The sequence below is a fragment of the Tateyamaria sp. 7Alg 36 genome, from assembly GCF_059882455.1.
This window is the reverse complement of the sequence record NZ_CM187613.1, coordinates 3,044,212-3,099,894: the sequence shown is the minus strand read 5'-3', so window position 1 is coordinate 3,099,894 and position 55,683 is coordinate 3,044,212. Positions and strand designations below refer to the sequence as shown.

Genomic DNA, 55,683 nt, shown 5'->3' with positions numbered 1-55,683 from the left:
CCAGTCGCCGCCAAGGGGTCGCCCGCGCCCTTGCCCGCTAGCGTGTAGATTGCCCAGCCAAGGCCCGCGATCACCATCAGCACCGCGCCCACCGTATCGCCCGCCCCTGCCCCGTCCTGCGGCCAGAGGGCAAAGACCAGTCCGGCAAAGGCGATGGCAGCCCCGCCCAACTGCCGCACCGTGGGGGCCGCGCCGCGCAAGCTGGTCCAGCCGAACATGGTGATCTGCACCGTGCCGAACAGGATCAATGCGCCCAAACCCGCATCCAGCGTCACATAGGCTAGCGAAAACCCGATCATATAGGCCGACAGGCTTGCCGCCCCCAAAAGCCGCCCCTTGGCCGCGATGGGCAGGCCCCCGCCGCGCACGGTCAGGATCATGCACAGCACCACGGCCCCCGCCAGAACACGGATCATCGCAAAACTGCTGGGATCAATCGACCCACTGTCCACGGCCAGCCGGTTCAGCACCGAATTGGCCGCAAAGGCGATCATGGTAAGGGCGGTTAGAAGGATCAAACGCATCTTCGGCTCCTGGCGGGGGCGCATCTGCGCGCCGTGAATTGAAGGGACGGAACGGCCACGCGCGTTACCCGCCCGTGCCGCGCCATGCGCGGAAGGTGCGCAGCGCACGGCCCAGAAACACACCCGCCGCACCGGCCACACATGTCGCGAACAGGGCCGAGAACACAGCGCCTTCATAGGCTTGTGCCGCCACGCTTTGCACAACACCAGCGGCAAAGTTCGACCAGAAGATCACCATGACGCACACAAGCGTGATCCACTCACCACGCAGCAGAACATAGCGCCCCTCGACATCCGTGATCAGACGCCCTTGCCTGCCATAGGCCCAGACCGCCCCCGCCACATATCCCGCAACGCCGAAGCCAAACGCGATATCGGCACGCGGCAGGTTGGCGATACTGTTGAGGCTCAGCAAACCCAGCAACGGAATAGCGAGGTTGAGAAGAACCGGAGAGCGGCGCGGACGGCTTGCCGCCAGCCCGAGCACGATCAGCCCGACCAGCAAAGGCCACACCCAGACAGGCGCATTCATCCAAATGCCAAGAAGGATCTGTTGTACCACATGCGCCCCGTTCAAATCTGCCCTTCGCATAGCCGAGGGGCGGGCACAAAAAAAGGGGCCGCAACCGCAGCCCCTTTCTTAATTCAAACGCTTGGGCGCGTTTACATCATGCCGCCCATGCCGCCCATGTCGGGCATGCCGCCGCCTGCTGGGGCGCCGTCTTTGGATGGCTTGTCAGCAACCATAGCTTCGGTTGTGATCAGCAGACCAGCGACCGACGCGGCGTCTTGCAGTGCTGTGCGCACAACTTTCGCAGGGTCGATGACGCCGAATTTGAACATGTCGCCATATTCTTCGGTCTGTGCGTTGAAGCCGAATGTAACGTCGTTGCTTTCGCGGATTTTGCCCGCAACAACGGAACCGTCAACGCCCGAGTTCTCGGCGATCTGACGCAGAGGCGCTTCGATTGCCTTGCGCACGATGCTGATACCAACGTCTTGGTCGGAGTTTGCGCCTTTGAGACCTTCCAGCGATTTGCCGGCTTGGATCAGGGCAACACCACCACCGACGACAACACCTTCTTGCACGGCCGCACGGGTCGCGTTCAGGGCGTCATCAACGCGGTCTTTGCGCTCTTTCACTTCGACTTCGGACATGCCGCCGACGCGGATCACGGCAACACCACCGGCCAGTTTGGCCACGCGCTCTTGCAGTTTCTCTTTGTCGTAATCGGAGGTTGTTTCCTCGATCTGGCCACGGATCTGAGTCACGCGTGCTTCGATCTCGGCTTTCTCGCCGGCACCGTCGATCACTGTGGTCTCGTCTTTGGTGATCTGAACGCGCTTGGCTGTGCCCAGCATGTCCATTGTCACCGACTCGAGCTTCATGCCGAGGTCTTCGGAGATCACTTGACCGCCTGTGAGGATCGCGATGTCCTGCAGCATCGCCTTACGACGATCGCCAAAGCCTGGTGCTTTGACAGCAGCGATTTTCAGACCGCCACGCAGTTTGTTCACAACCAGAGTTGCCAGCGCTTCGCCTTCAACATCTTCGGCAATGATCAGCAGTGGTTTTTGCGACTGGATCACTTGCTCCAGCAGGGGAACCATTGGCTGCAGGCTCGAGAGTTTCTTCTCGTGCAGCAGGATCATGCAGTCTTCCAGCTCGGCTGTCATCTTGTCGGCGTTTGTCACGAAGTAAGGCGACAGGTAGCCACGGTCGAATTGCATACCTTCGACAACATCGGTCTCTGTTTCCAGACCTTTGTTTTCTTCGACGGTGATCACACCCTCGTTGCCGACTTTCTGCATCGCGTCCGCGATCTGACGACCGATTTCCGCTTCGCCGTTGGCCGAGATTGTGCCGACTTGAGCGACTTCGTCGCTGTCTGTCACGTCACGTGCCGCCGCTTTGATCGCTTCGACGACTTTCGACGTCGCCAGATCGATACCGCGCTTGAGGTCCATCGGGTTCATGCCTGCGGCAACCGATTTCATGCCTTCTTTGACGATGGCCTGAGCCAGAACAGTGGCGGTTGTTGTACCGTCGCCTGCTTCGTCATTGGTGCGGCTGGCCACTTCTTTGACCATCTGCGCGCCCATGTTTTCGAACTTGTCTTCCAGTTCGATTTCCTTGGCGACCGAAACACCGTCTTTGGTGATGCGGGGTGCACCGAAGGATTTGTCCAGAACCACGTTGCGGCCTTTGGGGCCGAGTGTGACCTTCACCGCGTCAGCAAGGATGTTCACACCCTTGAGCATGCGGTTGCGGGCATCTGTATTAAATTTGACGTCCTTAGCAGCCATATCTTTTCTCCTTTGAGAATGTGTGTTCGAAAATCATCGTGCGGCAGGCACGCGGCCCGCCGAAAAAGCGCGATCGCTTACTCGATGATCCCCATGATGTCGGATTCTTTCATCATCAGCAGTTCTTCGCCGTCGATGGTGACTTCGGTGCCGGACCATTTGCCAAACAGCACTTTGTCGCCGGCTTTTACAGCCATCTCGATCAGCTCGCCGCTGTCTTTGCGGGCACCGGGGCCTGCGGCAACGATTTCGCCTTCGCTTGGTTTTTCCTTGGCGCTATCGGGGATGATAAGTCCGCCAGCGGTTTTTTCTTCGCTTTCCGTGCGGCGTACCAGCACGCGGTCATGAAGCGGTTTCAATGCCATCTTTGCAGCTCCTTAAGGCTCAAAGTTTCCTTTAAGGCCCCCTGTTGGAGGGCCGTTAGCACTCATCAGCACTGAGTGATAACGAAGCGTAGATAGGCCCCGTTGTCCGCTGTGTCAACGGGAGTCCCAAAAGCAGATTTCAAAAAATTTTAGCGGCCCCTGCGTGCTGTGCCGGACTGGCCCGAAACAGCAAAAAATAACGCCCCGCAAGACGCCTTGACCAAGGCTGAAATGGCCTATCCGCCCAGCACATCGCCCGAGCTTTGCACCGCTTCGGCCCCTTTGGGCGTCAGGCCATACACGCCCTTGTCGACCTTTTCAAACCATCCGTAGTGATCGTCGCGCATCATGGTCGTCGCACGCGCAACGCCAGTTTCCCGCGCCACATCCGCGCCCTTGCTGGCACCGGCCTCGAACAGGAACATGGCCAGTTTAAGCGCGTCCTGCCGATAGGCGGTTACAAGACCAACGCGCGTCTGCCCGCCATCATTGGGATCGCCCACACGCCCTGCGAATTCCTTGAGCAACTGCGCCTTGCGCTTGGCATTCTTGCGCGGCGCGTAGGGGCCAGGATCGCAGTGAACCTGCACCAGACCATCCGACAGGCGCACCGTCATCAACCCGATTCCCAAGCGGCGGCACAGGCGCGTCATGTCCTTGGCCGATTTAAGGAACCGTTTCCCCTTACCCCGCGCCACGGCCATGTACACTTCGTCACTGACGCCCAAACGCGCCACACATTGATGCACAAGCGCCAGCGAGAACCCCAGCTTCAACTCGACGATCACCGGCGGCTCGGCCCCGCGCACCGCCACGACATCCGCTGCGCCCACTTCGGACTTCACCACATATCCCTGCCCCTCAAGGAAGGTTTTGACGGGCGGGTAAAGGTCGGTCTCGCGCTCGGCCACGGATGCTCCGCTGGAATGAATGGGCGGGGGCACCAAAACGCAGCACCCCGTGCAAGGCAACCCTTTTTGCACGCGCTCTTCGCCGCTGCACGGCCCTTTGCGCAACCCCGTGACAGCCCCCGTGACACCGCATCACATTTCGCTATAAGGGCTGCAAAATCCATCTCCCTTAAAAGGTGCACACTTCATGACCACCCTCGTCTTTGGCCACAAATCCCCTGACACAGATTCCACCGGCTCGCCTATCATCTGGGCTTGGTATCTTAACGAGATCAAAGGCGGCGACGCCGAAGCCGTCCTGTTGGGCGAACCCAACACCGAAGCGGCCTTTGTGCTGAAAAAGTGGGACCTGCCCAAGCCGCGCATCATCGACAGCCTTGAGGGAGACCAGCCGGTTGTGATCGTGGACACCAACAACCCTGCCGAACTGCCCGACAACATCAATGACGCCGACATCACGGCAATCATCGACCACCATAAACTGGTCGGCGGGCTGGAAACCAAAGGCCCCATCGACATCCGCATCGAGCCGCTGGCCTGCACGGCCACCATCATGTGGAAAATGATCGGCAAGGACATGGCGCAGGCCCCTGCATGGGTCAAAGGCGCGATGCTGTCCTGCATCCTGTCGGACACTCTGGAATTCCGCTCGCCCACCACAACGCAGGAAGACAAGGCCATCGCGCATGATCTGGCCAAGGATCTGGGCATCGACATCGCCGAATACGCCTCCGAGATGTTCGAAGCGAAATCCGACGTCTCGGCCTTTTCCGATGCGGACCTGCTGCGCATGGACAGCAAGGAATACGAAGTTGACGGCACGCAATTCCGCGTCTCCGTTCTGGAAACCACAGCGCCCAAGATCGTTCTGGACCGCAAGGACAGCCTGATGGCGTCCATGGTCGACGTGGCCAAGGAAGACGGCGCAGACGAAGTGCTGTTGTTCGTTGTCGACATCCTGAACGAAGAAGCCACCATGCTGATCCCCAACGACCGCGTAAAAGCCGTGGCCGAGAAAAGCTTTGGCGTCAGCGTCTCGGGCGACACTGTCGTCCTGCCCGGCGTGATGAGCCGCAAAAAGCAGATCATTCCCGTTCTCAAGGTCTGATCCAACAAAGGCGCAGGGAACCCTGCGCCTTCCCCCCACGTTTATCTTTCGCAAGGCGCACCCGCGCCGCGATCCCTATTGGAGAAGCTGCACATGGCACAGATTATCACGTCTCTGGCCGAGATTTCGGACCGTTACGACGCATTGTTCGTCGATCTCTGGGGCTGTGTGCACAACGGGGTCGAGGCCCTGCCCGAAGCCGTCGCGGCCTTGCAGGCCTATCGCGCAAAAGGTGGCAAGGTGGTGCTGGTCACCAATTCGCCCCGACCGCGCGCAGGCGTGACCAAACAGCTGGTGCAGTTCGGCGTGCCGGATGATGCGTGGGACACGATTGCCACCTCGGGCGACAGTGCGCGCGCGGCCATGTTCCGCGGTGTGGTCGGCGACAAGGTGTTCTTTATCGGCCAACCGGGGGAAGAGAAATTCTTTGAACCCATCGGCGTCATCAAGGACCCGATCGACGTGCAACTGGTCCCGCTAGAAGAAGCGACAGGCATTGTCGTCACCGGCCCCCGCGATTCGATGGCAGACCCCGACACGATGCGCCCCGAATTCCTGATGGCCAAACAAATGGGCCTCAAGCTGCTTTGTGCGAACCCCGATATCGTGGTGGATCGCGGCGAGGTGCGTGAATGGTGCGCGGGCGCGCTGGCCAAGCTGTACACTGAAATGGGCGGCGAGAGCCTGTATTTCGGCAAACCGCATCCGCCGATCTACGATCTGGCGCGCCGCCGCTTGTTCGAACTGGGCGTCGACATTCCCGACAGTAATATCCTTGCCATTGGGGACGGCGCGCAAACGGATGTCGCCGGTGCCATGGGCGAAGATATCGATTCGCTGTTCATCTCGGGCGGTCTGGCCGCGGTAGAGACGAAAACCGACACGCAACCCGATCCGCAAGCGCTGGAAGCTTACCTGCAAAAGGAAATGAGCGCGCCAACCTTTGCCATCGGCTATTTGCGCTAACCGTCTTTCCGCTTGATTTCCTGCGCGCGCAAAGTAATAACATTGCGCAACGATGCCGCCTATCGGCAGAAAATTACCGGAGACATCGCATGCTGGACAACCTGCCCCGCGGCACCATCTGCATCGAAGACATCGAGATGGGCATGACCCGTCACCTGCGCAAAGAGGTCACCGACCTTGATATCGAACTGTTTGCGCAGGTCTCGACCGATCATAATCCGGTACATATGGACGACGATTATGCCCGCGACACGATCTTTGCGGGCCGTATCGCGCACGGGATGCTGACGGCGGGCCTGATCTCGGCCGTGATCGGAGAGCAGTTGCCAGGCCATGGCACGGTGTATCTGGGCCAGTCGCTGAAGTTCCTCGCCCCCGTCCGTCCGGGTGATACGGTGCATGCCGAAGTGACGGTGACCGACATTGATGTGTCCAAGCGTCGGGTGAAGCTCGACTGCCAATGCCGTGTGGACGGCAAAAAGGTTCTGGTAGGCGAAGCGACCGTGCTGGCCCCGTCCCGCAAATTCGACTGACCCAGCGGCCGCTGACGCGACACGATGTTTCAGGGGGCGCTGCCCCCGGCCTGTCGGCCTCACCCGCAGTATTTTTTGCCAAAAGAGGCGCGTTGGGCACGCTTGCCCTTGGGGGCCTGCGCGGCTAGGCAGGGCCAATGAAGATCATACGCGATTATCAGTTTGTTGCGCCGTCGGATCGCGGTGCCAGTGCGGCCATCGGGAACTTTGATGGCGTGCATCTGGGTCACCAGTCGGTGATCGAGGTGGCACGTGCTGCCGCCCCTGATGCGCCATTGGGTGTGATGACGTTTTCGCCGCACCCACGCGAGTATTTTGCGCCCCACACTGCGCCGTTCCGGTTGATGAGTCCTGCGGCGCGGGCGAGCCGTCTGGACAAGCTGGGGGTCGAGTATCTGTATGAACTGCCGTTCAACGCGGGACTGGCCAGCCTAACGCCGGAAGAGTTCAGCGAGCGGGTTATTCGCGACGGTCTGGGGCTGCGCCACGTTGTGGTGGGGGCCGATTTCTGTTTCGGGCACAAACGCGCGGGAACGGCGCAAAGTCTGGTGGAGCATGGGGCGGCCATGGGATTTGGCGTGACGATTGCGCCCTTGCTGGAACGTGGTGCGGCCACTGTATCCTCTACCGCCATTCGCGACGCACTACGCGAAGGGCGCACGCGGGATGCGGCAGCGATGTTGGGCCATTGGCATCGCATTGAAGGGCCGGTCATTGGCGGTGAGCAGCGCGGGCGAACATTAGGCTATCCGACGGCGAACATGTCGATTGACGGGCTGCACCTGCCTGCCTTTGGCGTTTATGCGGTGCTGGTCGATGTTCTTGAAGGGCCCCATAAGGGCACGTACCACGGTGTTGCATCGCTGGGCGTGCGGCCGATGTTCGGAGAGAACCGGCCCAATCTGGAAACTTTCCTGTTCGACTTTTCCGGCGACCTGTACGGGGTGCCTTTGTCGGTGGCCCTTGTGGAGCATCTGCGCGGGGAAGAGAAATTCGACAGTCTGGACGCGCTGATTACCCAGATGGATCAGGACAGCGCGCAGGCGCGCTCCATTCTGGCCGCGCTATGAGCGATCCGATAGCGCGCAAAGGGTTGGCTGACCGGTTCTGGGAAACCAAATCGCTGACCCAGATGAACCCTGACGAGTGGGAAGCCCTGTGCGATGGCTGCGGCAAATGCTGCCTGAACAAGCTGGAAGATGAGGACAGCGGCGAGGTGGCGCTGACCCGTGTGGCCTGCCGCTTGCTGGACGATGCAACTTGCCGCTGCGCGCAATACGAGGTGCGCCACCAGTTTGTGCCGGACTGTATCGTGCTCAAACCGTCGAACATCGAAAGCCATTTGTACTGGATGCCGCAGACCTGCGCCTATCGCCTGCTGCACGAAGGGCGCGGGCTGGCGGATTGGCATCCGCTGATTTCCGGCACGCAAGAGAGCGTCCATGCGGCAGGTGTGTCGATGCGCGGCCAGACCGTCAGCGAGTTCGACGTCAGCGATGACGACTGGGAAGACCACATTATCGAAGAGCCGCTTTAGCGCGCTTGCAGAAACGTGCGGATTTCGAAGGCGACCGCCTCCGGATGGGTGATCGGGCCCATATGGCCGCACCCTTCGACCGTGACCTCTTGCGCATCCGGCAACCGCCGCGCAATGGCGGCGTTGACTGGGGCAGACCATAGTGACGCGCCCCCGTGCAGCAGCAGGATCGGAGAGGTTGCCTGCGCAAACCTGTTGTCGGCCAGCAAGCGCGCGCTGTCGCCAACCAGAAACGGGGCAGAGGCGCGCACAAAGCCGATGCGATCCGCCATATAACTGCGCGTCGCTGCAGGAATGTCGTGCCACCCCGTCGTGTCGCCCCACATCGTGTTGAACGTGCGCGCCGCCGCAACGTAATCGCCCGCTTCCATGGTGGCGTCAAACGGGGCTGTTTCGCGGGCGTAGTGGGCACCAAATGCCGGATCATCGACAAAGGCAGGCGCGAAAAAAACGGGTTCGAACAGGGACGCGGACCGCACGCGGTCGGGATCCTCCATCGCGAGGCGCAGCGCGACTGTGGCCCCGAAGGAATGGCCAATGATGTCGACAGGGCCATCGCCCAGATCGGACAGCACAGCGCGCGCCATATCGGTGGCGGTGTCGTGCAGATCGCCCGTCCCGTCCCAATCACCCGAACGCCCGTGCGACGGCAGGTCGAACGCATGCAACGTCGCGATATCGCCTAATGCTGCACCCACCCCGCGCCACGCGCCCGAATGACCCAGCGAACAATGGATCGCGAGGACGGGGCGCGCACCGGACCCGAAGGTCCGGCAGTGGATATGTGGGATCAAAGCTTGCCCGACAGATGCAGGTCGAGATCCTCGAGCGTGTCCTGCCCGAAGAACCGTTGATCCCCGTCGACAATATAGAAGGGTGCGCCGAACACGCCCTTCTCCACGGCCTCTTCCAGATTGCGGGTATAGGTTTCTGCCCCTGTCAGCAGACCGGAATCCGCCAGCGTGGGATCGAAACCGGCTGCTTCGAGGCAGGACTTGATCACATCATCCTGTGCAATGTCCTTTTCATCGACCCAGACGGCGCGCAGGATGCCATGGACCAGTGCGCCCATGTCACCGCCGCCTGCATTCTGTGCGGCAATGATCGCATAAGAGGACGGCGCCGCATTGGTAGGCCAGTGCGCGGGCTTCAGATTCAGCGGCATTTCCAGCTTGCGCGCGATGCGTGGCAGTTCCTGTGCGCGGTATTCCATCCGGTTCGGGTGGCGGTCTTTGGGCGCGGTCCCGCCCGTACGTGCAAACAGCGCCATGATATCAAGCGGCTTATATGCAACACTCGCCTCGTATCGAGAGGCGATCATCTCGAGCCGCATGCCTGCAAGATAGGTAAAAGGGGACAGTGTCGAGAAATAATAGTCGATATGGGCCATTTGTGTCTCCGCTTCCTTAGGTCTTTTGTTTCGCGCGACGGTACGCCCGTGCTAAGCGGTGTCAACATCACGAATCTGTCACATGTCGTGCTGCACGGGGACGCCAAATGCCAAATATCCAAGAACCGAAACTGATTTCGGGTAACGCCAACTTGCCACTGGCCAAAGCAATCGCACGTCGGATGTCGATGCACAGGGGCGTGAATGTCGGCCTTGTCGATGCGCGCGTCGAGCGGTTCAATGACGGTGAAATCTTTGTCGAAGTGTTCGAGAACGTGCGCGGGGAGGATATGTTCATCATCCAGCCCACGTCCAATCCGGCCAATGACAACCTGATGGAACTGCTGATTATGTGTGATGCGCTGCGCCGGTCTTCGGCGGCACGTATTACGGCGGTGATCCCCTATTTCGGCTATGCCCGTCAGGACCGCCGCAGCAAGGCGCGCACGCCGATCAGTTCCAAACTGGTGGCGAACATGCTGGTGGGTGCAGGGATCGAACGGGTGCTGACGATGGATCTGCACGCCGCACAGATCCAAGGCTTTTTCGATATTCCGGTGGACAACCTTTATGCCTCGCCCATCTTTGCGTTGGATATTAAAACCCAGTTCGCAGGGCATCTGGACGATCTGATGATCGTGTCGCCCGATGTGGGCGGCGTAGCCCGCGCCCGCGATCTGGCCAAGCGCCTGAACGCACCGCTCGCCATCGTGGACAAGCGCCGCGAAAAGGCCGGCGAAGTGGCCGAGATGACTGTGATCGGCGACGTGACGGACAAGACCTGTATCATCGTCGATGACATGTGCGACACTGCTGGCACACTCTGCAAGGCGGCACAGGTTCTGCTCGAAAACGGTGCCAAAGAGGTCCATTCCTATATCTCGCACGGCGTCATGTCCGGCCCTGCGGTGGAACGGGTAACGAACTCGGTGATGAAATCGCTGGTCATCACCGACAGCATCCAGCCCACCGATGCGGTGATGAATGCCGCCAACATCCGCATCGTGCCCACCGCGCCGGTCTTTGCTCAAGCGATCCTGAACATCTGGCACGGCACCTCTGTGTCTTCGCTGTTTGATGCAGAAACCCTTAGCCCGATCTATGACGGGATGTATGCCGCTGAATAAGCGTATGGGCGCGGCGTGATCCAAACAGATCCACGCCGCGCCACATTGATCCAGATCATGGACGCCTGCACGAGCCAAGGGCCAAGCTGCTTGGGAAACCGAGACAAAGGCACATCATGATCCGCACCCTCCCCATTTTCGCTCTGGTCGCTATGTCGGCTTGCACAATGCAACAGGCCGATACGTCCCAAGCACGCGGCGCGCAGCTTTACGCGCAACACTGCGTTGCCTGTCACGGCAGCACCGGCCAAGGGGACGGCCCGATTGCCGCGCAACTTGCCGTGGCCCCGCCAGACCTGACCACGCTCAGCATCGCCAACCGTGGTGTGTTTCCCGCCGACGATGTGATGGCGCAGATTTATGGCTATCACGGGCGCTATGTGGCGGGCGCGATGCCGGAATTCGGCCCCGTGCTGGACGGGCCAAGCGTCGGCTATCAAACCGCCTCGGGCGAGGTGCTGGCCACCCCACAGGCGCTGATCGACCTGTCGAACTACCTGCAATCCATCCAGCGCTGACCGCGCCGCGTAACTGCCACGGCTAAACTTGCGGCGCAGCCTACCACGGCGCGCACCCATGGCGGGATGCCACTGGACATGCTTTGCCGCTTGGCCGACAATCGACCGGCACATTCGGGGAGTCCGCATATGAAGACCATCGTGACCGCAACCATCCTGTCCCTCGCCGCCTCGACCGCTTTTGCGGCGGGCCATTGCGCCGACGGGAAGACGCTGACCGAAGGCACGTTAACCTTCGCCACAGGCAACCCCGCCTATTACCCGTGGGTCATCGACGACGCCCCCGAAGCTGGCAAAGGGTTTGAGGCCGCCGTCGCCTATGCGCTGGCCGCTGAAATGGGATTCGATGCGGACGCCGTCACATGGGTGCGCACCTCGTTTGACGAAGCGATCCAACCCGGCGCCAAAAATTTCGATCTGAACATGCAGCAGTTTTCGATCACCGAAGACCGCGACCGCGTGGTCGACTTCTCTGCCCCCTACTACACTGCGCCCCAAGCTGTGATGACCACCTTCGACGTGGTCGCGGCAGGGGCCACCCCCACGATGGACAGCCTCAAGGGTCTGAAATGGGGCGTCGTCGCCTCGACCACGGCCCTGCCCGTCGTGATGGAGATGATCGCCCCCGATCAAAGCCCGCTGGTCTATGACGACAATGCCAACATCACTGCCGCCATGCAGGCGGGCCAGATTGACGCGGCCCTGTTCGACCTGCCCACCGCGCTGTTCACCTCCGCTGTGCTGATGGATAACGGAGTGGTACTGGGCCAGTTCGACCCGACCGCCGCAGAAAACCCCGACCAGTTCGGCGCGCTCATGCCCGAAGGTTCCCCCCTCAAGGCCTGCGTTGACGAGGCACTGGCCGCGCTGACCGACAGCGGCGCACTGGCCGCGATCCAGGCCGAATGGCTGCAGGACGCCGTTGGGGTGCCCCTGATCAAATGACCACACGCCGCGCCGCTTACGAGGCCCGACAAAGGCGTCGGTCGATCCAGCTTGCCGCGTGCAGCACTATTGTAGTGCTCGCCCTGCTGGTCATCTGGATCCCCCGCGCCCCGGGGTGGGAGGCGGTGCGCGCCTCGTTCTTCAACGGCGAAGTGTTCCTGCGCACCTTCCCCGACCTGCTGCGCGCCTTTGTGGTGGATATCGCGATCTTTGCATGGTCCGTGCCGCTGATCCTTGTGCTGGGCCTCGCAATCGCGCTGGCGCGGGGTGCACGCGCCCCTGCCCTGTTCCCGCTGCGCATCTTTGGCGCGATCTATGTGGACCTGTTTCGCGGCATCCCCGTTGTGCTGCTCGTCTATCTGGTTGGCTTCGGCATTCCGGGTCTGGGCCTGCCGCGTCCATGGAACTCGCCCTATATCTGGGGCACGGTGGCGCTGGTGCTGACCTATTCCGCCTATGTGGCCGAGGTGCTGCGCTCGGGCATCGACAGCATCCATGACAGCCAACGCAACGCCGCCATCTGCCTTGGCCTCAGTGAACGCGACACGATGCGCTACGTGATCCTGCCCCAAGCGATCCGGCGCGTGGTGCCTGCCAATATGAACATGCTGATTGCCCTGCAAAAGGATGTCGCCCTGCTGTCCTTTATCGGCCCTGTCGAAATCTTGCGGCAGGCGGGCATCTTCAAAAGCCTGCTGGCCAATTTCACACCCTATGTGGCGGCGGCCGTCATCTTTCTGTGCGTCACCGTACCCGCAACACGCTATGCCGACCACCTGATGAACAAGGACCGCAATGCCCGAACCTAGATTGCACTTGCGCGGCGTCACCAAAAGCTATGGCGACGTGCCAGTCCTGCACGGCATCAACATGACTGTTCAGGCTGGCGAAATGGTCTGCCTGATCGGCGCGTCCGGCTCCGGCAAATCGACGCTGCTGCGCTGCATGAACGGGCTTGAGGCGGTGGACGACGGCGAGGTGTTCCTCGACGGGATCGACATTGCGGAACCTGGGTTCGACCTTACCCCGATCCGGCGGCGCATCGGCATCGTGTTCCAGTCCTACAACCTGTTCCCGCATATGACGGCCTATGAAAACGTGGCCCTCGCCCCCAAGCGCGTCCTCAAGAAAGGCGACAGGGCCCGTGCGCAGATCGAAAGCCTGTTCGCCCGCTTCGGCCTTGGCGCACATATGCACAAATACCCCGACCAGCTATCGGGCGGCCAGCAACAGCGCGTCGCCGTAATTCGTGCCCTCGCGATGCAGCCGCAGACCATGCTCTTTGATGAAATCACCTCGGCCCTCGACCCCGAATTGCGCGGCGAAGTGCTCGACGTGCTCCGCTCGCTTCGCGATGACGGGATGACCATGGTCCTCGCCACCCATGAGATGGGATTTGCCCGCGAACTGGCGGATCGGATCTGCTTTATGGATCAGGGCGTCATCGCCGAAGAAGGGCCGCCCGACCAGCTGTTCAACCACCCGAAAAGCGACAGGACACGCAGTTTCCTTGCTGCTGTCTCAGGGTGATTGCCCCTTCTCTTCGTAGAAAAATACTTCCCCCGGAGGGGCGGTCCGCCGCAAGCGCAGCGGCCTAGTACAGATCCCACTCGTCTTCCTGCCGCAACTCGCCCATGGCCATCCATGCGGCCCGTACGCGCGCCACGCGCGTATCGCCCCATGTGCGGAACACCATGTCGAACCCGTCCTTGGTGATCGTCTCGGCCGAGATATCGGCGCGCAACGGGGTTTCGTTGTCCACGTCCCACATTGAGATCGACACATGTACTGATGGATGCGTGCGGAACGGTTCGGAAAACTTCACACGACGCCGCCGCTCGCGCTGGCCGCGTCCCGTCCACATCTCTCCGCCATCCTCGAAATCCGAAAACAGGACGATGTCGCCCTGTTCGATACCGATCAAATGATTGCGCAGTCTCTTCATAACAGTCTTGTCTCAAATCTACGCACGGTTGTCCCGCCACATCTTGGCAAAACGAGGGCAAAAACAAGAAAAGGCCCCGCCTTTTGGGCAGAGCCTTTTCAAACTGGTATCGCGCGTGCGCGGATCGGTTACAGGCTGGGCTGTTTGGTGCTCAGACCGATTTCCGACCCGACCGCAACCATGTCCGCCAACAGCTTGGCCGCGTCATCGACGGGGCCCGGCTCGTTTTTGAACGTCTCTTTGGTGCGGTTGTACATGTCCTGAGCGTCATCGAACATGACGTCCATGTCGTTCTGGGTCATGTCACCTTTGGCCACAGCGCGTTCGGCCAGAACCGACACACCCTGTGCGCCGATTTCGGCAAAACCGCCAGTCACGACATATTCGTGGGTGGTGCCACCCGCTTCGACGCGCAGCACACCGGGACGCAGGGTCGTGATCGTCGGCGCGTGATCCGCCATGACGGTCATGTCACCATCGGCACCCGGAATTTGAACAGCACTGGCTTGCAACGAGGCAACAGCGCGTTCGGGCGACACAAGGTCAAATTGCATCTCTGCCATGTCTCTTCTCCTTTTGGGGCGAAGGGCGGATCAGGATCCGCCCGCTGTCCCCGTTCGGACACATTGTCAGGTGGGCGCAAACCGCCCACCCATGATCTTAGGCGGCGTCTGCGGCCATTTTCTCGGCTTTGGCGATCACGTCCTCGATGCCGCCAACCATATAGAAGGCGCCTTCGGGCAGGTGGTCATATTCACCGGCAACAACTGCCTTGAACGACGCGATTGTGTCTTCGAGTGGCACCTGAATGCCGTCGGAACCTGTGAACACTTTCGCAACGTCGAAAGGCTGGCTGAGGAAACGCTGGATTTTCCGCGCGCGGGACACGGTCAGTTTGTCCTCTTCGCTCAGTTCGTCCATGCCAAGGATCGCGATGATGTCTTGCAGCGACTTGTAGCGCTGAAGGATCTGCTGAACGTCGGAAGCCACCTTGTAGTGCTCTTCACCCACGATCTGCGGGTCCATCAGACGCGACGAGCTGTCCAGCGGGTCAACCGCAGGATAGATGCCGAGTTCGGAGATCGCACGCGACAGAACGGTTGTCGCATCCAAGTGCGCAAAGGTTGTCGCAGGCGCAGGGTCGGTCAAGTCATCCGCAGGCACGTAAACGGCCTGAATGGAGGTGATCGAACCGGATTTGGTCGATGTAATCCGTTCCTGCATCTGGCCCATGTCGGTCGCCAGTGTTGGCTGGTAGCCCACAGCCGAAGGAATACGGCCCAACAGGGCGGACACTTCGGAACCGGCTTGGGTAAAGCGGAAGATGTTGTCGACGAAGAACAGAACGTCGGTGCCGGAAGCATCGCGGAACTGTTCGGCCAGTGTCAGACCTGTCAGGGCGACACGTGCACGCGCTCCTGGAGGTTCGTTCATCTGACCGTAAACCAGAGCAACCTGGCTCTCTTCAAGGTTGTCGGGCTTGATCACGTTGGATTCGATCATCTCGTGGTAAAGGTCGTTCCCTTCACGGGTACGCTCACCCACACCCGCGAACACGGAATAGCCCGAGTGCACTTTGGCGATGTTGTTGATCAGTTCCATGATCAGAACGGTTTTGCCAACGCCGGCACCACCGAACAGACCGATTTTACCACCTTTGGAGTAAGGGGCCAGCAGGTCCACAACCTTGATGCCTGTCACCAGAACTTCGGATTCTGTCGACTGGTCGGCAAAGGCAGGTGCCTCGGCGTGGATTGGGCGGAATTCTTCGGCGCCAACGGGTCCACCTTCGTCAACAGGCTCGCCCACAACGTTCAGGATGCGGCCCAGTGTTTTGGGGCCGACGGGAACCATGATGGGGCCGTCTGTGTCGATGACTTCCTGACCGCGAACCAGACCCTCGGTGGAGTCCATCGCGATGCAGCGAACAGTGTTTTCACCCAAGTGCTGCGCCACTTCCAACACCAGCTTGTTGCCGTGGTTGTCAGTGGTCAAAGCGTTCAGAATTTCCGGCAGGTGGTCACCGAACTGCACGTCGCAGACGGCCCCGATGACCTGTGTAATTTTGCCTTTAGCATTTGCCATGTTTCGTCTCCGGTTTTTCTTACAGCGCTTCCGCGCCGGAAATAATTTCGATCAGCTCGTTCGTGATGACGGCCTGACGTGAACGGTTGTATTCGACGGTCAACTGGTCGATCATTTCGCCCGCGTTGCGGGTTGCGTTGTCCATCGCCGACATCCGTGCGCCCTGTTCGGACGCGCCATTTTCCAGCAGCGCCGTAAAGATCGACGTTGCAATCGCACGTGGCAGAAGATCGGCCAGAATGGCCTCTTCGTCCGGCTCGTAATCATACAGCGTGTCGGCGGCCTCGAACTCTTCGGGGATCGCGAACGGAATGATCTGTTGTGCTGTCGGGATCTGCGTCACGACGTTCTGGAAGCGCGCGAAGAAGATCGTCGCCACATCGAACTCACCACCATCAAAACGGCTCAGCACGTCCTTGGCCACGCCTTGGGCGTCGCTGTAGGCCAGCCGCTTGACTTCAGACATGTCCACGTGACCGACAAATTTGTCGGCGTAGTCACGCTTGAGCTGGTCGCGGCCTTTTTTGCCAACAGTCAGGATTTTGACTGTCTTGCCCGCAGCAATCAGCTTGGACGCATGTGCCCGCGCCAGTTTGGCGATGTTGGTGTTGAAACCACCGCACAGACCGCGTTCGGACGTCATGACCACCAACAGGTGGACCTGATCCGAACCGGTGCCTGCCAGCAATTTGGGCGCAGAATCAGAGCCCGCAACGCTGGAGGCGAGCCCCGCCATCACGGCATTAAACCGTTCGGCATAGGGGCGCGCCATTTCGGCAGCTTCCTGTGCCCGCCGCAGTTTTGCGGCGGCCACCATTTGCATGGCCTTCGTGATCTTGCGGGTCGATTTGACCGACTCGATCCTGTTTTTCAGGTCCTTGAGATTTGGCATTGCCCTACCTCCCGGTTACGCGAAGGTCGAAGCGAACTCGTCGAGAACCGCCTTCATCTTGTCGACGTTTTCACCCGATTTGAACTTGGGATCCTCGTCCGAGATCCATTTCAGGAAGTCGGATTTCTGGCTGCGCAGGAACTTCAGCAGGCCGGCCTCGAAGGCACCCACTTCGGACACCTTGATCTTGTCCAGGTAGCCGTTTGTGCCTGCGAAGATGACGCAGACGATCTCGGCGTTGGTCAGAGGCGCGTATTGTGGCTGCTTCATCAGCTCGGTCAGACGTGCACCACGGTTCAGCAGCTGCTGAGTGGCGGCATCAAGGTCGGAACCGAACTGGGCGAAGGCCGCCATTTCGCGGTACTGGGCGAGCGACAGTTTCACCGGACCCGCAACCGAAGACATCGCAGATGTCTGGGCCGAGGAGCCAACGCGCGAAACCGACAGACCTGTGTTCACGGCAGGGCGGATACCTTGGTAGAACAGTTCGGTCTCAAGGAAGATCTGACCGTCAGTGATCGAAATCACGTTTGTCGGAATAAAGGCCGAAACGTCGCCACCTTGGGTTTCGATGATCGGCAGAGCCGTCAGCGAGCCGGAGCCGTTTTCTTCGTTCAGCTTGGCCGAACGTTCCAGCAGGCGAGAGTGGAGGTAGAAAACGTCGCCGGGATAGGCTTCGCGGCCTGGTGGGCGGCGCAGCAGCAGGGACATCTGGCGGTAGGACACGGCCTGTTTGGACAGGTCATCATAGATGATAAGCGCGTGGCGACCGTTGTCGCGGAAGAATTCCGCCATGGATGTCGCGGCGTAAGGCGCGAGGAACTGCATAGGAGCAGGATCGGAAGCAGTCGCGGCAACAACGATCGAATATTCAATCGCGCCGGACTCTTCGAGCTTTTTCACCAGCTGGGCAACGGTCGAACGCTTTTGACCGATGGCAACATAGATACAGTACAGCTTCTTGCTTTCATCGTCGCCTGCGGCGTCGTTGTAGGATTTCTGGTTCAGGATCGCGTCCAGAGCAACGGCAGTTTTACCTGTCTGACGGTCACCAATGATCAATTCACGCTGGCCACGGCCAATCGGGATCATCGCGTCAACGGCCTTGAGGCCAGTCGCCATCGGCTCGTGCACCGATTTACGCGGGATGATGCCAGGGGCTTTAACGTCTGCAACGCTACGCTGTTTGGCGTTGATCGGGCCTTTGCCGTCCAGCGGGTTACCCAGACCGTCCACAACACGACCCAGCAGTTCGTTGCCCACAGGCACGTCCACGATGGAGTTTGTGCGCTTGACCGTGTCGCCTTCTTTGATGTCACGGTCGGAGCCGAAGATAACCACACCGACGTTGTCGGATTCAAGGTTCAGCGCCATGCCCTGAATTCCGCCTGGGAATTCGACCATTTCACCGGCTTGGACGTTATCAAGGCCGTATACACGGGCAATACCGTCACCAACCGACAACACGCGACCGACTTCGGCCACTTCGGCTTCTTGACCAAAGTTCTTGATCTGGTCTTTCAGGATTGCAGAAATCTCTGCTGCTTGGATACCCATTTATCCGACCTCTTTCATTGCATTCTGGAGGGAAGAGAGCTTGGAGCGGATCGACGTGTCGATCATCTTCGAACCCACTTTTACGATCAAACCACCGATGAGGCTTTCATCGACGGAAGCATTGATGGAAACGTCCTTGCCCATGCGGGCCTTGAGCGTCTTGGCGAGACTTTCGCGTTGCGCCTTGGTCAGCGCCTTGGCCGAGGTGACTTCGGCAGTCACTTCGCCTTTGTCCTTGGCGATCACTTCGCGCAGCGTTTGAACAAGGTGTGGCACCACGAACAAACGGCGCTTGTCCGCCATGAGGGACAGCGTGTTTGTCATCACAGAGGTCAGCCCGGCCTTCTGGGCAATCGCTGTGACGGCGCTGCGCTGTTCTTCGCGGCTGTACAGCGGCGAGTTGATCAGCGCATTAAAATCGGAACTGTCCGCCATGGCCGATGTCAGCGTCGCGATGTCGGCTTCAAGGCCTTTCACATCGCCTGCTTCCTTGGCAAGCTCGTAGACAGCAGTGGCATAGCGTGCAGCGATGCCTGTGGAGATCGAAGCTGGTTCGGACACGTCCACCCTTTCGATGTCTTGGCCTCGGACACATGGGACTATAGCGCGCGCCGAGGGTGTTGGAACGCTTTGGTTTGACTCAAAGCGAGGAAATCACGGGGGATGTAACAGAGGGGGCAAGACCCCGCAACATATCTTCGTGAACGGGTGAAATGCAGGTTTTTGTTAAATTTCATGCGCTTAGGAAAAGTGCGGCGGTTTGACCGCCAGAGATTGTTAAGTTTTCCACACAATTCTTGAGGCTTTTCATGTGATTCCGCGCGTCTTGCGCCGGATTGCCCCCGCCTGATGGTTAATAATGCCTCATGTGCCGCACTTGAGTGCACCTTGCCCCGTGCCCAGCGGTGAACGTCGGTCTGAACGCGCCCGTCGGGCCCCATGCGCCACCTTACGGACAGGCGCATCCGGCCCCGTCTTGATGCGCCGTCTACAGCCCCCCGCCGATGGGGGCGGGCACACCTTGCGGCACCTTCTGTCGTTTCGCCGTGGATCGGGCGACCTTGCCCTTGGGTGGATAGACCAGCTTGGAGGCTTCGACCATGAACGCCCCGCCTGCCACCATCCCCGGCATGGTGCGCCCAATTTTTTCGAACATCGCGCCGGATTTCATCCAGACCCGCTTGCTCGACGGGAACAGATACAGCGCGCCCAAATGCCGCTCAGGCAGGAACTGGTGTTTGTGCAATTGCGTCTCAAGCTGGCTTGCGGAATAGGGGCGGCCATAGCCGAAGGGCGTGCGGTCGCGCCGCGACCAAAGCCCTGCGCGGTTGGGCACGATGAACAGCGCCTTGCCGCCTGGCCCCAGCACGCGCCACGCTTCTTCCAGCAGGTCATTGGCCCGTTCGGATGTTTCCAGCCCGTGCAGGATGACCAACTTGTCCACATGCCCCGTTTCGATCGGCCACAGGGTTTCCTCGGTCAGGACCGACACATTGGACCCGTCCGGCGGCCACGGCATCACCCCCTGCGGTCCGGGCATCAGGGCAATCACGCGCCGCGCCTCTTTCAGGTAGGGGCGCAACAACGGCGCAGCAAAGCCGAAACCCGCAACCGTCTGGCCCTTGGCCTCGGGCCACAGTTCCAGCATGCGCCGCCGTAAAGAGGTCTGCGCCGCACGTCCGAGCGCGCTGCGGTAATAGAAATTACGCAAATCCTGTACGTCCAGATGCATCGCGTCCCCTTGCCTCTGCGCGCCACTCGGGCCACCTTTGGTCCGAACCTACTGCAAGAAAGCGCAAAAGCCATGCCCCTTGATATCCGCACAATCCCCTGCCTGTCCGATAACTATGCCTTTCTTGCCCATGACACCGAAACGGGCGCGACTGCGCTGATCGACGTGCCCGAAGCGGCGCCAATCCTTGCCGCGCTGGCCGAAACTGGCTGGACGCTGAGCGATGTGCTGATCACCCACCACCATGACGACCACGTGCAGGGGCTGGCCGAGGTACTGGCCGCCCACCCTGCCCGCGTGGTGGGCGCTGCGGCGGATGCGCACCGTCTGCCACCGCTTGATCTGGCGCTGAACGATGGCGACAGTGTGACCGTGGGTGCACAAACCGGCACTGTCATCGACGTGTCGGGCCACACGATCCACCATATTGCATTTTATTTCCCAGACTCGCGCGCCGTGTTCACGGCCGACAGCCTTATGGCCCTTGGCTGCGGACGCGTGTTTGAAGGGACCAAACCGCAAATGCACGAAAGCCTGCAAAAACTGGCCGCGCTGCCAGAAGACACAGTCGTCTATTCCGGCCACGAATATACCGCCGCAAACGCCAAATTCGCCCTGACTATTGATCCGGAAAATTCCGCCCTTATATCGCGTGTCGAGGACGTGACCGCCAAACGCGCAAGCGGCACGCCCACCGTGCCATCCCTGTTATCAGACGAATTGGCCACCAACCCGTTTCTGCGCGCACATGACCCCGCCATTCAGGCCCATCTGGGCATGACAGGCGCCAACGCCGCCGACGTGTTTAGCGAGATCCGCAGCAGAAAAGACAATTTCTGAGTGTGATTGCGCTAACGGCACGCCAATTCGCCGAAGACACACGCACGTGACCGATAAAACGGACGTCAAGACAAAGAAAAGTCTTGAAGACGGGCGCTGTTCAACCAAACTTAAACACAAGAGGCCATGGTTGGTGCGGGACCTCGATATCCCTCGAAGCCCCACCCGACCCCGATCGACAGGAGCACGCTGTGCCTTCATTTTCGACGACACTGGAAAAAGCCATTCATCAAGCACTCGCGCTGGCCAACGAACGCCGGCACGAGTTCGCAACCCTTGAACACCTGCTGCTCGCCTTGGTTGAAGAACCGGATGCGCGCCGTGTGATGCAGGCCTGTTCGGTTGATATCGACGAGCTGAAAGGCACGTTGATGGAATTCGTGGACGACGACCTGTCCAACCTTGTGACCGACATTGACGGCTCCGAAGCGGTGCCGACGGCGGCCTTCCAGCGCGTGATCCAGCGTGCGGCCATCCATGTGCAATCGTCCGGCCGGACCGAGGTGACGGGCGCGAACGTGCTGGTCGCGATCTTTGCCGAACGCGAAAGCAACGCCGCCTACTTCCTGCAGGAACAGGACATGACGCGATATGACGCGGTGAACTTCATCGCCCATGGCGTCGCCAAAGACCCCGCCTTTGGCGAGGCACGCCCTGTTTCCGGCGCGCCCGAGGCCGAGGAAGAACCCCAAGGCGTTACCGAAGGCGAGAAAAAGGAAAGCGCGCTTGCCAAGTATTGCGTGGACCTGAACGAGAAATCCCGCGAGGGCGACATCGACCCGCTGATCGGGCGCGATTCCGAAGTGGAACGCTGCATCCAGGTGCTGTGCCGTCGCCGCAAGAACAACCCGCTCCTGGTGGGTGACCCCGGCGTGGGTAAAACGGCGATTGCCGAAGGGCTGGCGCGCAAGATCGTGGCCGGAGAAACACCCGAAGTGCTGTCCGGCACAACCATCTACTCGCTCGACATGGGCGCGTTGCTGGCCGGTACACGCTATCGCGGCGATTTCGAGGAGCGGCTGAAAGCGGTTGTGACCGAACTTGAGGAGCACAAAGACGCGGTCCTGTTCATCGACGAAATCCACACTGTCATCGGTGCCGGTGCGACATCCGGCGGGGCAATGGATGCGTCCAACCTGCTGAAACCTGCGTTGCAGGGCGGCAAACTGCGCACCATGGGATCTACCACCTACAAGGAGTTCCGCCAGCATTTCGAAAAGGACCGCGCACTGTCCCGTCGTTTCCAGAAGATCGACGTGAACGAACCCTCGGTCGAGGATGCAACGAAGATCCTCAAGGGCCTCAAACCCTATTTCGAGGATCACCACGGCGTGAAATACACCGCGGACGCGATCAAGACGAGCGTGGAACTGGCCAGCCGGTATATCAATGATCGCAAACTGCCTGACTCTGCCATCGACGTGATCGACGAAGCGGGCGCGGCGCAACATCTGGTGGCTGCCGCCAAACGGCGCAAAACCATCGGCACCAAAGAGATCGAGAATGTCGTGGCCAAGATCGCCCGCATTCCACCCAAGAACGTGTCGAAGGATGACGCCGAAACGCTGAAAGACCTCGAGGCATCGCTGAAACGCGTGGTCTTTGGTCAGGATAACGCCATTGTCGCGCTCGCCTCGGCCATCAAACTGGCGCGGGCAGGCCTGCGCGAGCCGGAAAAACCCATCGGCAACTACCTGTTCGCGGGTCCGACCGGTGTTGGTAAAACCGAGGTCGCCAAACAACTGGCGGACACGCTGGGTGTGGAAATGCTGCGTTTTGACATGTCTGAGTACATGGAGAAACACGCGGTATCACGCCTGATCGGTGCCCCTCCCGGCTATGTCGGGTTCGATCAGGGTGGCATGCTGACCGATGGTGTCGACCAGCATCCGCACTGTGTTCTGCTGCTTGACGAGATGGAGAAGGCGCACCCAGACGTCTACAACATCCTGTTGCAGGTGATGGACCACGGCAAACTCACCGACCATAACGGGCGCACTGTCGATTTCCGCAACGTGATCCTGATCATGACCTCGAACGCGGGCGCGTCCGAAATGGCCAAGGCGGCCATCGGCTTTGGCCGCGACCGCCGCGAGGGCGAGGATACCGCCGCGATCGAACGTACGTTCACGCCGGAATTCCGCAACCGTCTGGACGCGGTGATCAGCTTTGCGCCGCTGCCGAAATCGGTGATCCTGCAAGTGGTCGAAAAGTTCGTGCTTCAGCTTGAGGCGCAACTGATGGACCGCAACGTGACCATCGAACTGACCAAACCCGCAGCCGAATGGCTGGCCGACAAAGGCTATGATGACAAGATGGGGGCGCGCCCGCTGGGCCGCGTCATTCAGGAATACATCAAAAAGCCGCTGGCCGAAGAGTTGCTGTTCGGCAAACTGATGAAGGGTGGCGTGGTCAAGGTCGGCGTCAAGAATGGCGAGCTGGACCTGAAACTGGAAGGGCCGGATAAACCGCGCCTGTCCGGTAACAAGCCTCCGTTGTTGACCGCGGATTGATGCGCGCGGCAGCTGTCGCATCCCTGATATTGTCCCTTGCCGCCGGTCCACTGGCGGCAAGGGATATTACCCTCAATATCCCGATTGACTGCGACCTCGGGTCCGACTGTTTCGTGCAGCAGTATGTCGATCATGACCCGTCCCGTTCGGCGCGGGATTTCCGCTGCTCCAACCTCAGCTACAACAACCACAAAGGCACCGACTTCGCCCTGCGCTCTATCGCGCAGATGCAGCGCGGTGTGAACGTGATCGCCGCCGCGGGCGGCACGGTGCGCGCCACCCGCGACGGCGTCAAAGACCAGATTTACACCCGCCAGTTCGAGGCGTCGGTCAGTGGCCGCGAATGCGGCAACGGCGTGGTGATCGACCACGGCGACGGCTGGACCACGCAGTACTGCCACCTCAAACGCAGCTCTGTCGCGGTGCGCAAAGGCGCGCAGGTGACCACCGGCACCGTTCTGGGGCAAGTCGGCCTGTCAGGGCGCAGCCAGTTCCCCCACGTGCACATGACAGTACGCAAGGCCGGCGATGTGGTGGACCCGTTCGACCCCGATGGCAAAATTGCGTGCAACGCGCCGGACCCTAAAACGCTGTGGGCCGCGCCCCCGCCCTACCGTCCCGGTGGTGTGCTGACTGTCGGCTTTGCTGACGCCATCCCGAAATTCGACAAGATCAAGGAAGGCAGGGCCGCGCAGGCCAGCCTGCCCGACACCGCGCCAGCGCTGGTGTTGTTCGGCTATGCCTTTGGCGCGCGCGCGGGCGACCGGATGGTGCTGCGCATCGACGGGCCAGAGGGCAGGTTTATGGATGAAACCGTCGTAATCGAGAAAAATCAGGCGCAACTGTTCCGCGCTGTCGGGAAAAAGCGCCGCGCCAACTGGCCCAAGGGCACCTATCGCGGCACGGTCAGCCTGCAACGCGGTAGGCGGACGATCAATTCGGAATCCGGATCGGTTGTCGTTCGGTAGAACGCGCTTACTTCTCGGTGAATTTAAGTTCGATCCGGCGGTTCTGCGCGCGCGCTTCGGGCGTGTTGGCGGGATTGATCGGTTGGTATTGCCCGAACCCGTTGGCCGACACGCGATCCGGTGGAATACCAAGGAAATTCACCATGTATTTCACAACGGACAGTGCCCGCGCCTGACTGAGTTCCCAGTTATCGGCAAACTCGCCTGTGCCCGACAGTGGTACGTTGTCCGTATGCCCGTCCACTTGGATCACCCAGTCGATTTCTGCCGGGATGTCGCCCGCGATGTTGCGCAGGATGCTTGCGATCTTGGCGATCTCGCCCTCGCCCGCCTCGGACAGGTCCGCGCCGCCTGGCGGGAACAGCACCTCGGAGGAGAACACAAAGCGGTCGCCCACAATCTGCACCCCGTCTTGCGTGCCAAGCACATCGCGCAACCGCCCGAAGAACTCGGAGCGATAGCGTTCCAGATCCTTCTGCTGCGCCTCAAGCCGCTCGCGTTCGGCCTGCTCCAACTCGCGGCGACGGCGTTCTTCTGCGGCCACGCGCGCAAGTGCGGTGTTCAGTTCCGACCCCAGAGATTGCAACTGCACATCCCGCGCCGCATCCCGTGCCACGGCATCATCCAGCAAGGCCTGCAACTGGCCCAGCTGGTTGCGCAGCGCCGCGACCTGCTGGTTCAGCAATTCGGTCTGGCGCTGCGCCTCAAGGGTCGCGGCCTCTTCCTCGCTTAGCGCCTCACGTGCAGCCGCCAGCAAGGCGGCGCGTTCTTCGGCAGCGGTTGTAACGTCGGACAGTTCCTTTTCCGCAGCGGCCTTTTGCGCCAGCGCATCGGCAAGGGCCGCGCGCGCCTCTGCCGTGTCGGTACCAAGGCTTTGCAATTCGGTCTCTGCTGCCAGTTTTGCGGCCAGCGCAGCGGCCAGTTGTTCGCGCACCTCGGCATTACTGCCCCCTGCCGCAGCCACATCCGCTGCCGCCGCATCCCGTGCTGCAATCGCCGCTGCCAGTTGGGTGCGCAAGTCATTCAGATCGCCCGCTTGCGCCGTCAGATCCGCTTCTGCCGCAAGTTTCGCAGCCACCGCAGCGGCCAGCTGATCGCGGATATCGGTCAGTTCCAGATCGGATGCCGCGATGCGCGCCTCAAGGGTGCTCATCCGCGCTTGCAGTTCCGCCACATCCTCGGCCGAAGCGGCGCGCGCCGTCTGGGCGCGTTCCAGTTCCGCCTGCAAACCTTCGACTTGCGCCTCACTTTCGCGTAGGGCGGCTTGGGCCTCTCCCAACTCTGTCTGCATCGCGGCGGTGGATTGCGTACCGCCCTCCAACGCTTCCTCGGCGGCTTTTAGGCGCATCTCCAGCGTGGCCGCCATCGCTGTGCGTTCATCCAACTGGCCCAAGGCGCGCGACAATTGCGCCTCAAGCTCTGCCGCCGCTGCCGCACCGCCTTCGGCGTCGAGCAGTGCCGCCGCCAATTGCGCCTCCAGATTTGCGCGCTCGGATGCGGCGGAATCTGTCTCGGCCTCTGCTGCCTCAAGTGCCGCCAGCGCATTGGCCAGATCGGCCTCAAGCTGGTCGAGTTGTTGTTGAGCATTCGTGGCCGTATCGGTCGAGCTTTCGACCGCCAGCAACGCAGCGGCCAGTTGTGCATCCAGATCCGCCTCTGCCGCGCGCGCGGCAGCAAGCAGGGTCAAGGTATCCTCGGCCTCCTGACGCTGCGCCTCAAGCGCGAGGGTCATGGCGGTCAGTTCGGCATCCGCATTTTCCAAACGCGCGCGCAGCGCCTCTGCGGCGGCGGCTTCGGCTAGTCGTGCAGCTTCTTGCGCGCTCAGTTCTTCTTGAGCGGCGGCAAGGTCGGCTTGCAGCGTATTCGCCTCGGCCACGCTATCGGCATTGCGCGCCCGCAAATCCGCGATCAGGGCTTGCAGCGCATCGGTTCGCGCCGCTGCCAGCCGCGCCGCTTCGGTCTGGGCGTCGGTCTCGCTGCGCGCTTGGGCAAGGGCAGCGTTCAGCGCCTCTTGTTCCGACAGCAATTCCGCCTGCGCGGTTTCCAGCCCCGCCACACGATCCAGCGCACCATCCCGCTGTGCGATCAGGGCCGCCACCTGCGCCTCGAACCCAGTGATCTGCGTTTGCGCCGCGTCCAGCGCAGCACGTTGCGCATCCCGCTCGCCCGTCAGTGATGCGATCAGTGCGGCTTGTTCCTCGACTTGCGTCTGCGCATCGCTCAGCGTCGCATTCAGCGATGACAGCCGCGCATCAAGCTGGTTCGCACGCCGCTCTTCCAGCCCCAAGGCCTGCGCCAGCGCCGCAACCTCGCCTGCCAGCTGGTTCAGCTCACTTTCCTGTCCGGTGATCGTCTCGCGCAGCACAAATTGCACGACCATAAAAATGGTCAGCACAAACATCAGCACCAGCAAAAGGCCGGTCATGGCATCCACAAAACCGGGCCAGATAGAGGCCTGAAACCGTTGTCCAGTGCGCCGCGACAATGCCATGGCTAGGGTTTCCCGCCGTCGGACCCTTGCCGCCCGCGCCCGCCGCCATTGCCGCCCGATGTTCTGCGGTTCATGCCGCGCGGCTGGCTAAGCGCCGATGCCAGCGCCGAAATATCAGTGCGCAGTTCGGCCATCGTTTCCTGCCGTCCGGCGCTGATCTCTTCCAGAATGCGCAGCATCTGCACGTCGATCGACCGCAGGCGCATCCGGCTTTCCGCGTCGATGCCATCGCCCATGCCTTGGGTCTCGATAATCTCGATCAGCCGCTCTTGACCGGCGGCGCTGCGGTTCTGCCCTTCGGACAGCGCGTGAAGCCCGTCGGCCAGCCGTGCCTGACTGTCCACAAGCCGGTCCAGCGCGCCGGAATTGCCGTCCTGTTCCTGCATCCGCGTGGTCATGCGATCCACAGAATCCGCCAGCTTGCCCAGCTTTTCATCGACCATCGACCGGCTGATGTCGGACTGGGTGAACATGGTTTGCAGGCTTTCCATTTGCTCGGCCAGATGGTCAATGACACCGGCCAGCACGTTCGGCTCTCCGCTGCCTTCGCTTTCACTGGCAAAGCTGACGCGGGTGATCGAACTCAGCCATTCTTCAAGCTCGCGGTAGAACCGGTTCTGTCCGTGCCCTGCGAACAGTTCCAGAAGCCCCACAATCAACGACCCCGCAAGGCCCAGCAGCGACGAGGCAAAGGCGACGCCCATGCCGCCAAGCTGTTCCTCTAGGCCGCTCATCAAGCGGGCGAACACTTCGAACCCCGCCTCGCCGTCCTGTGGTGCAAGGCTGCGGATCGTATCGACAAGGGCAGGCACCGTCGTCGCCAGCCCATAAAACGTGCCCAAAAGCCCAAGGAAAATCAGCAGGTTGACGATATATCGCGTAATCTCGCGCATTTCGTCGATACGGGTGGCAACGGAATCAAGGATCGACTTGGTCGAGGATGCGTTCAACTGCATCCGCGATCCGCGACTGCGCAGCAGGGATGCAAGCGAGGCCATCAGTTGCGGCGCCTGCCCGTCCCCTGTCGGACCGCCCCCTGCGAACCCTTCGATCCAGCGCACCGACTGGATCAACTGGAACACCATCCAGAAACAGGCAACCACGCCGATCAGAAAGACAAAGACGATAAAGCCGTTGAGATATGGGTTTGCCTCAAACACCGGCAACACGCGCGGCAGGGCAAGGATCACACCGGCGCCCGAAAGGCCCAGTACAATGAACATCAATACGATTTGCCGCACGGGCTGGGAAAAGTGCGGCTGCGCCTCGGTGGTGGTCTGTGCCATGGGTCGGCTTATGACCTCTTTTTTACGCTGCTCTTGCAGCAATCTAACGGAGTTGCGGCAAAAGCGCCAAGGATTTATGCGCGGATCGCCGCAACGCGGCGTGCCAGCCAGTCAAGGTCCGGGTCGGCCACGCCAAGGGTGTTCAGATGCTCGGCCGTGTTGAACAGATATTCGTGGTTCGGCCCCCGCCCGCCGACCGCGCGCGCGATAATCCGCGCCTGTTCATCCAGCGGCAGGCCGCCGCAATACTGCACGTGATCGGGGTCGATCACATAGGTGATGGCAGGCACACTGTCCCCCGTGCTCAGGGTCACGTCCAACACCCGCTCGATATAGGCGGACGAGATCAACTCGCGTTCGCGAAGATAGGCGAGCGTGGCCTCTTCCTTGCCCGCGGCAACCCGTAGGGCCACGCCATTGCACAGCGCGCCGGTCACAGCGTCCAATGCCAGCACCAGACCGGGGTCGGTTTCGGTGCCGCGATGATGGATTGATCGCATGCAGAACGACCGCGCATAGCCCGACAGGGTCGCGGTGACTTCTTCTGCCACGTCGAAACCGGGGTTCCAAAGAAGACTGCCATAGCCGAACACCCACATCGTCATTTGTCTGGTCCTTTCACAGTTGCATGGGATAGACCCGATTCCGGATCAGAGTGAAAGGGCGCAAATGCGCAAACTATTGTGGACCGTGGTTTTGGTGGCGCTCGCATGGGCAGGCTGGTGGTGGTTTGCCTCGACCTCACTACGCGGCGGCATCGCGGCATGGCTTGACGCGCGCAGCGACGAGGGCTGGCAAGCCGAAACCCGCGAGATCACGGGCGGCGGCTTTCCTTTCGAGATCAAGGCTGGCCTGCGCGACCTCGCCTTGGCCGATCCCGATGCCGGTCTGGCGGTGCAAACCGCACGCATCGACATCACGGCCCCTGTCTGGTGGCCGGGCGATGTGACCGTGGCCTTGGATGACACGCCGATCACCCTCGCTTCGCCCGTGGGCCGCGCGATGCTGAACATGCAAGACAGCGTGATGGCGTTGAACCTGCACCCCGGCGCGGCGCTCGAACTCGAAACGCTGGGCTGGACGTCCGGCCCATGGCAGTTAAGTGGCACAGACGGCCAACAGGTGCAGGCCGACACGCTTGTGCTCGACATGACGCAGGTCGAAGGTGCCACCTACACGATTGAGGCCCGCGCCGACGCCTTCGCCCCCGAGGGCACAACACGTGCGCGACTGAACCTGCCTGACAGCTTCCCTCGCGCCTTTGACAGCCTGATCCTCAAGGCCACAGTTACCTTCGATCAACCATGGGACCGGCGCGCCCTCAGCGACGCCCGCCCGCAGCCCAGCAGGATCGACCTGCACCTTGCCGAGGCACGCTGGGGCGATCTGCGCATCAATGTGGCCAGCGCGCTGAATGTCGCCCCGAACGGCATTGCGGATGGCACTCTGTCACTGCAAGCGGAAAACTGGCGCACGATCATCGACCTTGCCGAACGGGGCGGCGCCTTGCCGCCTGAATTGCGCATGCCTGCAGAAAGCGTGTTGAAGCTGCTGGCAGGTGCGTCAGGCAATCCCGAAACACTGGATGTGGACCTAACCCTGCGCGACGGCGGCCTCTACCTCGGCTTCCTCCCGCTCGGCCCCGCCCCCCGCTTTATCCTGCGCTAACCCAACGCGGGCGTCCGCTCTTCTCTGTTCCAAAAAAATCCCGGGGTCTGGGGCAGAGCCCCAGAAAAACAACGTCAAAGGCGCAGCGACAGTTGATCCGACTGCGCAAGGCTCAACCCCTACCGGCAATACGTCCCGCTGCGATACCGCGCCGTATCAAAATGGAAATGGTCGCGGTGAAACCGGTCCGAATTCGGCCCCAGAACCGTGCCGAACGGCCCGCAAGCGGCCTTGTGCATGGATTTCAGCGCGCGCCCGTTGCCCCAATCATTCAGCACCGTCAGGGTCGAACCGTCCTTAAGGCCAAAGCCCGAGATATCGACCGCGCGCCCGCGCCCGTGTTCCGAGATGCGCGCACCAGGTTGGTTGTTGCGGGTCCGGCAGGCATAATGTGCCGCGACGCGCAGGCTGGCAAGGCCCCCACCCCTGCTGCGCAGGGCAGGTTTGGCCCCTTTGACGGTCCACTTTTTCAGCGCTTTGGCAGTGGGGCAGTCGATCAGTGCAGGCTGGCTCAGACGCACGCCTGCCACGGACTTGAGGCGCACCGCCTCCTTGATCCCGCATCCGTCAATCCGGCCCGGAACGTATCCGACCACATCACCCTGTAATTCGGGATCGCCACAGACCTGCCCCTTGCGCCGTTCGGCGCGGCGGGCCATGGCGCGTTCCACCATCGCGCGGGGGCGCAGACTGGGGCGCAGCGATGTGGGTCCGGCTGCAAAGGCGGCGAGATGTACCGGCTCCACGCCGCGCACCACCACTGTCACATCGGATGCATCCGTACCGGCACGGGCCACGGGCCGCTGCGAAACCTCCGGCCCCGCCGCGACAGCCGAGGCCGCGAAAAGGGTAACGAGGCACAAAAGCCTCACCGTTTCGCTCCGCGTCCGAAATCTGGGGCATCGGTGTCCTGCCCCGCCTCAATGATGCTGCGCCGGATGGCGCGGGTGCGGGTGAAATAGGCGTGCAGGTGATCGCCGTCGCCGCGCCGGATGGCGCGCTGCAAGGCGAACAATTCTTCGGTGAACCGCCCCAGAATTTCCAGCGTGGCGTCCTTGTTGTTCAGGAACACGTCCCGCCACATGGTCGGATCACTGGCCGCGATGCGGGTAAAATCCCGAAAGCCCGCCGCCGAGTACTTGATCACTTCGCTATCCGTCACGCGGCGCAGGTCATCGGCCACACCCACCATCGTGTAGGCGATCAGGTGCGGCGCGTGGCTGGTCACCGACAGGACAAGGTCGTGGTGATCGGGTTCCATCTCTTCGACATTGGCGCCCATCCCTTCCCACAAGGCGCGCAGCTGCTCCACCGCGTCGGGGTCAGAGGCTTCGGCAGGGACCACAAGGCACCAGCGGTTGTCGAAAAGTTCGGCAAAGCCGCTTTCGGGGCCGGAATGTTCGGTGCCTGCCAGCGGGTGGGCGGGTACGAAGTGCACGCCTTCGGGCAGATGTGGCGCGACCGCGTCGATCACCGCCCGTTTGACCGACCCCACATCGGACACGGTGCAGCCTTCCTTGAGATGCGGCGCGATTTCCGCCGCCACATCGCCCATCACGCCCACCGGCACACAGAGCACCACCAGATCGGCACCGGCGACCGCTTCGGCCATCGACTCGCAGACGCGGTCACACAGACCGATCCGGCGTGCCGTGTCGCGGGTTTCTTTCGAGCGTGCAAAGCCTGTGACCTCGCCCACCAGATTGCCCCGCTTCATCGCCCAGAACATCGAGGACGCGATCAGGCCCAGCCCGATCAGTGCAACACGATTGTACATTATGCCGCCCCCGTCGCAGCAGCCTGCGCATCATTGCGCCAGCGAGTCAGTGCATCAATCACGCGGCCCGTCTGTTCGGCATTGCCGACCGTAATCCGCAGCCCTTCGGGAAAGCCATAGCCCGCAACGCGCCGGATCAGGATGCCATCTGCGTTCAGGGCGGCTTCAGCGGCATCCGCCTCTTCGACAGAGGCGGCGCGCGCCAGTACGAAATTCGCGTGGCTGTCATCGCAGGCCAGTCCCAACTGGCGCAGCGCCCCCGTCAGCCGCGCACGCTGTTCGACGTTCAGCGCCGCGCAATCATCAATCCATGCGGTGTCGCGCACCGCCGCCTCGGCTGCGGCCAGTTGCACCACCGACAGGTTGAACGGTTGGCGTATCCGCGTCATCACATCAATCATCTCGCGCGGGGCATAGCCCCAGCCGACGCGCAACCCGCCCAGCCCATAGATTTTCGAGAACGTGCGCGTCACCAGAATGTTCGACCGGTCCCGCGCCAGCGCAATGCCCCCGTCATAGCCGATGGCAAATTCCACATAGGCCCCGTCGATCACAAGGATCACATCCTCTGGCAAGGCATCGGCCAACCGTTCCAGCGCGCCGGATTCCAGCATGGTGCCTGTAGGATTGGCTGGGTTGGCCAGCAACACGATGCGGGTGGCGGGCGTTACCGCCTCGAGGATCGCATCCACATCCACCACACGGTCGGTTTCACGCACGCACACCGGCGTTGCACCCGCCATATTCGCAAGGATCGGGTACATGGAAAACCCGTGCTCGGTATAGATAATCTCGTCCCCTGGCCCCGAAAATGCCTGCGTCACGAATTGCAGAACCTCGTCCGAGCCGACGCCGCAGATGATCCGGTCGGGTTCGAGCCCCCAGACATCCCCGATGGCGCCGCGCAGGTCCGCGTGATCGGTATTGGGATAAAGATGCATCGCCGTCGCCGCTTGGGTCAGCGCCGCAATCGCACTGGCGGGCGCGCCCAACGGGTTCTCGTTCGAGCTAAGCTTGAGCACATTGTCGACGCCCGCAAGATGCGACCGCCCGCCCTGATACAGAGCGATATCCATAATTCCGGGTTGCACGGTCAGCTTGGTCATGCGGCGCCTTTCCTTGTTGCGCCAGTTTTAGGGCCCGACGCCACAAGTGGCCAGTGACAAAAGCGCGCCACAGGCCAAAGGATCAGACCATCGCGCGCACCGCAGGTTTCCAGCGGAACCCGACACGGATCACCCCGTGATCATTGGTGCCGCTTTCCTTGTGATCGTCATGGTTCAGGTGGTCGTTCTGCACCGTCATTTCGTCAAAGGCCCAGATGCGCCGTTTTGAATTGTCATAGAATTCCTGCGAAAACATGATGTGGTCGAGGCTTTCGCGATACCCTTTGTAGACATGGGTGTAATAGACATCGCGCACCGACCGGTATTCCTGCATCGTTTGCGCTGTGTACAGGGCGTTGTCGCCCCCGCCCGATGACAGCGGCGACAGATAGGTGGGCTGTTCGGACAGGATGTTGAGCGTGTTGCTGTCCTTGCCGTCATTCATGTCACCGATCACCACCACGGGCGTGTCGGTCTTTTTGATCAGGTCAGTTACCAGAACGCGCAGCGCGGCGGCCTCGGCCGTGCGGCGCACTGTTGAAATCGCATAGCCAAGGGCGGCGACATGGGGGCCGTGCTCCTCTTTCTCGTACCAGCCGCGTTCACGCCAGATTTGCGTCGGGCGGCGGGATTTGAAATGGCAGACAAAGACGTGGATCACCGGCGTGCGCGGATCGGGTTGCACCTGAAAATGCAGCACGGGGCGCGAGAATGTGGATAGTTTGACCTCGATGAAATCCTGTTGCGGATCATCACCGCCGGATTTCAGCACGCAGGCGGGCGGGAAATCGGTGATCCATTCGGGCGTTCCCACCAGCACATCGCGGCGCACCGCTGCGGCGCACACAATCCGCTTGCCGTTGTGCGATGGCGGCACCAGCGTGGCATAGTCGCCGTCCATCCCCGCCATGCCAAGCGCCTGTTCCAGCGCGGTGCCGGCCCACAACTCTTGCACACCGATCACATCCGCTTGCAACCGCCGGAATGTCGCGGCCGTATAGTCGATCTTGCGCTGGTAGACGTCGCTATCCCACCCGTCCGTGTCGCCGTAAATCGCCGCACCGGGCAGTTGCAGGTTCAGCAGGTTGAAACTGGCAAATGAAATATCTCGGGCAGCCATGCTGTGCCTCCCAATATCGTGAAATATGGGGACATCCTATCACAGGTTGCATTTTCGCCCTAGAAGAAGCTGCGCCGCCTATTTCGCCGGTTGCAGCTTTTTCAGTCGTTTTTCACCTTCTTCGATCACCATCTGTTCAAAGGTCGAGATAAAGCCGCTGTCTTTTTCCAGCGCCTTTACGGCCAGTTTTTCATAGGCCTCGACCGAGCTTTCGTTGCCCGTCATCTTGTCCGCGATAGAGGCATAGGCCGTCTTGCCCATCACCTCGGTTAGCTTCTTGGCGCTGTTAGCGGTGATATCCTTGCATTCCTTCACGGCGAATTTGGTCAACTCGTCCGTGTCAAAGCGATAGCGGTGCTTGGCCACCAGCTTTAGGGTCAGGGCGCGCTCCATCTTGGGGCCGAATTTCTCCACCGCCATATCGACCGAGCGTTTCTGCCAGTTCGCGTCGAATTTTTGCAGCGACTTGAAACTGGCCGCACCGGCCAAACCGCCAAGGATCGTCGCCGCCAGCGCGTCGATAATGCGCTTTTCGTCGATCTTCTTGCCGTCCTTGGCATCCTTGGCAAGGTTTCCGGCCTCGGCAATGGCGCCCTTGATAATATTCTGGCCGACATTGGAGCCCAGAATGCTGCCCACCACCTTGTAGGTATAGCGCTGCAAACGGGTCGAGAACTGGCGCTGCGCCGCCTTGGCGACCTGATCCACGACCTTTTTGTAGGCTTTGCCCGACAGGGACGTGCCCAATGACGCGGCAACCCCGCTGATCAGCATATTGCCCAGTACTTTTTCCGCCGACTTCTTTGGGTCCAGCTTGTCGTTGGCGGCATATTCGCCAAGCTCTCCGGCGGAGACTTTCAGCCCCTCGACCCCCATGGCCGCAACGATCTGCGCCTTCTTCGGGCTCATCCCGCGGGTGGTGACAAGGTATCCGGTGGCCAGAACCTCAAGCACCGCAAAGGAGGATTCGGATGCCACTGTCGCCCCGAACGCGCCCCATTCGGCGCGCTTCATCGCCTTGTTGTTATAGTCTTTCCATTCCTTCACGGCCTTTTTGTGCAAGCCGTTGGCCTTCACCACGAGGGTTTTGACCTTCTTCCAGTCCACCTTGGAACGGTCCGTGGCAGAGATCACCGCCAGCGCTGCGGCACGGGCATTCAACGCCGCCTTGGACGATGGCGGCGGGGCCAGACCGAAACCGGACGAGCCAATGGCCACCATCGCATTCAGGAAACCGGACTGTCCGGCCATCGTTTCCTCGACCTCGCGGATCAGCTGGTGGATCATGTCACATTCGGACACGACCGCATTGGCGTTGCGCACGATCTTGTGGCGTGCCTCGATCTGGAGGCGGATAAACTCGTCGACGGCGATCCGGCGCGTCTTGCCTTTTTCGACAACCTCGTAGGCCTCGTACCCCGCGATCATGTCGCGATAGCGGAAGTATTTCACCGCGCCCGCATTCCACGTCTTGTCACCCGGTTCGATGACGCCGTTGATCTGGTCGCCCGACAATTTGCCCTTGGACCCTTGATAGGTGCGGATCAATTTAACCAGCGTCGGGTTCATCTTTCCCTGCATCGTATAGGGCGCGCCTTGGGCGATCATCCACATCTCGATCGTGGCGACATCTTTGGGCTTGTTGCCCGCTTTGGGCTTTTTCGATTTCGGGTCCCCCACGGGGCCGGACAGTTTATTTTCCAATTTATACGCTCCGATAGAAGTCGGGTAAGGGCTGGTAAAAATTCTATCTGCGAAGTCTAGCCCGACTTTGCGCAGAAAAAAAAGGCAGACATTCCTTACCTTGCGCAAAAGCCCCTGCGTCGGCGCCGGGCGTGTTTTATCTGGCCGAGTGGGGCGATCACCTTAGATAACGTGCGAACTAGGAAAAGGCCGCCCCGCATGATTACCGACCGTTTGCACAAGACCCTGACCGATGATGATGTCGAAACCACGCCCGAAGAGGCGCGCCGTTTCTCGCGGCATCTGTTCTCGCTATTGGCGACGAAACTGGCGGACGGGCTAATTGACCCGAAGCTGGTGCTGGCATGGTTGCTGTCGACACTCGGGGCACCGGGGTATCTGGTCGGGGTGTTGGTGCCGGTGCGCGAATCCGGCGCGTTGTTGCCGCAGATTGTTCTGGCGCGACAAATCCAGAAACGTGCGGTGCGCAAATATTTCTGGGCCGCAGGGGCCGCGTTGCAAGGGGTTGCCGCCCTTGGCATCGCGGCGGCGGCGGTGACGCTGGATGGCGCGGCGGCGGGCTGGGCCATTGTGGTGTGCCTTGCGGTTCTGTCCCTTGCACGCGCGGCCTGTTCGGCAAGTTACAAAGACATCCTTGCCCGCACCGTTTCAAAAGGTGCACGCGGCACGGTATCGGGCGCGGCGGGTACGGTTGCGGCGGCGGCTGTCTTTGCCTTTGCAGGCATGTTGGCGGTCGGGATCATTCCGCTGGAACTGGGCGCGATTTCCATCGCCATTACCGTGGCGGGCGCGCTTTGGATCGGTGCCGCCCTGTTGTTCGTGGGCTTGGACGAGCCCGAAGATGACCGTGCCACCGACGGGCTGGGCGGGTTCGAAGCGATTGTCGCGCCCTTGAAAGAAGACAGCGAGTTCCGCTCTTATATCGCGGCGCGGGGGTTGCTGATTGCCACGGCGCTCGCCCCGCCCTTCCTTGTGATGCTGACGGCAGGCGGCAAGGAGGAAGACGGGCTGGGCAATCTTGGCCTGCTGATGATCGCGTCCTCCCTCGCCGCGATTGCGTCGTCCTATATCTGGGGGCGGCTCTCGGATGAATCGAGCCGCCGGACGCTGGCCTATTCGGGGATGCTGGCCGCGCTGGCCCTTGGCGGGGCGGCAGTTCTGGCCCTGATCGCAGGCAAGATGAGCGGGATGTGGGTCGCCCCCGCGTTCCTGTTTGTGGCGCAAATCGCCTATGAGGGCGTGCGCGCGGGCCGCAAGACGCACCTGACCGACATGGATACTGACGGGCAAAAGGCCGTCTATACCGCGCTGTCGAACACTATGATCGGCGTGCTGCTGATGGCGGGCGGCGGCTTTGGCGTCATTGCCGATATGTTCGGGCCGGAGATCGTGTTGCTGATCTTTGCAGGGATGAGCGTTGCAGGCGCTGTCCTCGCACTGACACTCAGCGAGGTGCAAAAAGAAAAGGACGCGTGAAGCCCACGCGTCCTTTGAAATCTTGTGATGGCTGCGGGGATGCCCCGCAGCGCCGCCTTAGTTCTTGGCGTAGAATTCGACCACGAGGTTCGGTTCCATCACGACAGGGTATGGCACGTCGCCCAGTGTGGGTGTGCGCACGAATGTCGCTGTCAGTTTAGAGTGATCCACGTCCATGTAGTCAGGCACGTCACGCTCGGGCAGTTGAGTAGCTTCCAGAACGGCTGCCATCTGCTTGGAACGGTCACGCACTTCGATCACGTCGCCTTCTTTGACGCGATAGGAGGGGATGTTGACCTTTTTGCCGTTCACGCGGACGTGGCCGTGGTTCACGAACTGACGCGCAGCGAACACGGTTGGCACGAATTTCGCGCGGTAAACAACGGCGTCCAGACGACGCTCCAGCAGGCCGATCAGGTTTTCACCGGTGTCGCCTTTGACACGCTCGGCTTCGGCATAGATGCGGCGGAACTGTTTTTCCGTCAGATCGCCGTAGTAGCCTTTCAGCTTCTGCTTGGCGCGCAGCTGGATACCGAAATCCGACAGCTTGCCCTTGCGGCGCTGACCGTGCTGGCCGGGGCCATATTCACGACGGTTAACGGGGGATTTGGGGCGGCCCCAAATGTTTTCGCCCATGCGGCGATCGAGTTTGTACTTGGCAGACGTGCGTTTTGTCACGGCTGATCTCCTTCGTTTAGGTTTCGAAGGGCGTTGTCCTCTGACCCGATTTTGCGGGCCTGACAGGAAACCCCTTGCGGGGGCCACCAACACCAATGAAGCCGCGCTTATACGGGCCAAACAGTCAGAGTCAACGCCCCAACGCGTTTTGCGCCATTTGCGCGCAGGCGCTGTGCCGGTGACAGGTGGTGATATGATCGTTGACCAGCCCCGTCGCCTCAAGGAACGCATAAACAATCGTCGGGCCGCAGAACTTGAACCCCTGCTTTTTCAGGTCTTTGGAGATTTGGGCCGACAATGGTGTCCACGCGGGCACTTCGGCTTGGGTCGCCCAACGGTTCTGCAACGGCACCCCGTCAAAATAATTCCACAAAAACGTATCAAAGCCACCTTTTGCGTTAACCTCCTGATAGGCGCGGGCGTTGGTGATCGTCGCTTCGATCTTGCCGCGGTGGCGGATGATTCCGGGATCAGCCAGCAACCGCTTTACATCCGCCTCGCCCCATTCGGCGATGCGGTCAGGGTCGAACCCTTCGAAAGCGGCGCGGAAATTCTCGCGCTTTTTCAGGATGGTTATCCAGCTTAGCCCCGCCTGAAACCCGTCGAGGATCAGCTTTTCCCACAAGGTGCGCGCATCATATTCGGGCACGCCCCATTCGGTGTCGTGGTAGGCGACATAGATATCTTCGGGCCCTGCCCAGCCGCACCGACCATCCATTGTGACACCTCTTAGTGGTTAATCTGTAAAATTAGAACGAAATGCTAACATTAAGGGAAATTTTACGGGGAGCACGCCAGAAACACCAGTATTGAAGATCCGCAAAAGGTGCTGCCACACCATGACGAAATTCCGCCCGATCGAATTGCCTCCGGGCCTTGATAGTCCGCTGAGCGCGGCGGTGACGAGCCGTGACCGGCACACGCTGGCGATGGTGGCAGAGGCGATCAAGCACAACCAGACCCTGTTGGCCTTTCAACCAGTTGTCATTCCGAACGAAGGGAACCGCGTCGGCTTTTACGAGGGGCTGATCCGCGTCATGGACGAAACCGGACGCATCATTCCGGCCAAGGATTTCATGCCCGTGGTGGAACGCGCCGAACTGGGGCGCGAGATTGACGTGGTCGCGCTGAACATGGGGTTGCGCACCCTGCACCAGAACCCCGCTATGCGCCTGTCGATCAACATGTCGGCACGCTCTATCGGATATCAGCGCTGGATGCAGACCCTGAACCGCTGGCTGAAAAAGGACGGGTCGGTGGGCGAACGGCTGATCCTCGAAATCACCGAAAGCTCGGCCATGGATCAACCCGATCTGGTGGTCGATTTCATGGACCGGCTTAGCGCGCGGGGCATCTGTTTTGCGCTGGACGATTTCGGCGCGGGCTATACGGCGCTGCGCTATCTCAAGGATTTCTTCTTCGACATTCTCAAGATCGACATGCAGTTCTGCCATGGCATCGCCGACGACCGCGACACGCAGGTTCTGACACAGGCGATGATCCAGATCGGGCGCCATTTTGACATGCTGGTCATCGCCGAAGGGGTCGAACGCGCCCAGGATGCCGAGATGCTGACCAAGATGGGCGTCGACTGTATGCAGGGCTTCTATTTCTGCGCACCACAGGTCCGTCCCGACTGGCTGTTCAGCGAACGTAAAAAAGCTCAGAAGGCGGGCATGCGCGCCTAGATTGTTTGCGACAGAGTTGCGAATCCGGTATCGCAAAAAGGCGCGGGGCAGTCTGGGGCCCGCACGTCGTGCCAGTCTCGGGGTGCCTCCACGACACGTCCTCACGGAAACATTTTTGAGGATTTGACCACATGACCAATATCGTCATCGCTTCTGCTGCCCGTACTGCCGTTGGCAGCTTTGGCGGATCGTTCGCCAACACCCCCGCCCATGACCTTGGCGCCGCCGTTCTGGAAGCCATCGTAGAACGCGCCGGAATCGACAAATCCGAAGTGTCCGAAACAATCCTCGGGCAGGTTCTGACCGCCGCCCAAGGCCAGAACCCCGCCCGTCAGGCCCATATCAACGCAGGTCTGCCCAAAGAATCCGCCGCATGGTCCATCAACCAAGTGTGCGGCTCCGGCCTGCGCGCCGTTGCCCTTGCCGCCCAGCACATCCAGTTGGGGGATGCGGACATCGTTGCCGCTGGCGGACAGGAAAACATGACCCTCAGCCCCCATGCCGCATCGCTGCGCGCGGGCCACAAAATGGGCGACATGACCTATATCGACACGATGATCCGTGATGGTCTGTGGGATGCGTTCAACGGTTACCACATGGGTCAGACCGCCGAAAACGTCGCGGACCAGTGGCAGATCACGCGTGACATGCAGGACGAATTCGCCGTCGCCAGCCAGAACAAGGCCGAAGCCGCGCAAAAGGCCGGCAAGTTCGTTGACGAAATCACCCCCTTCACCATCAAGACCCGCAAGGGCGAGATCGTTGTCGATGCAGACGAATATATCCGTCACGGCGCGTCGATGGAGGCGATGGCCAAACTGCGCCCCGCTTTCACGAAGGACGGATCGGTCACCGCAGCGAATGCCTCTGGCCTGAACGACGGCGCGGCCGCCGCCCTGATGATGACAGCCGAAAACGCCGCCAAGCGCGGGATCGAGCCTTTGGCGCGTATTGCAAGCTATGCCACCGTCGGCCTTGACCCATCCATCATGGGTGCGGGCCCGATCTACGCCTCGCGCAAGGCGCTGGAAAAGGCGGGCTGGAAAGCCGAAGACCTTGATCTGGTCGAAGCGAACGAAGCGTTCGCCGCGCAAGCCTGCGCCGTGAACAAGGACATGGGCTGGGATCCGGCGGTCGTGAACGTAAACGGCGGCGCCATCGCCATCGGCCACCCCATCGGCGCATCCGGTGCGCGTATCCTCAACACCCTGCTGTTCGAGATGAAGCGGCGCGATGCGAAAAAGGGCCTCGCCACCCTGTGCATCGGCGGTGGCATGGGCGTCGCCATGTGCCTTGAGCGCGACTGACCCAGAAAATGCGGCGGGCAGAAATGCCCGCCCGTTATTTCATAGATAATTTTAAAACTATCGCGCAATAAAGTTGCGCACGGACGCGACTTTGTGAAACAAAGAAGTTGAAATATCGGAGGAGAACCACCCATGTCCCGCACAGCCCTAGTGACCGGAGGCAGCCGCGGCATCGGCGCCGCCATCTCGACTGCCCTCAAAGACGCAGGCTATTCCGTTGCCGCGACCTATGCGGGCAACGACGAAGCCGCCGCCAAGTTCACGGACGAAACCGGCATCAAAACCTATAAATGGAACGTTGCGGATTACGAAGAATCGGCCGCCGGACTGAAACAGGTCGAGGCGGACCTAGGCCCCATCGACGTCGTCGTAGCCAACGCGGGCATCACGCGGGACGCGCCCTTTCACAAGATGACCCCCGAACAGTGGCATCAGGTGGTCGACACCAACCTGACCGGCGTGTTCAACACCGTCCACCCGATCTGGCCCGGCATGCGCGAGCGCAAATTCGGCCGCGTCATCGTGATCTCGTCGATCAACGGCCAGAAAGGCCAGTTCGCGCAAGTGAACTATGCCGCGACCAAAGCGGGCGATCTGGGCATCGTGAAATCGCTGGCGCAAGAAGGCGCGCGCGCAGGCATCACCGCCAACGCCATCTGCCCCGGCTATATCGGGACGGACATGGTGATGGCGGTGCCTGAAAAAGTCCGCGAAAGCATCATCGCGCAAATTCCCGCCGGACGGCTGGGTGAGCCTGAGGAAATCGCACGCTGTGTGGTCTTCCTCGCCTCTGACGACTCGGGCTTCATCAACGGATCGACCATTTCGGCCAACGGCGCGCAATTCTTCGTCTGAACCTTATGCGACAGCATGAAAAAAGGGCCGGTGCAGCGATGCACCGGCCCTTTCATAATCCCGTAAGATGGCGCGCGCGCATCAGCGGGAAGATTTGCCCCCGAACAACCAGTGCCACGCGTCCTGCATGGCTTTGGCGCGTGCCATATGTGCGTTCAGCATGGCGTTGCGTGCGGCGGGGTTTGTTGTTGCTTCGATCATGTCGGGTTCCTTTGGGAAGAAGGATCTGTGTGTCTCTTGCCGATCAATATGAGCTTTTCCGGCACCTCCGACAAACGAGACTTTTCATAGGTTCGGTTAAGCTGTACTTGTCTGAGCATGCCAGATCGCCTGCCCCCCTTAACCGCCTTGCGCGCCTTCGAGGCCGCCGCGCGCCATATGTCATTCGCCAAAGCGGCCGATGAGTTGCATGTGACGCCTGCCGCGCTCAGCTTTCAGATCAAATCTCTTGAAGAGCATCTGGGCATGCAGGTGTTCCGCCGTCTGAACCGCGCTGTCGAATTGACGGATGCGGGCAAAGCCCTCGCCCCCGGTGTGCGGGACGGGTTTCAGTCACTGTCAGCGGCGTGGCGCGCCACGGAAAGGCTGCTGGACAACCACACGCTTACGGTCACGGCTGGCCCTGCCTTCACCGCAAAATGGCTGGCACCGCGGCTTTATGAATTCGCCCAAGCGCATCCCGAAGTGGAGCTGCGCTTTTCCGCATCGCTCAAGCTGATGGATTTCGGGCGTGACGCGATCGACGTCGCCATCCGGTTCGGGCACGGCTCGGACGAGGGGCTGTATTCCTTGCCCTTGGCGCAGGAATGGGTGTGTCCCGTGATGACCCCTGCGCTTGCCGAACGCTTTCCGACGCCGGAAAGTCTGATGGATGCGCCGCTGATCTTTGATGACAGCATCAACTTCCTGGAACCCCAGATTGACTGGAGCACGTGGTTCCGCGCCATGGGCATTGATTTCGCCCCCACTCACGGCCCGCGCTTTAGTCAGGCGGACCACGCCGTTGACGCGGCCCTTGCTGGCGTCGGGGTCGTCATCGGGCGGCGCGCGCTGGTGGTCAAGGACATTGACGATGGCCGACTTGTCGCGCCTTTCCCCACCGCGCTGGACACCGGCGTCGGCTTTCGGTTCCTGTGCGCCGATGGGGCGCAATCGCGTCCACAAATCGCCGCCTTTCGGGATTGGATCATTGCAGAAATCGAAAAAACCAGCCATGTCACCGACCGAATGACCATCGTACCAGCAGCGGATTTCCACGCCCCATGACCAAGAAAACTGCTACCCTAACGGGTTTTGTCGCTGTCCTTCTGTGGGGTGTTCTGGCGCTGTTGACGGTCGGCAGTGCACCGACACCACCCATGCTGCTCAATACCATCTGTTTTGCCATCGGTGGCGCGTTGGGCCTTGTATGGACGGCGACGTCGGGTGGTTTGGGGCAACTGCGCCACGTGCCGATCCACGTCTATATCTTTGGCACACTTGGGCTGTTCGGCTATCACGCGCTCTATTTCACCGCGTTGCGTCTGGCCCCCGCGGCCGAGGCGAGCTTGATCGCCTATCTCTGGCCTCTGTTGATCGTGCTGTTTTCCGGCCTCCTGCCCGGAGAGGTCCTGCGCCCCGGTCATATCCTCGGCGCCATCATCGGGTTCACTGGCGCTGCGCTGATTGTGACCGGCGGGGCTGCCGGTTTCCAAACCGAAGCAATCGCCGGATATGCGGTGGCGCTTGTCTGTGCGCTGACATGGTCCACCTATTCGGTGATGTCGCGCCGCTTTGGCACCGTTCCGACGGCGTCCGTGGCCCTGTTCTGTGTGGCAAGTGCGCTGTTGTCCCTGCCCCTGCATTTCGCGTTCGAAGTCACAACATGGCCCGTTGGCCTGCGCGGCTGGGCCAGCGCGATCCTGTTGGGCCTCGGGCCTGTCGGGCTTGCGTTCTATGTCTGGGATATCGGCGTCAAGCAGGGGGACATCCAGATCCTTGGAACCGCGTCATACGCCGCCCCCCTGCTGTCGACTGTTGTGTTGGTTGTTGCTGGCGTCGCTACGCTGACGTGGTCGTTGGCCATCGCGGCAGTTCTGATCACCGCGGGGGCCTTGCTGGCCGCGCGCGCCAGCCTGAAGGTCAGCCCGAAAGTCGGGTAATTTCTTCCTTCAGTTTCAATTTCTGTTTCTTGAGGGTGGCAATCTCGGTCGTATCAACGCCGGGTGCTTTCTGGGCCATATCGACCTGATCGCTCAGGGTTCGATGCTTCTTTTTCAACTCTTCGAGATGGGCAGTGATGCTCATGCAATCCTCCTTGCTGATAAAGTGCATGACCAGCCAACCACAGCTTGTGCCATATGTCACGCTGCACCCGCACAATGAACTTCACTCAATCGGAAATAGCTTAATGGCGGGTTAAAGTTTCAGCGCCGCACCGTCCCGCAAAACCGCCTGTATTTCAGGGGTATAGCTATCTGCGTCTTTTTCGTGCTGCGCGCCTTTGTGTAAAATGATCGGCGGATGGAGGCGAAAATCCGCCCGTCCTTCCTTGCGTGCCCGAAAAATCACCAGTTCCGCGATGCGCCCGACACGCGGACAGATGGGCCAGATTTCGATACTTCCCAGCCGCCCGTGCGCCGCCGCCAGCAGGTCGGGCACCCGTTCAGCCCTATGGATCAGGTGCAGGTGCCCGCGATAGCGCAGCCGCCGCGCCGCCGTGTCGATCCATGTGGCCAAGGGGGTTTCCAGCCCCCGCGCCGCCTCGCGCCCCTCGTCCGAGGCCTGCCGCCCCGCCTTGCGATTGAAATAGGGCGGATTGGCCAGCACATGATCATAGCTGCGCGTGCGCACGCCTTCGGGCAGGTCGGACAGGTCCGCCGTTACCACCCGCAGCCCATTGCGCGCCGCCAGTGCGGCATAGTCGTCCTGCCGTTCGACCCCAGTCAGGTCCAGCCCCGGCACCCGCGCCCCAAGGCACAGCGCCGCCGCCCCCACACCACAGCCCAGATCAAGGACCGACTCGCCCTGTCGGGCAGGCACGCTCGCGGCAAGGATGACCGGATCGACGCCCGCACGATAGCCGCTGCGCGGCTGCCACAGGTGCAACCGACCGCCCAGAAAGGCATCCCGTGTCAGGTCATTTTCCGAGGTCGATGTCATTGTCTTTCATCGCACGCAGAGCAGCATCGTAATCGGCTTCGCACACCATCAGGCGGCGCGGGAAAATTCCGATCCCTCCTTCGAGGATGCTCATGTTTACGTCCATTTGAAAGCAGTCTATATCCTCGCCCTCAAGAAGGGCAGAGGCGAAGGCAATGATCGTCGGGTCGGTGCTGCGCAAAAGTTCCTTCATATCACGGATGTACGGACATCCCCGACCAAATGTCGAGGGATAATGGGATACGGATTATGGATGCGTCTGATATCATGAAACCGCATGACCGTTTGGCTGCGTGGCTGGCGGATGACATGGATGCGGTAAACGCGCTGATTCAGGATCGCATGGCCTCGCGCCATGCCCCGCGCATTCCCGAGGTGACACGCCATCTGGTCGACGCGGGCGGCAAGCGGTTGCGCCCCATGCTGACCCTCGCTGCGGCCCATATGTGCAACTATGACGGCCCCTATCACGTGCACCTCGCCGCGACGGTGGAATTCATCCACACCGCGACCCTGCTGCATGACGATGTGGTGGATGAAAGCGCGCAGCGCCGTGGCCGTCCGACCGCGAACCTGCTCTGGGACAACAAGTCGTCCGTTCTGGTAGGCGACTACCTGTTCTCGCGCAGTTTCCAGTTGATGACCGAAACCGGATCAATGGACGTGCTGCGCATTCTGGCCGACGCCTCGGCCACCATTGCCGAGGGCGAAGTGCTGCAAATGACCGCCGCACAGGATCTGGCGACGGACGAGTCGGTTTATCTGCAAGTGGTACGCGGCAAGACGGCGGCGCTGTTCTCGGCTGCGACCGAGGTGGGCGGCGTGATCGCTGGCGCCGACACGGCGGTTGTGAAGGCGCTGTATGACTATGGCGACGCGTTGGGCATCGCCTTTCAGATCGTGGATGACCTGCTGGATTATCAGGGCCAGTCCGCTGCCACAGGCAAGAATGTCGGTGATGATTTCCGCGAACGCAAACTGACCCTGCCGGTGATCAAGGCCATCGCCAAGGCCGACGCCGAGGAACGCGCCTTCTGGTCGCGCACCATCGAAAAAGGCCAACAGGACGACGGCGACCTCGATCATGCGCTGGACCTGCTGCACAAACATGCGGCGCTTGAGGACACCAAGGCAGACGCCATTGCGTGGGCCGAAAAAGCCAAAGCGGCCCTTGGCACCCTGCCCGCCCATGAGCTGCGCGACATGCTGATTGATCTGGCCGACTACGTGGTCGAACGGATCAACTGAGGCGCGGCGCGCGTGCCGCCGTTCAAGCGGCCCGCCTGCACCCACCAATCGGGATGATCCTGCGCAATGGCCTGCGCTGCGGCGCGGGCATCTGTTTCACTAGTGAACAGCCCGAAACAGGTCGCACCCGATCCGGACATGCGCGCAAGGCGGCACTGCGCGGTCTGTTCCAGCGCGCCAAGGCAGTCACTGACCACCGGACAATCCCCGATCGCGGGCGCTTGCAGATCGTTGCGCTGCGCCGCGAGCCAGTCAAACAGGGCATCGATGTCGGAGAAGTCAGGCGGCAAGCCGTCCAGCCCCGCATTGTCCTTGCGCGCAAGCGCCGAAAAGACGGCCGGCGTTGATACTTGCACACGCGGGTTAACCAGCACAACGGGCAGCGCGGGAAAGTCTGCGACAGGCTCTACCTTCTCGCCAATGCCGCGCACGCGGGCGGGATCGCTGAGCACGCACATCGGGACATCCGCGCCGATCTGCATCAGTGCAAGCAGGTCGTCCGGCGTCACATCACGGGGCATCTCCTGCCCCTCAAGCGCGGCGCGCAGCACCAGCAACCCGCGATAGGTCGCCGCCGCATCCGCCGACCCGCCCCCGATGCCCGACGCCACGGGCAGGCATTTTTCCAGATGCATCGACAGTGGCCTGTCCGGCGTCCAGAACTTCGCTGCCGTGGCCCACATGATATTGCTGTTACCTGACAACTCGGGCGCACCTTCGGGGCCCGAAACCTCAAGACCCAGCGGCCCGTGACCGCGCAAGGTGACTGTGTCCCCGATGTCGGCAAAGGCAACCAAGGTATCAAGCAAGTGATAGCCGTCACCGCGCTGGCCGGTGATGTGCAGGGCAAGGTTAATTTTGGCGGGCGCGAAAACGTCGACCCGCATCTCAGCCGTCGTCATCCGCCGCTTTCAGTGGTGCAGCACCCTCTTCTTCCAGCACAACATCAAGGCCCACTTCCAGTTTGCGGCGCATCCGTTCGGGATCGGCCTCGCCATCGCTGTCTTCGGCATCCACAAAGCTGAGCGCGCGCATCCACTGGAACCGCGCCTCGCGGTTGCGGCCCACGGCCCAGTACACGTCGCCCAAGTGATCGTTCACCACCGGATCGACGGGCATCAGTTCCACCGCACGCTCCATATGGCCAACGGCTTCTTCATAGCGGCCCATGCGGTAGAGAACCCAACCAAAGCTGTCGACGATATAGCCGGAGTCGGGGTTCGCAGCAACGGCCTGTTCGATCATGCCAAGCGCTTCGTCCAGATTGACCTGCTTTTCCACCATGGAATAGCCAAGGTAATTCAGCACCTGCGGCTGGCCGGGGTTCAGCGCCAGCGCCTGACGGAAATCCGCTTCGGCACGGGGCCATTCCTGCATCCGTTCCAGCGAGATCGCCCGCGCGTAATACAGGAACCATGCGCCGCCCATCCCTTCGGGGGTCAGGTCGATGGCACGGTCATAGGCGGCCACAGCCCCGTCAAAGTCATCCTGCTGGCGCAGCACATCGCCAAGGGTCGAATGCACGATGGCCAGATCAGGGAACCGCTTGGCCAGTTGTTCCAGCACTTCGATCGCCGCATCGGTTTTGCCCGACCGGCGCAACGCATCCGCACGGCCCAATTCCGCCGCATGGAACGCCGCCGCGTCCGATGGCACTTCCTTATAAACCGCGCTGGCAAGATCGTATTGCTCCAATTCTTCCAGCAGGTCCGCAACCATCAACAGTGCGTCAATGTGATCGGGGCGCAGATGGCGTGCGATCCGTCCGTAGATCAGCGTGTAATCCGCCCCCGCATCCTGCCGCAGCGCGCCTGCCACGGAATAGAACACCTCGGCCGCGCCATCGCGGGCAGATGTAATATGGGTGAAGGGCAGCGTCTCGCCTGTATCCAGTGCTGCCTGCATCTGCGCAAGCTCGGGGTCAATGGACGAACCGAACGACGCCTCAAGCGAGGCAAGCGCGTCCTCGTTCCGGCCAAGCTGCGACAGGATTTCCGCCCGCGCCATCGCGCCGCGCCGCGTTTGCTGCAACGGGCCTGCTTCGTCCACGAACAATGCCTCTGACGCCTCGAACTCGCCCAGAAATGCCAGTGCCATCGCCTTGTGATAAAGGGCAAAGCCGCGCAGACCGCGTTCCTCGCTGATACGGTCAAACTCGGCCATTGCATCTTCGGCACGGTCCGCACCCACCAGCGCCCACGCGGTCAACAGCCCGTCCACCAGCGGTCCGATACCCGAAGTCTCGGCGTCACGTTCCAGATAGGTCTCGTACTCCTCGCGCGACAGAAGGTCGGCGATCACCGTCATATGCGCCGCCTGACTGCGGCTATCGCGGTCTTCCAACAGGCGTGCGATGGGCAGGGCACGATCCAGCCGTCCCATGGCAAGCTGCGTGACAATCACATCCTCCATCAACCCGACATTGGCCGCATCCCGCGCCAAGGCCGCCGTGTAATAACGCGCAGAGGCGTCAAAATCATTGCGCACCGCCGCCTGACGGCCCGCCAGATACGCCCCCGATAAGGACTCCGCCGCAGCGACCTGCGGAACAAGGGCGATAGAAGCGGCAAGGGCGGTGTGGCAAAGGAAGGAACGGATCACGTGGGAGAGCTGCCTTTTGCAAGAGGTGTTACGCGCAAGGCTACCACGTCTGGCATCAGGTGCAATGTGACCTCTCGAAATGGTTGGAATTCGCGCACGGCTTTGGCCCACGAAAAAGGCCGGATACAAGGATACATCCGGCCCAATTTGTAATGCTGCAAGCGGCGCGCTTACATGTTGGGATAGTTCGGCCCGTCCCCGCCTTGCGGTGTGGTCCATGTAATGTTGTGCGACGGGTCTTTGATGTCGCACGTTTTGCAGTGCACGCAGTTCTGGAAGTTGATGACAAAGCGCGGATCCTTGCCCTCTTCCTGCACGAATTCATACACGCCCGCTGGGCAATAACGCGCCGACGGTCCCGCGTATTTCGGCAGGTTCACGTCAACCGGCACGCTGTCATCCTTCAGACGCAGGTGCGCGGGTTGGCTTTCCTCGTGATTGGTAAAGCTGAACGCGACGTTGGTCAGGCGGTCAAAGGACAGTTTGCCATCGGGTTTGGGATAGTCGATGGGCGCGTGTTTGGATGCTTCCTCGGTCGCGTCCGCATCGGATTTTCCATGCCCGACCGTGCCGAACAGGGAAAAGCCCAGCGTGTTGGTCCACATGTCGAACCCGCCCAGCACCAGCGACGCCGTCAGCCCGTATTTGGACCACAGCGGTTTCACGTTGCGCACTTTTTTCAGGTCGGTGCCGATGGCCCCGTTGCGAACTTCGGCTTCGTAATCGGTCAGCTCGTCACCCGAACGCTCTGCCTTGATCGCGGCAAAGGCGGCCTCGGCCGCGGCCTTGCCCGACAGCATCGCGTTGTGGTTGCCCTTGATACGCGGCACGTTGACCATCCCCACCGAACAGCCCAGCAGCGCAACACCAGGCGCGACCATCTTCGGCATCGACTGGTAGCCACCCTCGGAAATTGCGCGCGCGCCATAAGCCACACGTTTACCGCCCTCAAGAAGCTCGGCCACCATCGGGTGATGCTTGAAACGCTGGAATTCCATGTACGGGAACAGGTGCGGGTTCTTGTAGTTCAGGTGGACCACGAAACCGACATAGACCTGATTGTTCTCAAGGTGATAGATGAACGACCCGCCGCCCGCATTGCCGTTCAGCGGCCAGCCCATCGTGTGGGTCACAGACCCTTCCTTGTGCTTGGCGGGGTCGATCTCCCAGATCTCTTTCATGCCAAGGCCGAATTTTTGCGGCTCTTTACCCGCCGACAGGTCGTATTTGGCGATCACCTCTTTGGACAGGCTGCCACGCACCCCTTCGGAGAGGAAGACGTATTTGCCGTGCAGTTCCATCCCCGGTTCGGTGTTTTCTCCAATGGTGCCGTCCGCCTCAAGGCCGAACACGCCCGCGACCACGCCTTTGACTTCGCCGTTATCGCCATAGACCAGTTCGGAACAGGCCATGCCGGGGAAAATCTCGACACCCAGTTCCTCGGCCTGCTCTGCCATCCAGCGGCAAACATTGCCCATCGACACGATATAGTTGCCGTGGTTGTTCATCAGCGGCGGCATGGGGAAGTTCGGGATGCGGATCTGCCCCGCCTCACCCAGCATGTAGAAATTGTCGTCCTTGACCGGCACGTTCAGCGGCGCGCCCTTTTCCTTCCAGTCGGGGATCAGCGCATCAAGGCCGCAAGGATCCAGAACCGCCCCAGAAAGGATATGTGCCCCCACTTCCGACCCTTTTTCCAGAACGACAACGTCCAGATCGGCATCAAGCTGTTTCAGACGGATCGCAGCGGACAGACCCGCCGGACCTGCGCCAACGATCACAACGTCATATTCCATGGTTTCGCGTGTCACTTCGGCCATAACGGCTCACTCCCTTGATCGCGCAACGGGGCCATCGCCCTTTGCGAAAGTTGTTTGGAATTGGCTAGCCCAGCAACACCGCATATGCAATTGGAACACGGCGTAAAATGCCGCCGAGCGTGGGATACCATGTGCATTCGCAACGGTTTGCCGTTCTGGCAGGCCTGACGCGCACAGGCATCAATCCCCCGCACGATCCCCCATCAGGTATCGCGGCCCCGCGCCAAGCCGCGCCACGCGATCCTCGGGATTGTACAGCGCACAGGTCTCAAGGCTCAAACAACCACAGCCGATGCAGCCGTCCAGATTGTCCCGCAAACGCTCCAACCGCGCGATCTGCGCATCAAGTTCGGCGCGAAAACTGCGACTGATACGCGTCCAGTCCGCCCGCGACGGCGCACGATGGCGGGGCAAGCGATCCAGCTCGGCCTTGATCTGCGGCAAGGTGAACCCGAATTGCTGGGCCGCAATAACAAAGCTGAGCCGCCGCAAATCCGACCGCTGGAACCGCCGACGCCCCGCCCCGTTCCGCCACGGCGCGACCAGACCCACCTCTTCGTAATAGCGCACCGCCGACACCGCCAACCCCGTGCGCGCTGCAATCTCGCCAATGCTCAGCCCCTCGGATGCCATGCAAAAAACCTCTTGACCTAAAGTTAGCTTGAGGTCGCAGAGTGCAGGAACACGGACAAAAAGGAAAGTACCATGACCGCCACCGCGCGCCTCGAACACACCAACTTCACCGTCTCGGACCCGAAGGAAACCGCCGATTGGATGTGCAAACTTTTCGGCTGGCACATCCGCTGGCAAGGGAAGGCGATGACCACCGGCCACACCATCCATGTGGGCACCGATACCCATTACCTCGCCCTCTTCACGCCCGGCGCGCCGACAGCAAAGGGCAAGGACAGCTACACCACCGTCGGTGGCCTCAATCACCTCGCCGTGGCGGTCGACGACCTCGACGCGACCGAAGCGGCAATCAAGGCACACGGCTTCACCACCGGCAACCACGCCGACTACGAACCCGGCAAACGCTTCTACTTCCACGACAGCGATGGCATCGAATACGAAGTTGTCCAATACGACTGACCCGCCCCCCCTTCTCTGTTCCAGAAAATCCCAGGGGAGGGTCGCAGACCCGGGGGCAGAGCCCCCACCAAGTGGTCGACATGGCGCAGCACCCACACTGTTTGCCAAAGTAAATCCACTTGCATTCCACCACCCCATTGGGTCAGGTATTCCCCATCGAATGCAACGGCGGTCCCCTATGGGGCCGCCGCACCTTATCTGGACACCGACCCGATGGAAAAAATACCAATGACCCGCGCGGGCTTCCTTGCTTTGGAAACCGAGTTGAAGCACCTGAAAACCGTCGAACGGCCCGCCATCATCAAGGCCATCGCCGAGGCGCGCGAACACGGGGACCTCAGCGAGAACGCGGAATACCATTCGGCGAAGGAAAAGCAGTCCTTCATTGAAGGACGGGTCAAGGAACTCGAAGGGGTGATCTCTCTGGCCGATGTGATCGACACGGCCAAGATGTCCGGCGCGATCAAGTTCGGTGCGACGGTCACTTTGGTCGATGAGGATACCGATGCCGAAAAGACCTACCAAATCGTTGGCGAGTACGAAGCCAACATCGAAAAGGGCCTTTTGAACATAAAATCGCCGATTGCCCGTGCCCTGATCGGCAAGGAAGAGGGCGACAGCGTCGAAGTCCGCACGCCCGGCGGTGAAAAGTCCTATGAAGTCCTGAAAATCAGCTATAGCTGAAGGCCATGGCCGACAAACAGAACCCACAGTCCCGCCCGACCCCGCTCGGCATCTATGACAAACCCCGTCAACCGGGTGTGACGGGAATCGAAATCGTTGCACTTGCGCTGTCCGCGCTCTGGCTGCTCGGGGCGGCGGGTTTTTTCCTGCTGTCCGATACTAGTGGCGACGCCTCTGGCGGTGACGGGCTGCGGTTCCTGATCACCATGCTGGCCGTTTTCATGCCGGTCGCGATGATCTGGGTGGCCGCGACCGCGGCGCGCTCAAGCCGCGTGATGCGCGAGGAAAGCCAGCGCCTGCAAGCCGCCATCGACGCGATCCGCCAAGCCTATATCGCGCAGCAACAGGGCCGCGACATCAGCAAGGAACCCTCGGTCGCGCGCAAGCTGGACGAAATTGCCGCCGCAACGCGCAACACCGAAACCGCGCTGGCCACGTTCCACACCCGCCGCGACGGCGAAGGCGCGCCGCGCAGTGCCGCCCCTGCTGCCCCCGCCGATACGGGCGACCAACCCAAGCTGGCCCTTGGCACCAGTTCCGAAGACATGACACCGCCCCTCGCCGCCGAAGATTTCATCCGCGCTCTCAACTTCCCCGAAACCGCCGAGGACGAGGAAGGCTTTGCAGCACTGCGCAAGGCCATGCGCGACCGCAATACTAGCCAGCTTGTGCAGGCCGCGCAGGACATTCTGACCCTGCTCAGTCAGGACGGGATCTATATGGATGATCTGCGCCCCGACCGTGCCCGCCCCGAAGTGTGGCGGCAGTTCGCTGCCGGTGCGCGCGGGCGGTCCGTGGCCGCTTTGGGCGGCGTGCGGGACCGGTCCTCGCTGGCGCTGACCGCAGGGCGGATGAAACAGGATCCGATCTTCCGCGATGCCGCGCACCACTTCCTGCGGCGCTTTGACAAGGCGATCTCGACATTTGCGGAAACTGCCAGTGACGGAGAGTTGTCGGCCCTTGGCAACACGCGCACCGCCCATGCTTTCATGCTGCTGGGCCGCGTTGCAGGCACGTTCGACTAAAGGCCGAAACCGCCCCATGGAATGAACCGGACCGGATCACCGGCGCGGATATGCGCCGCCGGTTCGGGCAGTTCCACCAGCCCTTCGGCCCATGACAACCCGCTGATCCGCCCCGACCCTTCGGAGGCAAAGACCTCGACCACCCCATCGGCCATGCGTGCGCGCAGATATTCCCGCCTTCCGGCTTTTTTCTTTTTTTCGAAACCTGCGGGCACGGTGAACCCCTTGGGCGTGGTCCAAGCCGCACCAGCCATTTGCGCCAGCGCGGGCGCAGCAAAGACCAGCGCACAGACCATCGCCGCCACCGGATTGCCCGGAAGGCCGAAAACAGGCGTACCATCCCACATGCCAAGCGCCAGTGGACGCCCCGGTTTGACGGCGATCCGCCACAGCGCCATGGCCCCCGCCTCGTTCAACAGGGCGGACACGTGATCTTCATCCCCTGCCGAGGCGCCACCGCTGGTCAGGATTACATCCACCCCGTCCGCCGCCGTATCAAAGCGTGTGCGCAACGCGGCACGGTCATCGCGCACATGGCCCAGATCGACCGCCACATGACCCAACTTGGCAATCACGCCCAGCAGCATCGGGCGGTTCGCATCGAAAATCTGTCCGGCCCCCGCAATACCGCCCGCCGCGACCAGTTCGTCACCCGTGGACAGCACACCAACGCGCAGCGGGGCGCGCACCTGCACATGGCCCACGCCGACCGCGCTGACCAACGCCAGATCGGCAGGGGTCAGACGACGCCCTTCGGGCACAACCGTGTCACCGGCGTGCACATCCTCGCCCGCCTTGCGTGTGTTGGCCCCCGCCTTGACGGGTCCGCGAAAGGCAATGGCGTCGCCATTCCGCGTGACGTCTTCTTGCAAGATCACCGTGTCCACACCTTCAGGTAGCGCCGCGCCGGTCAGAATGCGCACCGCTTGCCCTTCGGGCACTGCGATATCGGGCGTGCGCCCGGCAGTCATCGACGCTGCCACCAATGGCATAAGATGCACGCCCTCGTCCCGCCCACCGGCAAAGCCATAGCCATCGACGGCGGTATTCGGCAGGGGCGGATGGGCGCGGGCGGCTGTGATATCAACGGCAGCGATCCGGTCCAACGTATCCGCAACCGGCACGGTCTGCACCCCGACCACCGGCCCAAGGCGCGACCGTAGATCGGCCAGCGCCACCTCCACCGGCGTCCAGTCGACCCCAGTGGGCAGCGCAAAACAATCGTTCTTCAACGGCGGCGGTGTGGCAGTCAGGGCAGCGCGCAAGGCATCCTCGTCCCCGACGCCAAGTATCCAGCCCTCGACCGGATCGCCCTTGCGCAACATCGCGCCAATTTGCTCCGCCGTCAGTCCCGCCAGCGCCTCAGCCAAGACGCGGACCTGCGCGCGGTCCTTGATCTCGTCCGGTTCCTGCCGCATCGCCACCTCGGCAGACAGGAGAGATGGATACACCTCGGCCAGTACAATCGGGGTGTCGGGGACCTGAAACGGGCTGACCGACAGGGACGCGCCATAGCGCGTGCGCAGCCCGTGCAGCCGCGCCATACCCAGCAGGCCTTGCGATCCCACGGAACCGGTTGTGTAAAGCTTCCAACAGGGCTGGGCGGAGCGGATGGACTCCTCGACTTTGCGGCGTTCGGCCATGCCGTGCCCGTGCCGCGCAGTGCCCTTGGCGGGCAGGTCCGCATCCTCAAGCGTGGCAGGACAGCCCCAGAACGGCCCAACACCGTCGAACCGCTGGTTGATTGCGCGGGCGACCTCGAACCGGTTGTTGGCGTTGTCCGCACCGTCCGAGATGCGCGCCGCCAGGTCCGCCCAGACCGCCAGCGGATCATCCGTGCCGGTCAACGCCTGCGCGAACCCGTCGGGATAGCCAAAGGGAAAGTCGAAACCGGCCAGCACCCGTGCGCCCGTCGCAAGCGCATCGTCGAACTGCGCCTCTAGGAATGCGACCGCATCGGCGCGGGTGCGATGATAGGTGCAATTGGTTGCCCCTTCCGCATGGACCGCAATCCAGATCGCATCGGCCTTGGGCGTGGCAGAGGACGGCGAGGCAGAGGCCGACCAGTCCACGACGATGATGCGGTCAAAGGCGCTCACAAACCGACCTCGGCCAGAATGAAATCCGCAACGGCGCTGGTGTCGTCAAGGTCG

Annotated in this window: 57 protein-coding genes (2 of these 57 cut by a window edge); 24 read left to right on the top strand and 33 right to left on the bottom strand. The window is 61.3% G+C overall.

The annotated features are described in order from the left end of the window. The 5 genes from AC6GQJ_RS15105 to AC6GQJ_RS15085 form a co-directional block, all read right to left on the bottom strand. On the bottom strand, positions 1-524 hold the 5' portion of the coding sequence (locus tag AC6GQJ_RS15105) for a DMT family transporter (RefSeq protein ID WP_500769710.1). Its footprint begins 328 nt before the window's first position; only the first 524 of its 852 coding nucleotides appear in the window; its start codon is at positions 522-524; its stop codon lies beyond the left edge, outside the window. Between the two features lie 64 nt (positions 525-588). Then, positions 589-1,086 carry a hypothetical protein gene (locus AC6GQJ_RS15100; RefSeq protein WP_500769708.1) on the bottom strand — a complete coding sequence of 166 codons (498 nt, stop codon included), beginning with the start codon at positions 1,084-1,086 and terminating at the stop codon, positions 589-591. Between the two features lie 101 nt (positions 1,087-1,187). Further along, positions 1,188-2,831, bottom strand: a complete 1,644-nt coding sequence (gene groL, locus AC6GQJ_RS15095) for a chaperonin GroEL (protein ID WP_500769706.1) — start codon at positions 2,829-2,831, stop codon at positions 1,188-1,190. 77 nt (positions 2,832-2,908) lie between these two features. Next, positions 2,909-3,196 carry a co-chaperone GroES gene (locus AC6GQJ_RS15090; protein ID WP_500769705.1) on the bottom strand — a complete coding sequence of 96 codons (288 nt, stop codon included), beginning with the start codon at positions 3,194-3,196 and terminating at the stop codon, positions 2,909-2,911. 236 nt (positions 3,197-3,432) lie between these two features. Then, positions 3,433-4,107, bottom strand: a complete 675-nt coding sequence (locus AC6GQJ_RS15085) for a DUF2161 domain-containing phosphodiesterase (protein WP_500769703.1) — start codon at positions 4,105-4,107, stop codon at positions 3,433-3,435. A 187-nt stretch (positions 4,108-4,294) separates the two neighbouring features. Between AC6GQJ_RS15085 and AC6GQJ_RS15080 the strand changes: the two genes are divergently transcribed. From AC6GQJ_RS15080 to AC6GQJ_RS15060, 5 genes are all read left to right on the top strand, one after another. Further along, entirely contained in the window at positions 4,295-5,215 is a 921-nt protein-coding gene (locus tag AC6GQJ_RS15080) for a manganese-dependent inorganic pyrophosphatase (protein WP_500769701.1), read from the top strand. Positions 5,216-5,308: 93 nt separating this feature from the next. Next, on the top strand, positions 5,309-6,181 hold the full coding sequence (locus tag AC6GQJ_RS15075; protein ID WP_500769699.1) for a TIGR01459 family HAD-type hydrolase: 873 nt from the start codon (positions 5,309-5,311) through the stop codon (positions 6,179-6,181). Between the two features lie 89 nt (positions 6,182-6,270). Continuing rightward, positions 6,271-6,714: a MaoC family dehydratase gene (locus AC6GQJ_RS15070; protein ID WP_500769697.1), complete on the top strand. Its 444-nt coding sequence runs from the start codon at positions 6,271-6,273 to the stop codon at positions 6,712-6,714. A gap of 137 nt (positions 6,715-6,851) precedes the next feature. Next, positions 6,852-7,784, top strand: a complete 933-nt coding sequence (locus tag AC6GQJ_RS15065) for a bifunctional riboflavin kinase/FAD synthetase (RefSeq protein ID WP_500769695.1) — start codon at positions 6,852-6,854, stop codon at positions 7,782-7,784. Further along, entirely contained in the window at positions 7,781-8,251 is a 471-nt protein-coding gene (locus AC6GQJ_RS15060; RefSeq protein WP_500769693.1) for a YcgN family cysteine cluster protein, read from the top strand. Before AC6GQJ_RS15065 ends, AC6GQJ_RS15060 begins: the two co-directional genes overlap by 4 nt. Here AC6GQJ_RS15060 and AC6GQJ_RS15055 read toward each other — a convergent pair. Together AC6GQJ_RS15055 and AC6GQJ_RS15050 are read right to left on the bottom strand one after the other, a co-directional pair. Beyond that, positions 8,248-9,045, bottom strand: a complete 798-nt coding sequence (locus tag AC6GQJ_RS15055; RefSeq protein ID WP_500769691.1) for an alpha/beta fold hydrolase — start codon at positions 9,043-9,045, stop codon at positions 8,248-8,250. The genes AC6GQJ_RS15060 and AC6GQJ_RS15055 overlap by 4 nt on opposite strands. Next, entirely contained in the window at positions 9,042-9,641 is a 600-nt protein-coding gene (locus tag AC6GQJ_RS15050) for a 2-hydroxychromene-2-carboxylate isomerase (protein WP_500769689.1), read from the bottom strand. The genes AC6GQJ_RS15055 and AC6GQJ_RS15050 overlap by 4 nt, the downstream gene beginning before the upstream one ends. Positions 9,642-9,748: 107 nt before the next feature. On the opposite strand from AC6GQJ_RS15050, the gene AC6GQJ_RS15045 reads away from it, so the two are divergent. From AC6GQJ_RS15045 to AC6GQJ_RS15025, 5 genes are all read left to right on the top strand, one after another. Then, a complete protein-coding gene (locus AC6GQJ_RS15045) occupies positions 9,749-10,768 on the top strand; it encodes a ribose-phosphate pyrophosphokinase (protein ID WP_500769687.1) in 1,020 nt (339 codons plus the stop codon). 116 nt (positions 10,769-10,884) lie between these two features. Further along, the gene (locus AC6GQJ_RS15040) at positions 10,885-11,286 is read left to right on the top strand and encodes a c-type cytochrome (RefSeq protein WP_500769685.1); all 402 of its coding nucleotides are present in this window, start codon (positions 10,885-10,887) and stop codon (positions 11,284-11,286) included. A gap of 129 nt (positions 11,287-11,415) precedes the next feature. Beyond that, on the top strand, positions 11,416-12,231 hold the full coding sequence (locus AC6GQJ_RS15035; protein WP_500769683.1) for an ABC transporter substrate-binding protein: 816 nt from the start codon (positions 11,416-11,418) through the stop codon (positions 12,229-12,231). Further along, positions 12,228-13,040 carry an amino acid ABC transporter permease gene (locus tag AC6GQJ_RS15030; protein ID WP_500769681.1) on the top strand — a complete coding sequence of 271 codons (813 nt, stop codon included), beginning with the start codon at positions 12,228-12,230 and terminating at the stop codon, positions 13,038-13,040. The genes AC6GQJ_RS15035 and AC6GQJ_RS15030 overlap by 4 nt, the downstream gene beginning before the upstream one ends. Then, complete coding sequence (locus AC6GQJ_RS15025; RefSeq protein WP_500769679.1) at positions 13,027-13,761, top strand: amino acid ABC transporter ATP-binding protein; 735 nt, start codon at positions 13,027-13,029, stop codon at positions 13,759-13,761. Before AC6GQJ_RS15030 ends, AC6GQJ_RS15025 begins: the two co-directional genes overlap by 14 nt. A gap of 64 nt (positions 13,762-13,825) precedes the next feature. On the opposite strand, the gene AC6GQJ_RS15020 is transcribed toward AC6GQJ_RS15025, so the two are convergent. The 7 genes from AC6GQJ_RS15020 to AC6GQJ_RS14990 form a co-directional block, all read right to left on the bottom strand. Next, positions 13,826-14,176, bottom strand: coding sequence for an H-type lectin domain-containing protein (locus AC6GQJ_RS15020; RefSeq protein WP_500769676.1), 351 nt, complete (start codon positions 14,174-14,176; stop codon positions 13,826-13,828). A 128-nt stretch (positions 14,177-14,304) separates the two neighbouring features. After that, positions 14,305-14,739, bottom strand: coding sequence for a F0F1 ATP synthase subunit epsilon (locus tag AC6GQJ_RS15015; RefSeq protein WP_500769674.1), 435 nt, complete (start codon positions 14,737-14,739; stop codon positions 14,305-14,307). Between the two features lie 97 nt (positions 14,740-14,836). After that, the gene (atpD, locus tag AC6GQJ_RS15010) at positions 14,837-16,261 is read right to left on the bottom strand and encodes a F0F1 ATP synthase subunit beta (RefSeq protein WP_500769672.1); all 1,425 of its coding nucleotides are present in this window, start codon (positions 16,259-16,261) and stop codon (positions 14,837-14,839) included. A 19-nt stretch (positions 16,262-16,280) separates the two neighbouring features. After that, entirely contained in the window at positions 16,281-17,153 is an 873-nt protein-coding gene (locus AC6GQJ_RS15005; RefSeq protein WP_500769670.1) for a F0F1 ATP synthase subunit gamma, read from the bottom strand. A 15-nt stretch (positions 17,154-17,168) separates the two neighbouring features. Beyond that, positions 17,169-18,710 (bottom strand): F0F1 ATP synthase subunit alpha, encoded by a 1,542-nt coding sequence (gene atpA, locus AC6GQJ_RS15000; RefSeq protein ID WP_500769668.1) that lies wholly within the window; start codon positions 18,708-18,710, stop codon positions 17,169-17,171. After that, on the bottom strand, positions 18,711-19,271 hold the full coding sequence (locus tag AC6GQJ_RS14995) for a F0F1 ATP synthase subunit delta (protein ID WP_500769666.1): 561 nt from the start codon (positions 19,269-19,271) through the stop codon (positions 18,711-18,713). Between the two features lie 427 nt (positions 19,272-19,698). Continuing rightward, the gene (locus tag AC6GQJ_RS14990; protein ID WP_500769664.1) at positions 19,699-20,442 is read right to left on the bottom strand and encodes a class I SAM-dependent methyltransferase; all 744 of its coding nucleotides are present in this window, start codon (positions 20,440-20,442) and stop codon (positions 19,699-19,701) included. Between the two features lie 72 nt (positions 20,443-20,514). Here AC6GQJ_RS14990 and gloB point away from each other — a divergent pair, with 72 nt between their 5' ends. The 3 genes from gloB to AC6GQJ_RS14975 all read left to right on the top strand — a co-directional run bounded on the left by gloB (position 20,515) and on the right by AC6GQJ_RS14975 (position 24,763). Beyond that, positions 20,515-21,282 (top strand): hydroxyacylglutathione hydrolase, encoded by a 768-nt coding sequence (gene gloB / locus AC6GQJ_RS14985; RefSeq protein WP_500769662.1) that lies wholly within the window; start codon positions 20,515-20,517, stop codon positions 21,280-21,282. A 191-nt stretch (positions 21,283-21,473) separates the two neighbouring features. Then, positions 21,474-23,795 (top strand): ATP-dependent Clp protease ATP-binding subunit ClpA, encoded by a 2,322-nt coding sequence (gene clpA, locus AC6GQJ_RS14980; protein WP_500769660.1) that lies wholly within the window; start codon positions 21,474-21,476, stop codon positions 23,793-23,795. Then, on the top strand, positions 23,795-24,763 hold the full coding sequence (locus AC6GQJ_RS14975; protein ID WP_500769658.1) for a M23 family metallopeptidase: 969 nt from the start codon (positions 23,795-23,797) through the stop codon (positions 24,761-24,763). Before clpA ends, AC6GQJ_RS14975 begins: the two co-directional genes overlap by 1 nt. Positions 24,764-24,770: 7 nt before the next feature. On the opposite strand, the gene AC6GQJ_RS14970 is transcribed toward AC6GQJ_RS14975, so the two are convergent. The 3 genes from AC6GQJ_RS14970 to AC6GQJ_RS14960 form a co-directional block, all read right to left on the bottom strand. Further along, positions 24,771-27,254, bottom strand: a complete 2,484-nt coding sequence (locus AC6GQJ_RS14970) for a peptidoglycan -binding protein (protein ID WP_500769656.1) — start codon at positions 27,252-27,254, stop codon at positions 24,771-24,773. Positions 27,255-27,256: 2 nt separating this feature from the next. Next, a complete protein-coding gene (locus AC6GQJ_RS14965) occupies positions 27,257-28,540 on the bottom strand; it encodes a biopolymer transporter ExbB (protein ID WP_500769655.1) in 1,284 nt (427 codons plus the stop codon). Between the two features lie 74 nt (positions 28,541-28,614). Beyond that, positions 28,615-29,145, bottom strand: a complete 531-nt coding sequence (locus tag AC6GQJ_RS14960) for a gamma-glutamylcyclotransferase (protein WP_500769653.1) — start codon at positions 29,143-29,145, stop codon at positions 28,615-28,617. 64 nt (positions 29,146-29,209) lie between these two features. Here AC6GQJ_RS14960 and AC6GQJ_RS14955 point away from each other — a divergent pair, with 64 nt between their 5' ends. After that, complete coding sequence (locus AC6GQJ_RS14955; RefSeq protein ID WP_500769651.1) at positions 29,210-30,208, top strand: DUF2125 domain-containing protein; 999 nt, start codon at positions 29,210-29,212, stop codon at positions 30,206-30,208. Positions 30,209-30,327: 119 nt separating this feature from the next. On the opposite strand, the gene AC6GQJ_RS14950 is transcribed toward AC6GQJ_RS14955, so the two are convergent. The 5 genes from AC6GQJ_RS14950 to AC6GQJ_RS14930 form a co-directional block, all read right to left on the bottom strand. After that, positions 30,328-31,080: an extensin-like domain-containing protein gene (locus AC6GQJ_RS14950; protein ID WP_500769649.1), complete on the bottom strand. Its 753-nt coding sequence runs from the start codon at positions 31,078-31,080 to the stop codon at positions 30,328-30,330. Beyond that, positions 31,077-31,985 (bottom strand): prephenate/arogenate dehydrogenase family protein, encoded by a 909-nt coding sequence (locus tag AC6GQJ_RS14945; RefSeq protein WP_500769647.1) that lies wholly within the window; start codon positions 31,983-31,985, stop codon positions 31,077-31,079. The genes AC6GQJ_RS14950 and AC6GQJ_RS14945 overlap by 4 nt, the downstream gene beginning before the upstream one ends. Next, entirely contained in the window at positions 31,985-33,091 is a 1,107-nt protein-coding gene (gene hisC / locus AC6GQJ_RS14940) for a histidinol-phosphate transaminase (protein WP_500769645.1), read from the bottom strand. Before hisC ends, AC6GQJ_RS14945 begins: the two co-directional genes overlap by 1 nt. A gap of 82 nt (positions 33,092-33,173) precedes the next feature. Then, a complete protein-coding gene (locus AC6GQJ_RS14935; RefSeq protein WP_500769643.1) occupies positions 33,174-34,211 on the bottom strand; it encodes an endonuclease/exonuclease/phosphatase family protein in 1,038 nt (345 codons plus the stop codon). A gap of 78 nt (positions 34,212-34,289) precedes the next feature. After that, positions 34,290-35,915, bottom strand: a complete 1,626-nt coding sequence (locus AC6GQJ_RS14930; protein WP_500769641.1) for a hypothetical protein — start codon at positions 35,913-35,915, stop codon at positions 34,290-34,292. Between the two features lie 198 nt (positions 35,916-36,113). On the opposite strand from AC6GQJ_RS14930, the gene AC6GQJ_RS14925 reads away from it, so the two are divergent. Continuing rightward, positions 36,114-37,391 (top strand): MFS transporter, encoded by a 1,278-nt coding sequence (locus AC6GQJ_RS14925; protein WP_500769639.1) that lies wholly within the window; start codon positions 36,114-36,116, stop codon positions 37,389-37,391. Positions 37,392-37,448: 57 nt separating this feature from the next. On the opposite strand, the gene rpsD is transcribed toward AC6GQJ_RS14925, so the two are convergent. Together rpsD and AC6GQJ_RS14915 are read right to left on the bottom strand one after the other, a co-directional pair. Next, the gene (rpsD, locus tag AC6GQJ_RS14920; RefSeq protein WP_500769637.1) at positions 37,449-38,069 is read right to left on the bottom strand and encodes a 30S ribosomal protein S4; all 621 of its coding nucleotides are present in this window, start codon (positions 38,067-38,069) and stop codon (positions 37,449-37,451) included. A 130-nt stretch (positions 38,070-38,199) separates the two neighbouring features. Beyond that, a complete protein-coding gene (locus AC6GQJ_RS14915; RefSeq protein WP_500769635.1) occupies positions 38,200-38,787 on the bottom strand; it encodes a DNA-3-methyladenine glycosylase I in 588 nt (195 codons plus the stop codon). Between the two features lie 121 nt (positions 38,788-38,908). Between AC6GQJ_RS14915 and AC6GQJ_RS14910 the strand changes: the two genes are divergently transcribed. The 5 genes from AC6GQJ_RS14910 (at position 38,909) to yddG (ending at position 44,060) form a co-directional block, all read left to right on the top strand. Further along, the gene (locus AC6GQJ_RS14910; RefSeq protein ID WP_500769633.1) at positions 38,909-39,757 is read left to right on the top strand and encodes an EAL domain-containing protein; all 849 of its coding nucleotides are present in this window, start codon (positions 38,909-38,911) and stop codon (positions 39,755-39,757) included. A 131-nt stretch (positions 39,758-39,888) separates the two neighbouring features. Then, the gene (locus AC6GQJ_RS14905; RefSeq protein ID WP_500769631.1) at positions 39,889-41,064 is read left to right on the top strand and encodes an acetyl-CoA C-acetyltransferase; all 1,176 of its coding nucleotides are present in this window, start codon (positions 39,889-39,891) and stop codon (positions 41,062-41,064) included. 132 nt (positions 41,065-41,196) lie between these two features. Further along, complete coding sequence (phbB, locus tag AC6GQJ_RS14900; protein ID WP_500769629.1) at positions 41,197-41,919, top strand: acetoacetyl-CoA reductase; 723 nt, start codon at positions 41,197-41,199, stop codon at positions 41,917-41,919. Between the two features lie 318 nt (positions 41,920-42,237). Beyond that, positions 42,238-43,185, top strand: coding sequence for a transcriptional regulator GcvA (locus AC6GQJ_RS14895; RefSeq protein ID WP_500769627.1), 948 nt, complete (start codon positions 42,238-42,240; stop codon positions 43,183-43,185). Beyond that, entirely contained in the window at positions 43,182-44,060 is an 879-nt protein-coding gene (gene yddG, locus AC6GQJ_RS14890; RefSeq protein WP_500769625.1) for an aromatic amino acid exporter YddG, read from the top strand. The genes AC6GQJ_RS14895 and yddG overlap by 4 nt, the downstream gene beginning before the upstream one ends. Here the strand turns inward: yddG and AC6GQJ_RS14885 are convergent. The 3 genes from AC6GQJ_RS14885 to AC6GQJ_RS14875 form a co-directional block, all read right to left on the bottom strand. Then, entirely contained in the window at positions 44,041-44,205 is a 165-nt protein-coding gene (locus AC6GQJ_RS14885; RefSeq protein WP_500769623.1) for a YdcH family protein, read from the bottom strand. The two genes, yddG and AC6GQJ_RS14885, sit on opposite strands and share 20 nt — an antisense overlap. 111 nt (positions 44,206-44,316) lie before the next feature. Next, positions 44,317-45,060, bottom strand: coding sequence for a tRNA1(Val) (adenine(37)-N6)-methyltransferase (locus AC6GQJ_RS14880; RefSeq protein WP_500769621.1), 744 nt, complete (start codon positions 45,058-45,060; stop codon positions 44,317-44,319). Beyond that, on the bottom strand, positions 45,038-45,253 hold the full coding sequence (locus tag AC6GQJ_RS14875) for a putative signal transducing protein (protein WP_500769619.1): 216 nt from the start codon (positions 45,251-45,253) through the stop codon (positions 45,038-45,040). The genes AC6GQJ_RS14880 and AC6GQJ_RS14875 overlap by 23 nt, the downstream gene beginning before the upstream one ends. A gap of 56 nt (positions 45,254-45,309) precedes the next feature. On the opposite strand from AC6GQJ_RS14875, the gene AC6GQJ_RS14870 reads away from it, so the two are divergent. After that, complete coding sequence (locus AC6GQJ_RS14870; protein WP_500769617.1) at positions 45,310-46,308, top strand: polyprenyl synthetase family protein; 999 nt, start codon at positions 45,310-45,312, stop codon at positions 46,306-46,308. Here AC6GQJ_RS14870 and AC6GQJ_RS14865 read toward each other — a convergent pair. The 4 genes from AC6GQJ_RS14865 to soxR all read right to left on the bottom strand — a co-directional run bounded on the left by AC6GQJ_RS14865 (position 46,284) and on the right by soxR (position 51,362). Continuing rightward, entirely contained in the window at positions 46,284-47,210 is a 927-nt protein-coding gene (locus AC6GQJ_RS14865) for a 4-(cytidine 5'-diphospho)-2-C-methyl-D-erythritol kinase (RefSeq protein WP_500769615.1), read from the bottom strand. The genes AC6GQJ_RS14870 and AC6GQJ_RS14865 overlap by 25 nt on opposite strands. Continuing rightward, the gene (locus AC6GQJ_RS14860) at positions 47,197-48,906 is read right to left on the bottom strand and encodes a tetratricopeptide repeat protein (RefSeq protein WP_500773941.1); all 1,710 of its coding nucleotides are present in this window, start codon (positions 48,904-48,906) and stop codon (positions 47,197-47,199) included. The genes AC6GQJ_RS14865 and AC6GQJ_RS14860 overlap by 14 nt, the downstream gene beginning before the upstream one ends. A gap of 173 nt (positions 48,907-49,079) precedes the next feature. Further along, positions 49,080-50,729, bottom strand: a complete 1,650-nt coding sequence (locus AC6GQJ_RS14855) for an electron transfer flavoprotein-ubiquinone oxidoreductase (RefSeq protein ID WP_500769613.1) — start codon at positions 50,727-50,729, stop codon at positions 49,080-49,082. Between the two features lie 180 nt (positions 50,730-50,909). Further along, positions 50,910-51,362, bottom strand: coding sequence for a redox-sensitive transcriptional activator SoxR (soxR, locus tag AC6GQJ_RS14850; protein ID WP_500769611.1), 453 nt, complete (start codon positions 51,360-51,362; stop codon positions 50,910-50,912). A gap of 72 nt (positions 51,363-51,434) precedes the next feature. Here soxR and AC6GQJ_RS14845 point away from each other — a divergent pair, with 72 nt between their 5' ends. From AC6GQJ_RS14845 to AC6GQJ_RS14835, 3 genes are all read left to right on the top strand, one after another. Next, positions 51,435-51,821: a VOC family protein gene (locus tag AC6GQJ_RS14845; protein ID WP_500769610.1), complete on the top strand. Its 387-nt coding sequence runs from the start codon at positions 51,435-51,437 to the stop codon at positions 51,819-51,821. A gap of 213 nt (positions 51,822-52,034) precedes the next feature. Next, positions 52,035-52,505 carry a transcription elongation factor GreA gene (gene greA / locus AC6GQJ_RS14840; RefSeq protein WP_500769608.1) on the top strand — a complete coding sequence of 157 codons (471 nt, stop codon included), beginning with the start codon at positions 52,035-52,037 and terminating at the stop codon, positions 52,503-52,505. Positions 52,506-52,510: 5 nt separating this feature from the next. After that, a complete protein-coding gene (locus AC6GQJ_RS14835) occupies positions 52,511-53,530 on the top strand; it encodes a hypothetical protein (protein WP_500769606.1) in 1,020 nt (339 codons plus the stop codon). On the opposite strand, the gene AC6GQJ_RS14830 is transcribed toward AC6GQJ_RS14835, so the two are convergent. Next, positions 53,527-55,629: a molybdopterin-binding protein gene (locus AC6GQJ_RS14830; protein WP_500769604.1), complete on the bottom strand. Its 2,103-nt coding sequence runs from the start codon at positions 55,627-55,629 to the stop codon at positions 53,527-53,529. The two genes, AC6GQJ_RS14835 and AC6GQJ_RS14830, sit on opposite strands and share 4 nt — an antisense overlap. Then, on the bottom strand, positions 55,626-55,683 hold the 3' portion of the coding sequence (gene mobB, locus AC6GQJ_RS14825; protein WP_500769602.1) for a molybdopterin-guanine dinucleotide biosynthesis protein B. The gene runs 434 nt beyond the window's last position; 58 of the gene's 492 nt are visible here — the last part of the coding sequence; the start codon falls outside the window, past its right edge; it ends in the stop codon at positions 55,626-55,628. The genes AC6GQJ_RS14830 and mobB overlap by 4 nt, the downstream gene beginning before the upstream one ends.

Bases quoted from the DNA above. Each gene is read 5' to 3' on its own strand.
- atpA (WP_500769668.1), bottom strand. From the start codon at position 18,710: ATGGGTATCCAAGCAGCAGAGATTTCTGCAATCCTGAAAGACCAGATC.
- AC6GQJ_RS14990 (WP_500769664.1), bottom strand. From the start codon at position 20,442: ATGCATCTGGACGTACAGGATTTGCGTAATTTCTATTACCGCAGCGCG.
- gloB (WP_500769662.1), top strand. From the start codon at position 20,515: ATGCCCCTTGATATCCGCACAATCCCCTGCCTGTCCGATAACTATGCC.
- AC6GQJ_RS15040 (WP_500769685.1), top strand. From the start codon at position 10,885: ATGATCCGCACCCTCCCCATTTTCGCTCTGGTCGCTATGTCGGCTTGC.
- AC6GQJ_RS14915 (WP_500769635.1), bottom strand. From the start codon at position 38,787: ATGGATGGTCGGTGCGGCTGGGCAGGGCCCGAAGATATCTATGTCGCC.
- soxR (WP_500769611.1), bottom strand. From the start codon at position 51,362: ATGGCATCCGAGGGGCTGAGCATTGGCGAGATTGCAGCGCGCACGGGG.
- AC6GQJ_RS14960 (WP_500769653.1), bottom strand. From the start codon at position 29,145: ATGACGATGTGGGTGTTCGGCTATGGCAGTCTTCTTTGGAACCCCGGT.
- groL (WP_500769706.1), bottom strand. From the start codon at position 2,831: ATGGCTGCTAAGGACGTCAAATTTAATACAGATGCCCGCAACCGCATG.
- phbB (WP_500769629.1), top strand. From the start codon at position 41,197: ATGTCCCGCACAGCCCTAGTGACCGGAGGCAGCCGCGGCATCGGCGCC.
- atpD (WP_500769672.1), bottom strand. From the start codon at position 16,261: ATGGCAAATGCTAAAGGCAAAATTACACAGGTCATCGGGGCCGTCTGC.
- AC6GQJ_RS15080 (WP_500769701.1), top strand. From the start codon at position 4,295: ATGACCACCCTCGTCTTTGGCCACAAATCCCCTGACACAGATTCCACC.
- AC6GQJ_RS14835 (WP_500769606.1), top strand. From the start codon at position 52,511: ATGGCCGACAAACAGAACCCACAGTCCCGCCCGACCCCGCTCGGCATC.
- AC6GQJ_RS14895 (WP_500769627.1), top strand. From the start codon at position 42,238: ATGCCAGATCGCCTGCCCCCCTTAACCGCCTTGCGCGCCTTCGAGGCC.
- AC6GQJ_RS15090 (WP_500769705.1), bottom strand. From the start codon at position 3,196: ATGGCATTGAAACCGCTTCATGACCGCGTGCTGGTACGCCGCACGGAA.
- AC6GQJ_RS14845 (WP_500769610.1), top strand. From the start codon at position 51,435: ATGACCGCCACCGCGCGCCTCGAACACACCAACTTCACCGTCTCGGAC.
- AC6GQJ_RS14910 (WP_500769633.1), top strand. From the start codon at position 38,909: ATGACGAAATTCCGCCCGATCGAATTGCCTCCGGGCCTTGATAGTCCG.
- AC6GQJ_RS14955 (WP_500769651.1), top strand. From the start codon at position 29,210: ATGCGCAAACTATTGTGGACCGTGGTTTTGGTGGCGCTCGCATGGGCA.
- AC6GQJ_RS15060 (WP_500769693.1), top strand. From the start codon at position 7,781: ATGAGCGATCCGATAGCGCGCAAAGGGTTGGCTGACCGGTTCTGGGAA.
- AC6GQJ_RS15020 (WP_500769676.1), bottom strand. From the start codon at position 14,176: ATGAAGAGACTGCGCAATCATTTGATCGGTATCGAACAGGGCGACATC.
- greA (WP_500769608.1), top strand. From the start codon at position 52,035: ATGGAAAAAATACCAATGACCCGCGCGGGCTTCCTTGCTTTGGAAACC.
- AC6GQJ_RS14970 (WP_500769656.1), bottom strand. From the start codon at position 27,254: ATGGCATTGTCGCGGCGCACTGGACAACGGTTTCAGGCCTCTATCTGG.
- AC6GQJ_RS14935 (WP_500769643.1), bottom strand. From the start codon at position 34,211: ATGGCTGCCCGAGATATTTCATTTGCCAGTTTCAACCTGCTGAACCTG.
- AC6GQJ_RS14905 (WP_500769631.1), top strand. From the start codon at position 39,889: ATGACCAATATCGTCATCGCTTCTGCTGCCCGTACTGCCGTTGGCAGC.
- AC6GQJ_RS15030 (WP_500769681.1), top strand. From the start codon at position 12,228: ATGACCACACGCCGCGCCGCTTACGAGGCCCGACAAAGGCGTCGGTCG.
- AC6GQJ_RS15050 (WP_500769689.1), bottom strand. From the start codon at position 9,641: ATGGCCCATATCGACTATTATTTCTCGACACTGTCCCCTTTTACCTAT.
- AC6GQJ_RS15070 (WP_500769697.1), top strand. From the start codon at position 6,271: ATGCTGGACAACCTGCCCCGCGGCACCATCTGCATCGAAGACATCGAG.
- AC6GQJ_RS15025 (WP_500769679.1), top strand. From the start codon at position 13,027: ATGCCCGAACCTAGATTGCACTTGCGCGGCGTCACCAAAAGCTATGGC.
- AC6GQJ_RS14880 (WP_500769621.1), bottom strand. From the start codon at position 45,060: ATGACATCGACCTCGGAAAATGACCTGACACGGGATGCCTTTCTGGGC.
- AC6GQJ_RS15005 (WP_500769670.1), bottom strand. From the start codon at position 17,153: ATGCCAAATCTCAAGGACCTGAAAAACAGGATCGAGTCGGTCAAATCG.
- AC6GQJ_RS15015 (WP_500769674.1), bottom strand. From the start codon at position 14,739: ATGGCAGAGATGCAATTTGACCTTGTGTCGCCCGAACGCGCTGTTGCC.
- AC6GQJ_RS15075 (WP_500769699.1), top strand. From the start codon at position 5,309: ATGGCACAGATTATCACGTCTCTGGCCGAGATTTCGGACCGTTACGAC.
- AC6GQJ_RS14885 (WP_500769623.1), bottom strand. From the start codon at position 44,205: ATGAGCATCACTGCCCATCTCGAAGAGTTGAAAAAGAAGCATCGAACC.
- yddG (WP_500769625.1), top strand. From the start codon at position 43,182: ATGACCAAGAAAACTGCTACCCTAACGGGTTTTGTCGCTGTCCTTCTG.
- AC6GQJ_RS14925 (WP_500769639.1), top strand. From the start codon at position 36,114: ATGATTACCGACCGTTTGCACAAGACCCTGACCGATGATGATGTCGAA.
- hisC (WP_500769645.1), bottom strand. From the start codon at position 33,091: ATGACCAAGCTGACCGTGCAACCCGGAATTATGGATATCGCTCTGTAT.
- AC6GQJ_RS14975 (WP_500769658.1), top strand. From the start codon at position 23,795: ATGCGCGCGGCAGCTGTCGCATCCCTGATATTGTCCCTTGCCGCCGGT.
- AC6GQJ_RS15045 (WP_500769687.1), top strand. From the start codon at position 9,749: ATGCCAAATATCCAAGAACCGAAACTGATTTCGGGTAACGCCAACTTG.
- AC6GQJ_RS14870 (WP_500769617.1), top strand. From the start codon at position 45,310: ATGGATGCGTCTGATATCATGAAACCGCATGACCGTTTGGCTGCGTGG.
- AC6GQJ_RS15035 (WP_500769683.1), top strand. From the start codon at position 11,416: ATGAAGACCATCGTGACCGCAACCATCCTGTCCCTCGCCGCCTCGACC.
- AC6GQJ_RS14855 (WP_500769613.1), bottom strand. From the start codon at position 50,729: ATGGCCGAAGTGACACGCGAAACCATGGAATATGACGTTGTGATCGTT.
- AC6GQJ_RS14875 (WP_500769619.1), bottom strand. From the start codon at position 45,253: ATGAAGGAACTTTTGCGCAGCACCGACCCGACGATCATTGCCTTCGCC.
- AC6GQJ_RS15065 (WP_500769695.1), top strand. From the start codon at position 6,852: ATGAAGATCATACGCGATTATCAGTTTGTTGCGCCGTCGGATCGCGGT.
- AC6GQJ_RS14945 (WP_500769647.1), bottom strand. From the start codon at position 31,985: ATGTACAATCGTGTTGCACTGATCGGGCTGGGCCTGATCGCGTCCTCG.
- AC6GQJ_RS14965 (WP_500769655.1), bottom strand. From the start codon at position 28,540: ATGGCACAGACCACCACCGAGGCGCAGCCGCACTTTTCCCAGCCCGTG.
- AC6GQJ_RS14865 (WP_500769615.1), bottom strand. From the start codon at position 47,210: ATGACGACGGCTGAGATGCGGGTCGACGTTTTCGCGCCCGCCAAAATT.